The following is a 57,671-nucleotide window of genomic DNA, read 5'->3' as shown; positions in this document are numbered from 1 at the left end:
TCAAGGTCAAAGTATCCAAAGAATCGGCGAAGCTCTCTGTTTTGTCCCTCGTTGATAATGACCTTTAGCTTTGTGTAGCCACCGCTTGAGCCAAAGATTTTGTAGGCTAGAAATGGCTTAAATTCCATTGATTTTATAGTGGTTTTTGCATGTGCGCCTTTGGTAGCGTCCTTGGCGAAAAAGCCATTTGTCATCGCCTCAATTACCTCTTTTGTCACTTCGCCTTTTACTTTTAGATAGTATTCGCGCTCTAAGTCGCTATTCATGAGCGCTGTGGCGATTGCTGGAGCGTCAGTTAGTAAAAGTAGCCCTTCACTTGCATAGTCTAAGCGTCCTACGCTAACAAATTTTGCAAATTTCTTATCTAGCGTATCATAGATCGTCTTTCGTCCGCGGTCATCTTTTTTGCTAACTAGTTCACCCTTTTGTTTATGATAGACGATAACAGTAAATTCCTTTTTTAGCTTTATCAAACGACCATTTATACGTACTTTGTCATCTTCATCCACGCTTGTGGCAAGGTCGCTAACCACTCGTCCTGCTATGCTAACCTTACCAGCTTTTATCAGCTCATCTGCCTCACGGCGTGAGTAGTTTGTGTTATGTGAGATGAATTTATTTAGTCTTGTTTTTTCCATTTTTATAGTCCTAAATTTGCAAGGTCGTGGATGTGTAAAACACCTACAGGTACGCCATCTTCCACAACGGCAAGAAGCTGAATTTTATATTTTTCTATCAAAGCTAACGCATCCACAGCTAACATTCCCTTGTCGTTTATCTCTTTTGGATGCAAGGTTGCAAATTTCATTGCTGGCTCGTCTAGGTCAAAGTCCTCTCGCATAAGTGCACGTCTAAGGTCGCCGTCGCTTAAAATAGCATCTAACACACCATCTTTATCGACGATTAGGACCGTGCCAAGCTTGCCATGTGTCATAGTATCGATCGCTTTTTTTAGGCTCGCATTCCAGCGAACTATCGGTAAATTTTCGCTTATCATCACATCTTTGACCTTTAAAAATAGCCTCTTGCCAAGGCTACCGCCTGGATGAAAATTTGCAAAGTCCTCTTTTTTAAAGCCTCGCTTTTGCATCAAACAAACAGCTAAGGCATCGCCAAGAGCTAACGTTAGTGTAGTTGATGCTGTTGGGGCAGCGTTTAGTGGGCAGGCCTCTTTCTCTACGTCAATGCCAATAAATGCATCGCTAAATTTACCAAGTGAGCTTATTTTGCTCCTTGCCATGGCGACGATCTTTACGCCAAAGCGCTTTACGTGAGGCAAAATTTTTATAAGCTCATCGCTCTCGCCACTAAAGCTAATGGCTAACAAAACATCATCCTTTTCTATCATGCCAAGGTCGCCGTGCATAGCCTCTGTTGGATGCAAGAAAAAGCTTGGCGTGCCAGTACTTGCAAGCGTGGCAGCGATCTTTGCACCCACGTGACCACTCTTGCCTACGCCTGTGACTATTACCTTGCCCTTTGCGTTAAATATCAAATTTACAGCATCTTCTATCTCTAAGTTTTTGGCATGTCTTAAAAGCTCGTTTGCTTCTATCTTTAAAACTTCGGCTGCGATTTGGTTGATTGTTTGCATAAATTTCCCTTACATTAGATAGATAATCGGTACGATAGTTGGGTACTTTTTGACCTTTCTAAAGATATGCTTTCTAATCACTTGACGCACTTGTGACTCGAGCAGTCTGCCATCTTTTAAAAGCTCCTCTTTGACGTTGCTTAAAAACTGCGTCAAAATTTCTTGCATCTCTTTGCTAAACTCCGCATCTTGTTTATTGCCCACAAGGCCGTAGCTAATGACACGAGGCTTGTTTATAAGTTTTGCACCATGACGTGAAATTTGAGCGATTATCATGACGACACCTGCTTCAGCAAGGTTTTGTCTATCGATGACGACATCGTCTGAGATTTGTTTATTTATTTGATTGTCTATGAAGACTTTGCCGGTTTTTACCGTTTTTACACGTTTTAAGTATTTTTGACAGATCTCCATTTGATCGCCATCGCTCATTAGATATATGTTTCTCTCGTCTACGCCGCAGCTTATAGCTGTCTCTTTGTGCTTTGCGATGTGGTTGTATTCGCCATGTACTGGCAAGAAAAATTTTGGTTTTATAAGACGTAGCATCAGCTTTTGCTCTTCTTGTGCCGCGTGACCGCTGACGTGGATCTCGCTAAAGTCTTGATAAGCGACACTTGCGCCTGATTTTATTAGGAAATTTAATACAGTTGAGATACTGCTTTCATTGCCAGGGATCGCCTTTGAGCTGATTATTATCTGATCGGTTGGTTTTATTTTGATGTATTTGTGTTCATCAGTAGCCATGCGGTAAAGCGCGCTCATCGTCTCACCCTGAGAGCCTGTGGTAACGATCAGCACTTCGTTATCTTTAAATTTGCCAACCTCGTTAGCGTCGATAAAAATTTTCTTATCAAGCTTGATATAGCCAAGCTCCATTGCAGTATATAAATTTCTCTCCATTGATCTACCGATGACACAGACTTTGCGGTTGTATTTTAGCCCCCACTCGATCGCTTGATAGACGCGGTGGATGTTGGAGCTAAATGTACTCATTATGACGCGACCTTTGGCTTTTGAGAAAATCGCATCAAAGGTTTTGCCTACGCTGCTTTCGCTTTTAGTAAAGCCCTCTCGATAGCTGTTCGTACTATCGCTCATGAGGCACAGTACGCCGCGCTCGCCGTAGTATGCGAGCCTGCCAAGGTCAGTTGGATAGCCATCTATCGGCGTATGGTCGATCTTAAAGTCACCCGTATGTATGATAGTGCCAGCCTTTGTCGTGATGGCTAGCGCGCTAGCGTCGATGATAGAGTGAGTTATATGTATCCACTCAACCTCAAAGTCGCCTATTAGATATGGCTTTCTTTTTTCGACAGAGCGGAAAAGTGAGCGCTCCTGCTTTAAGCTGTGCTCTTCAAATTTATTATTTATCATACCAAGTGGTAAAGGCGTGGCGTAAATCGGAAATTTAAACTCTTTGTAAAAATATGGTACTGCACCGATGTGATCCTCATGTGCGTGAGTAATGATGACACCTTTTATCTTATCTTTTATCTTGCGTACGTAGTCAAAGTCCGGGATGAGGATATCCACGCCGTGCATACTCTCGCTAGGAAAGCTCATACCGATATCAACGATGATAGCGCTGGTTTCAGTTTCAAAGACGGTCATGTTGCCGCCGATCTCGCCAAGACCGCCAAGTGGAGTTATGCGAATTTTATGTTCGCTTGAGTTTAGATACTTCATCGGCTCCAGACGAAGCTCGTGAACAGCCTTATTTGCCATCATTGCACTTGCGATATCTTGCTGCCACTGCTCATTACCGTTTAGTTTTGCAGGTAAATTTTTCTTTGGCTTTTTAGCTTTTTTAGGCTTTTCTTTTTGTTCTTGCGTTTTGGTTTTTGTTTCTTGTGGTTCTTGTTTTTGCTCTTTTGGCTTATTATTTTCGCCGTTTTTGTTTTGATTTTTATTATTTCTTGGCTTTTTTGGGCGAGAATTTTGGCTCTTTGGCTCGGCGTGCGTTTCAGTTTCAGCCTGCTCTGCTGCAAAGAAGTTATCTATCACGCTTTTACTTGCCAGTGAGGTTTGCTCGGTAGTTTCACCCTCTTGTTTTGGTTTATTTTTTGGTCTAAATCTTCGTCTTTTGTTGTTTTTACTTTGGTTAGTTACAACTTTCTCTTCGTTTTTGTCGTTCATTATCTTCCTTTAATCTTTTAAATACTTTTAGATAAGAATCGACATCTAGCTCGTGTGGACGTAAATTTTGAGCTAAGTCTAGGTCTTCAAAAATTTCTTCTAACGCTTTTTTGTCGAAATTTATGGATAAATTTTTCAAAAGCGTCTTTCTTGGCGAAGCAAACGTAGCTCTTAAAAATACTTTAAAAGCCTCGTATTGTTTCGCATCTTTGAAAAACCCGTCTTTACCAAAAATCTTTTTTGTTTTTTGTAGTTTGATGACTGAAGATGTGACCTTTGGAGGTGGATTAAAAAGCTTTGCATCCACGTCAAACAAGAGCTCACACCTGCCTTGCAGTGATGCGAGGATAGATAAAGCGCTAAATTCTTTATCCTTGCTCTTTGCACTAAATTTAAGAGCAACCTCTTTTTGTATCATCACAATAAGCCCAAGGCATTTTTCGTCATCTATCGCATTTAGTATCATCTTCGTAGCAACGTAATAGGGTAAATTTGCGACCAAAAAGTAGTTTTCGCTACTTAGTCCGCCTTCTTGTTGCCACTGCTCTAATGCATCTTTACAAAAAAGTTTTAATTGTCCATTTTGGATCTCATTTGCAAATTTGGCCTTTAAAATTTGAAACAGCTCACAATCTATCTCAAAACAGGTTGTCTTGTAAATTTGCAAAAGTCTAAATGTCAAATCACCTAAGCCAGGCCCAATCTCAACGACGTTTGCTACGTCATTGGGTATCGCTTGGATGATCTTATCTAGTGTCGCTTTGTCTTGTAAAAAATTCTGTCCAAAGTGCTTTTTTGCCTTTATCATAGCCACGATATTAGCCAAAAATTACTTATACAATGATTACAAGTTTAGTTTAATCATATATAAAATGGATTATAATCACTAAACAATAACGAAATAGGGCATAAATTTGAGCAAAGCAAATACCTTAAAATACTTTTTATTATCACAATATTTAGACCCAAAAACCTTAGATGAGCCGAAAAAGACAAATACCAAATTTAAAAAATCAATAGACCTTGAGATCACAAATTTTGATGAGAAATTTATGCAAATTTTAAGGGCATTTGATAGCTTGCTTTTAAAAAATGGTATAGAAATTTCAATTTATGGCGGCATTTTTGAGACTGACTTGCTTGCCCTTGCGATATCAAAGCTAGCAAAGGTGAAATTTGAAAAAGAGAAAATTTTAGAGGAGCTGCGCTCTGAGCAAACTAGCTTTGATAAGGCATTTTGCTATAAATTTAAGCTTACTGGCGATTTGATATTTTGTAAAGATGATCAAAATTTTGCTTTAAAAGATGTAAATTTAGATGATGATTTAACTCCATTTTTTACACCAAACTCATCTAATGATCTTTTCATCTCAACAGCTCCTTGGGCAATGGCTCGCCTAAATCATCTAAAAGAGATAAGCCAAAGCGACTTTAACAAAGAGTGTGAGCGCATAAAAGATAAGCTCTCTATCTATAAAGAAAAAGTGAGGCTTAGTGAATACGTAAAAGCGGTGCATGAAGAGCTAAAAAACTCTCTTAAAACACCATTTTGTAAGGATATGATCAGGCTTGAGATAAGGATAGTTGATTCAAATTTTAAAGAGAACGACACCCTTTTAAATAGCTTTTTTATAGATGATATAAATTTGCTTATCAAATTTTACGAGTCAGGCAGGACGCACGAGCTAACGGATCAGTTTTTGGACGAGGGCAGTGAGAATAAATTTGAAAGACTTGATGTAAGAGATGAGCAAAATAAAAGGTTTGTTAGAGATTTTTTTAAAGCAGAAGAGTATCCAAGATCGGCTTTTGCTAGCGATTTTGCTTTAAATTTCTCGCAGCAAATGGCACTAAATAACATCATAGAGAAATTTAAAGAGGGTAACGGTGGGATTTATAGCGTAAATGGCGCTCCAGGCACTGGCAAAACTACACTTTTAAAGGACGTGATGGCTGAAGTCGTCACACTTAGAGCGATGAAGCTCGCACAAATGAGTAGACATGATATCTTTGCACCAGTTCGAGATAGTAGCGATAAGGTGCTTTATTTTACTCTAAATAAAGAACTTCAGGGCTACGAGATGATTGTTAGCTCTTGCAATAACGGTGCGGTTGAAATTTTAAGTAAAGAGCTTAGCCAACTAAAAAGCATCGGTAGTTACGCAGGCGAGATTGATTATTTTAAATTTATAGCCACAAGGCTTCTCTCGGCCGATGAAAAGACAAATTTTGGAGAAAAATCTTTTATCTCAAAACCTGCATGGGGACTTTTTTGCATACCTCTTGGCTCAAAGCAAAATAAGTCAAATTTTGTTTTCAACGCGATTAATGGCGTAAAGATCGAAAAAACACATAGTCAGTTTGAAGATATTTCAAAAGAATTTAAAGAATTTATAGAACAAGATGGCTTTTTAATGGGGCTTGGCAAGTATTTGGCTACTAGCGAAGGAGTTGATGATTACGACGAGGCAAAGGAGAAATTTAATCAAGCCCTACATGAAGTAAATCTACTTTTTAGTGAGATCAGGATCAAAGAAGAGGAGCTAAAAAGTATAAATAGTGAGCTTATAAATATCGATAAAAGACTTGATAACTATAATTCAGCAAAGCAAATAGATGAGCTCTTAAGGCCACTAATAGATGAGCTGGATTTGAGCAAAAATGAGCTAGAGCAAAAGGCTACGGAAGCTAACGAGCTAACAAAGCTTATCGGACAAAATGAAATTTTACAAGAGTATCTAAGTGCGCCTATAAAGCCATCATTTTTTATTTTCCAGCAAATTTTAAAGACGCAAGCTTTTGAAAAATATAACAATGAAGCGCAAAAAGTTAGTGAGATAAATCGCCAAATAGCTGAGCAAAATTTGAAAGCAAGCAAGCAAAATAGTGAAAATAAAGAGAAGAATGAAGTAAAATTAAACGAACTAAAAGCTCAAATAACTCAGCTTGAAGAGAAAATTTTAGAACTTAATACCAAGATAGACCATCTAAACAAGCTTAATGATGACTTTATTAGACGTCAAAAATTAATTGGCAGAAGCGAAGAACTTGATAGCTTTTTAAATGGTAGTTTTAATCAGAGTAATGAAGATATGCAAAAGAGTATGCCATTTATGATGGAGCGTGATCTTGATGAGAAACCCCACAAGACGAAGCTTTTTAAGGCAAGAATTAAGCTTTTTAAAGAAGCGCTTAATCTGCATAAAGCCACTATCTTTGCTTGCAAAGAAGCTGTTAGAACAAATTTACGAGCTCTTAGCGTTGTATTTAATGATGAAAAAATGGCTGAGAAAAACGGGCTTGAGGCTAAAGATAGACGTGAAATAATAAAAGGATTATTTTTACTAACGCCAGTTGTTAGTTCTACTTTCGCATCTTTTAATAATACCTTTAAAGAGCTACTAAATGGCGATATAGGTTTGCTTTTAATAGATGAGGCAGGGCAGGCAAATTTAACTAACGCATTAGGTGCACTGCTTCGTTCAAACATGGCTGTTGTAGTTGGTGATCCACTTCAACTTGAACCTGTTGTAACATTGCCACCAGCTTTAAATAATGCTATTTTGCGCTACTGTGATGCAAAGGATGAGTTTAATCTACTAAAATCATCAGTTCAACTTCGAGCCGATAAAGTACAAAATATTGGTACATATATAAAAGGAGAGGGTAAGTCCATTTGGGTTGGTTCGCCACTTATCGTTCATAGAAGGTGCGCCAACCCTATGTTTAAAATTTCAAACGAGACAACATATGATGATATGATGATACTTGGTAGAAGTAGTGAAAGTAAACTTAGTGACCCTAACATCAAAACAGAATGGATTGATGTTAGTAGTGATGAATGGATAGGTAATTATAATAAAGCCGAAGGCATGATCGTTAAAGGGCTTTTAGATGGTAAGCTAGCCAAGCTAAAAGATAGTGTTAAAATAATAACACCTTTTAAAGATGTTTGTAAAAATTTAAAAGGGGCTGGTACCATTCACACCATGCAAGGCAAAGAAGCTGATGTTGTTATCTTTGTTCTTGGCGGTGCTACAAAAGGTGCTAGAGCATGGGCTGCTAGTACGCCAAATTTACTAAATGTAGCACTAACAAGAGCAAAAGAGGTTATTTATATAGTTGGTAACCGAGAAAATTGGTCTAATTTGCCATATTTTGAGGTAGCTGCTAGAAAAATAGATAAAGGACAGATTTGAATCATTTTGCAAAACGCATAATCCCATGCCTTGATGTAAAAGATGGCAGAGTCGTAAAGGGTGTAAATTTCGTAGGACTTGTCGATGCTGGAGATCCTGTCGAAATAGCTAAAAGATACAATGACGAGGGTGCTGATGAGCTTTGCTTTTTAGATATTACAGCCTCTCATCTTGGGCGTGATACGATAGTTGATGTCGTAAAAAAGGTCGCAAGTAAGCTTTTTATCCCACTAACAGTTGGTGGAGGCATACGCACGATCGATGATATCTCTCGCCTTTTAAATGCTGGCTGCGATAAAGTAAGCCTAAATTCATCAGCTATACAAGAGCCAAATTTGATTGATGAGGCAGCTAAGAAATTTGGCTCGCAATGTGTCGTAATTGCGATCGATGCTAAAAAGATCAAGAATGGTTATAGTGTTTTTATAAATGGCGGCAGGATCGATACTAAAAAAGATACATTTGCTTGGGCAAAAGAAGTTGAGTCGCGTGGAGCAGGGGAGATATTGCTAACCTCTATGGACAATGACGGTGTCAAACAAGGTTTTAACCTTGAGCTAACAAAGGTATTTAGCACGCTTTCTATACCAACTATTGCAAGCGGTGGTGCTGGTAAGATGGAACACTTTAAAGAGGCTTTTGAAGCCGGGGCTGATGCGTGTTTAGCTGCTTCGATATTTCACTTTGGCGAAATCGAGATAAAAAAGCTAAAAGAGTATCTCAAGGCAAATGGTATTGAGGTTAGGCTCTGATGTTAGTTATCTCTGCTGGAAAAAATGAAATTTTTGACTTTGCTTTGCCAATGGGTGTGGGGCTAGTTGATATGGCGATAAATTTGACAAAATTTTTGCAGAAAAGATCGTGTATGGGATTGGATGAAAAGAGTATAAATTTAAAAAATATCGATCCGCACTATCTTGCAAAGATCGAGGCTAAATTTGCAAACTCATCAAATCCAGAGCTGCAAAATCTAAGCCAAAATTTGTCAAAAAATCCTGAACGAAATTTATACCAGATGCCAGAAAAGATAGTTTTCGTTGGCTCAGCTGGTCTTTATAAAGATGGTGAAATTTTACAAATTTATGAAAGTTCAGTTGGGGCAAATATTGAAATTTCTAGTATAGAAAATAGATCTTATTCGCCGATTGAGTATGAAATTTCTTCTATAGTTTCACGTGGAACTATCAAAGCAAATTCGTCAAATTTTATAACGACTGATAAAAATTTAGCTCATAAGATGTTTGGAAAGGGCTATTTTTTAGAAAATATGGAGTTTTATTCTGTTCTAAAAGTAGCTCAAATTTTTAAAATTCCAGCTTATGGAATTTTCGTAGCGACAAATTTTTGTGATAAAAATGCACATGCTGATTTTATAAAAAATCACGCAGAGGCCAAGAAAATTCTAACAAAATATATAAAGGAAAATATGTGATAAATTTGCTTGATCTTAGTATTGATGAACTAAAAGAGTTAGTTTCTCCACCATTTAGAGCAACACAAATCTACGAGTGGATATATAAAAAAAATGCAACCGAATTTAGCCAAATGCTAAATTTACCTAAAGATATGCGTCAAGATCTGGCTGAAAAATTTTATATCGATCCTTTAAAATGTGTAAATTTTGAGCAAAGTAGTGATGGTTCGATCAAGTATCTTTTTGAGCTAAAAGATGGGCTAAAGATAGAGAGTGTTTTGCTACCGATGAAAGAGGAGATTAGTGATGAGAATGGAAAGATTAGTCGCCATGCTCGCTATACGGTTTGTGTTAGTTCGCAGGTTGGCTGTAAAATGGGATGCGCTTTTTGTCTAACAGCAAAGGGCGGGCTTGTTAGAAATTTGACTGCTGGCGAGATTGTGGGACAAATTTTATGGATAAAAAGAGAAAATAACATACCATATGAGAGGCGCATAAATGTCGTTTATATGGGCATGGGTGAGCCACTTGATAATCTTACTAATGTTAGTAAAGCGATCAAAATTTTAGCACTTAACGAGGGTCTAGCCATATCGCCACGTCGTCAAACAGTTTCAACTAGTGGCCTTGGTAGCCAGATAAAAAAGCTTGGCGAGATGGATCTTGGTGTGTTATTGGCCATATCGCTTCATGCTGTTACTAATGAACTTAGAAGTCGCCTGATGCCGATAAATAAGGCGTATAATATCGAGGCTGTTATGGATGCTGTTAGGGGATTTCCTATCGATATGCGCAAACGCGTGATGTTTGAATACCTTGTTATCAAGGATTTAAACGATAGCGTGAGTGATGCCAAAAAGTTGGTAAAATTACTTCATGGCATAAAAGCGAAGGTAAATCTTATATATTTTAACCCACATGAGGGCAGTGAATTTGGACGACCTGAGCTTACCAGCATGCTAAAATTTCAAGAATATCTAAGAGATCACGGTATTACTTGCACGATCAGACAGAGTAAAGGGCTTGACATAAGTGCGGCTTGTGGGCAGTTAAAACAACGCAATGAAAATGCAAAATTTAAAGCTATTTCCAGCGATAAAAATTTAAAAATACATTCGCTTGAAGGTAATAGTAAAGCCAGTATGAGTTAAAATGAGTGCACTTGATATAGCCGAAATAGTCTTTGTTGCTGTTGTGGTTTTACTTGGACTAGGGCTTATTTTAAAAGTTTTAAAAGATGAAAAAGATAGGCATAAATTCTAAGCCTTAACATCAAGATAAAGCCTAGCTCTCATAAAGAAATAAAATGGAGTGTTAATTACATAAACTACAAAATTATCATTATGGTATCTAAATGCGATAAACTTTGTCAAAAGCAGGTAAAGGTTTATGAGAAATAGAAATTTATTAAAAAATTTTAGACTAAAGTAAACCTTCTTTTGCAAATCTATAAAACTCGCTTTCAGCGTCAAATTTACTTTTTATGGTGTAAAAAATTTCATCAAATTTAAAAGAAATTTTATCTGAGTGAAGCAAGAGCCTTTTTGCTCCAGTTAAATTTATCCGTTCACGCTCGCTCATCTCTTTGTCTAAAATTTTCTCGATCTGCGGACGAGACAAACCATAAAGTGGTTCGCCAAGGATCTTGTGTTTCACATGAAACAAATGCAACCGAATTTGATGCTGCCTGCCAGTGAGTGGGATAGCACGAACCAAAGTCGTATCGATGTCGTCAAAATATTTGATCGGCAAAATTTTAGTCACCGCACTCTTGCCATTTTCACAAATTTGCATTCGCATTTTCACATCGTCGTAGTTGTTCGCTAGATCCATCTTAGCATCGATAGTAAATTCTCGCTCGATCTTGCCTTGTACCATCGCGACGTAGCTTTTAGAAACCTCTCTATTTTCAAAAATTTTCTTTAGTTTAATCGTAGAATTTCTATCTTTGCCCACGACTATCACGCCGCTCGTCTCAAAATCAAGCCTATGTGCCACGCTCGCATCTCGTCCAAAAAGCGTATAAATTTCATCATTTAGAGAGTACTCACAGTGTCTGCCATTTGGGTGGCTCAGCACGCCACTTGGCTTGTCAAATACCGCAAAGCTCTCATACTCAAAGATTGGTTTTAGTCCCTTTGGCTCCGCCTCATAGTCGATCAAAAAAACATTACCGCACAAAATGGCATTTTTCTCACTCACGACACCACCACATATCAGCCTACCTTTATCTATGAGGCGTTGCGCTTCTCTCATGCTAAAGCCAGTTTTCATTAAAATTTCATACGCTTTTTGTTTGTTTGCAGTGGCAATAAATTTATTTACGTAGGGCAAGGTAATCCTTTTAAAAAAGAGCGAGCCATCTTAAGCACAAATTTATAAGTATATAACCCACATTTCAGCACGGATTTTATATAATCCAAACTTAAATTTTATAAAATTATACGATGTGATTTTTGGCTTTCAAGGCTAAAATTTACTTTTATGATAAAGAAAAACTAATACAAAAAGGTTCAACAATGGTCGAAAGATACTCGCGCAAAGAGATGGCTGATAAGTGGAGTATACAAGCAAAGTATGACGCTTGGCTCAAGGTAGAAAAAGCTGCCGTTAAAGCTTGGAATAAGCTTGGCTTCATAAACGACAGCGACTGCGAGAAAATTTGCAAAAACGCTAAATTTGAAGTGGCTCGTATCGATGAGATAGAAAAGACGACAAAGCACGACGTCATCGCATTTCTAACAAGTGTCAGCGAGAGCCTTGGCGAGGAGAGCAGGTTCGTGCACTACGGCATGACCTCAAGCGACTGCATCGACACAGCTGTCGCCCTTCAGATGAAAGAGAGCCTAGAGCTCATCATCAGCGACGTTGAAGAGTTCATGCAGGCAGTCAAAAATAGAGCAAACGAGCACAAGCACACGCTCATGGTCGGCAGAAGCCATGGCATCCACGGCGAGCCGATAACTTTTGGCCTTGTTCTTGCTATCTGGTACGACGAGATTGCAAGGGCGCTAAAGCTCATCAAAGATGCAAAAGATACGATCAGCTATGGCAAACTCTCAGGCGCTATGGGAAATTTAGCCCACGCTCCGATGGAATTTGAAGAGCTAACATGCGAGGAGCTCGGTCTTAAAGCTGCCCCAGCCTCTAACCAAGTGATCCAGCGCGACCGTTACGCACATGTGGTAAGCGCCATCGCAGTTCTAGCTTCTACTTGTGAGAAGATCGCAGTTGCTATTAGGCACTACCAAAGGACTGAAGTTTACGAGGCAGAGGAGTATTTTAGCCCTGGACAAAAAGGCTCAAGCGCGATGCCACATAAGCGCAACCCAGTCCTTAGCGAAAATATCACCGGCCTTTGCAGGGTGCTACGCTCATACGTCACGCCAGCACTTGAAAATGTCGCTCTTTGGCATGAGCGCGACATCAGCCATAGCTCGGTTGAGAGATTTATCCTGCCAGATATGTTTGTCACGGCTGATTTTATGCTGGTTCGCATCAAAAATTTGATAGCAAATTTAGTCGTATATCCAGAAAACATGATGAAAAATTTAAATTTAACAGGCGGACTAGTCTTCTCGCAACGCGTGCTTTTGCAATTACCTCAGCGTGGAATTTCTAGAGAGGATGCCTACAAGATCGTTCAGCGCAACGCCATGAAGGTCTGGGCAGACTTGCAAGAGGGCAAAAAAGCGATCGATGAGCAAGGTCACAGCCTATTTTTACAAAATTTGCTAAACGATGAAGACCTAACTAAGAGCCTTAGCAAAGATGAGATCAAAGAGTGCTTTGATTACAACTACTACACTAAAAATGTAGATAGAATTTTTGTCAGAGTTTTTGGCAAGTAATTTAAATGCAAGAAGCAAATTTATGCTTCTTGCTTCAAGATGTCGCTTCAAAAATTTTTACAATCATTTTAAAATAAGATCAAATTTTTTAATTTTTTTAAAAATAAAATATTATTTTTTGAATTAAATTCTATATCAAAAATCACTTTTTTAACAAAGAGAGTTTTTATCTCCTTTTGGATAAAATCCCAAATTAAAATTTAACATGGAGAGGTATTTTTGAAAGTTATAAAACGTAATGGCAGAACCGAAGAGCTTGATATAAGTAAGATCAAAAAATACACAAACGAAGCAGTTCTTGGACTGAGCAATGTAAGCCTTAGCGAGCTTGAGGTAGATGCGAAAATCCAGTTTAGGGACATGATCACGACTGAGGAAATTCAGCAGACTCTTATAAAAACAGCAGTTGATAAGATCGACATCGACCGCCCAAACTGGACATTTGTTGCTGCAAGGCTATTTTTATACGACCTTTATCACAAAGTATCTGGCTTTAACGGCTACAATCACCTAAAAGACTACCTAGTAAAAGGTGAAAAAGTAGGTCGCATCATCCCTGGGCTAAAAGAGAAATACGATCTTGAAGATCTAAACACCTATATCAAGCCTGAGCGTGACCTTCAGTTTGCATACCTTGGTATCAAGACGCTTTATGATCGCTATCTTATCAAAGACAAAAATGGTATGCCAATCGAGCTGCCACAGCATATGTTTATGGCGATTGCGATGTTTCTAGCGCAAAACGAGCTAGATAGTCAAGGCTGGGCTAAGAAATTTTACGACCTTATCTCTAAATTTGAAGTGATGCTAGCCACCCCAACGCTCTCAAACGCAAGGACTACACGCCACCAGCTAAGCAGCTGTTATGTAGGCAGTACGCCCGATAATATTGAGGGAATTTTTGATAGTTACAAAGAGATGGCTCTTCTTTCAAAATTTGGTGGCGGCATCGGCTGGGACTGGAGCAAGGTGCGTGCGATGGGCGGTAGCATCGATGGACACAAAAATGCAGCTGGTGGTATCATTCCATTTTTAAAAGTGACAAACGACATCGCAGTAGCGGTCGATCAGCTAGGCACTAGAAAGGGCGCGATTGCCGTTTATATCGAGCCTTGGCATATGGACGTAAGTGATTTTCTCGATCTTCGTAAAAATTCAGGCGAAGAGAGACGCCGTGCACACGAGCTTTTCCCTGCGCTTTGGATAAACGATCTATTTATGAAACGCGTTAAAGAAAATGGCCGCTGGAGCCTCTTTGACCCAGCTCAAGTAAGCGACCTTTGCGACCTTTACGGCGAGGAGTTTGAGAAGAGATACTTAGAGTATGAAAACGACGAAAATATCCAGAAAAACACCATTCTTGCAAAAGAGCTTTGGAAGAAAATTTTAACTAGCTATTTTGAAACGGGCATGCCATTTTTATGCTTTAAAGACAATGCCAACAAAGCAAATCCAAACGACCATGAAGGCATCATTAGAAGCTCAAATTTATGCACCGAAATTTTCCAAAACACAGCGCCAAACTACTATAAGATCAAGATCACTTATGAAGACGGCGGCGAGGAGCTATTTGACGAAGAAGAAGACGTCACCGTAGATAGCGGCATAACTAAAAAGGCCAAAAAGCTTAGCGCGCTTGATAGCCTAAAAGGCAAGCAAATTTTCATCGTAGAAAAAGAGAGCATCGAGGGCAAAACGGCAGTTTGCAACCTTGCAAGTATAAATTTAAGCAAGATAAACAGCAAAGAGGACATCGAGCGTGTCGTGCCGATAGCTATCAGGATGCTTGATAACGTTATAGACCTAAATTTCTACCCGCACAAAAAGGTAAAACACACAAACCTTGCTTCTCGCTCGATCGGCCTTGGCGTCATGGGCGAAGCGCAGATGCTAGCTGAGAAAAACGTAAAATGGGGCAGCTATGAGCATTTGGCGCTCATCGATAGCATAATGGAAAACATAAGCTACAACGCGATCTACGCTAGCTCAAATTTAGCCGTAGAAAAGGGCATCTATCCAAAATTTGAAGGCTCAAAATGGAGCAAAGGCATCATGCCGATAGACACTGCAAACGAGAACGCAAAGGCGCTTTTAAACGATAAAGGCGGGCTATTTGACGAAAATGTCTGCGACTGGGACAAGCTAAGAGAGAAGGTCAAGCGTGACGGCATGAGAAACGGCTACCTAATGGCGATCGCTCCAACTAGCTCGATCTCGATCCTTGTTGGTACTACTCAGACCATCGAGCCAGTCTACAAACGCAAGTGGTTTGAGCACAACCTAAGCGGTATGATCCCAAATGTCGTGCCAAATTTAAGCCCTGAGACGTGGCAGTTTTACACGCCAGCTTACGAGCTTGATCAAAGAATTCTTATAAAAGCAGGCGCGATTCGCCAAAAGTGGATCGACCAAGGTCAAAGTCTAAATATTTTCATGAGCTTAGACAAAGCAAGCGGTGGATATCTAAGTGAAATTTATACGCTTGCATGGGAGCTCGGACTAAAATCAACCTACTATCTACGCTCTGAGTCACCAGACAGCGAAAAGCTAAACGACGTAGCTGACCGCTCAATCGAATGTGAGGGGTGTCAGTAAAGAACTTTTTACAATAAGATGTTTGATTTGTTTTCTTATTTTGGAGTAATAAGGCTATGAAAGTATGGTTGTTGTATTTTATAAAATATGTTTATAGAATTTTAAAAAATAAAGATACTTATTCTATTCTTGGCAATATTGCAACTATTATTGTTGCAATAACCGCCATATACGGATATGTTTATACAATCAAACCAACATTCGAAATTAAAATGCTAGAAAAACAAGTAACTATATTAAATGAAAAAGAACAAAATATTACTGTTGAAAATCAAAAAATTAGCAAAGAATTATTAAAGAAATCAAATGAACTTAATACGACTAATATTAGAATAGCTGAACTTAATAAGAAAGAAAACGATCTTAAAAACACCAATAATGCCTTAATTAAACAAATGGAAGAATATGAAAAAAATATACAAGATTTAAGAAGTAAAGAAGTGGTTTATAAACAAAATTTAATAGACTTAAAAAAATTATATACCAATACAACGATTGAATATATCTCCTATAAAAGCATGTTAACCGATTTATTTGATGATGGAAATGTATCTAATATTTTTAAAATAAAAAATATTAACAATATTGATCAAGATTTAAAAAAATCTCTGATATTGCCTATTGATAGAATAAAACAACAACTTAATAAATTATATGAATATTTAGGCAATGCTAAAAGTAGCTCAGAAAAAGATATTTATGAAGATATAATCAAAAGATATTTATCTAATATGAAAAAATATCAAGAAAACTTGTTTATTCAAGAACCTGATTATAAATTATGGAAAGATAGTTTTTTAAAAGCAGTAGAGACAAAGCAAAAATTTGTAAATATATGTAAAAAAGATTATGAAAAAGAATTTATAGAAATTAACATAAAAAATAGTAATTGGAATGATAATGATTTAAAATATATGCGAGAAAGTGGTGAGATAACAAAAGCAGTAGAAAAACATAGCGATTGTGAAAGGAATATTAACTTTCATATAGAATATTTATTTTTTGAAAAATGGTTAGAAAATCAAAATATTATTTCAGACATAGGGTTTGATATGTTGGATCTTGTATATGGAAAAATAGATATAAAACAGTTAAAATCTCATAAATTATTATCTCCACCAAGTGAAGCAGATATGGAAAAGTATATTCTGAGTATCTATAAAACTAAATAGTTGAATTGCTAATCTAATTAATATAATGAATTTAACAAAAGTAAATTAGTTGCCTCTATTAATTTTGTCTAAATTTAAAAACGTATTAGCTAATGTAAATGTCTCTATCTATAAATTTCTGAGATTATACCCAAATAAGCTTGATTGACCTGCAAAATTCTAAATCTACTATTTTAAAAACTAAAATTAAAATAATTATTTAAGTAAAAATAATCAAATTTTAGTTTAAAATGCTAAAAATACGCAAAAATATACTTAATAAAACTCTCTAAAATTTTATATTTTTTGATAAATATTATTAAACAAAATAAAATAAGTTTTCTATATTTTAAGCTTTTTTGTCCTATACTTTTAAACTCCATATCAAAAAATAATCAGAAAAGAGCAAGTGATGCGTGAAATTTTAAAACGAGATGGCACAAGGCAAGAATTTGTAGCATACAAGATAGTAGATGCTATAAAAAAGGCATTTGCCAGCGAAAATAAAGCTTATGACGAGCAAGTTTTTACAAATGTAGTCCAAGATATCTTTCAAAAATCAAGTGCGATAACAGTCGAAGACATCCAAGATGCGATAGAAAAAGAGCTATTTGACGGCGGACATTTTGAAGTTTTAAAGAGCTTCATGCTCTACCGCCACACGCACAAGCTCCAACGCGAGCAAATTTTAGGGCTAAACGAAGATACGACCTATATAAACTCAACCCAAACGATAAATGAGTATATAAACGGCACCGACTGGAGAATTTCTGCAAATTCAAACACAAGCTACTCAAACGCAGGCCTTATAAACAACACCGCTGGCAAAGTTATCGCAAACTACTGGCTAGACGCTGTTTATAGCAAAGAAGAGGGCCTAGCCCACAGAAACGGAGACTACCACATCCATGACCTTGACTGCCTTACAGGGTACTGCGCTGGCTGGAGTTTGCGAGCCTTGCTAAATGAGGGCTTTAACGGCGTTCGTGGCAGAGTTGAGAGTAAAGCACCAAAGCATTTTAGAGAGGCACTTTATCAAATGGCAAATTTCTTAGGAATTTTGCAAAGCGAGTGGGCTGGCGCTCAGGCGTTTTCTAGCTTTGACACCTACCTTGCGCCTTACGTTTTTAAAGACGATCTAAGTGATGCTGAGATCAAAAAGGCGATCACTAGCTTTATTTTTAACTTAAATGTACCTGCGCGCTGGGGACAAAGCCCATTTACAAACGTAACCATCGACATCACTTGCCCAAGCGACCTAAGAGATCAGATTCCAACGAGTGATGATATACACCTCTTTACGAATGTAAAAGATGAGAAAATTTTGAAAAAAGCAAACGAGCGTGGCAGAAAAAATTTGATCGATATGACCTACAAGGACTTCGAGCCTGAAATGGCACGCATAGATAAGGCATTTTATGAGGTTTTAACAGCTGGCGATAAATGCTCGCAGCCTTTTACATTTCCAATACCAACGGTAAATATCACAGAGGATTTTGACTGGGATAGCGAAGTAGCGGATGTGCTCTTTGAAAATACTGCCAAAATGGGCTCAAGCTACTTTCAAAATTTCATCGGCTCACAATACACTTATGACGAAAATGGTAACAAGATAGAAAACGAAAAAGCCTACAAGCCAGGACATGTCCGCTCTATGTGTTGCCGTTTGCAGCTTGATCTAAGAGAGCTTTTAAAACGAGGTGGTGGTCTTTTTGGTAGTGCTGAGATGACAGGCTCGATCGGCGTTGTCACTATAAATTTAGCTCGCCTAGGATACAACTTCAAAGGTGATAAAGTCGCACTTTATAACAGGCTTAGCTATCTTTTAGAACTTGCTAAATCAACACTTGAAAAGAAGCGTAAATTTATCCAAGAGATGTATGACAGAGGGCTTTATCCTTATACGGCTAGATATCTAAAGCACTTTAATAACCACTTTAGCACGATAGGTATAAATGGCATGAACGAGCTTCTTAGAAATTTCACAAATGACAAGGAGAATATCTCAACAAAATTTGGACGTGATTTTGCTATTGAGATGGTTGAGTTTTTGCGCGATAAGATAAGGACATTTCAAGAAGAAACTGGAAATTTATATAACCTTGAGGCGACTCCAGCTGAGGGCACAACATACCGCTTTGCCAAAGAGGATAAAAAGCGCTATCCAGACATCATCCAAGCAGGTGGCGGGGAGAATATTTACTACACAAACTCAACCCAGCTTCCAGCAAATTTTACAGATGATGCTTACGAGGCACTTGATTTACAAGATGATCTTCAGACTTCATACACTGGTGGTACAGTATTTCACCTTTATATGAAAGAAAGGATCAGCTCACCTAAAGCTTGTAAGGAACTTGTAAAGAGCATAATCTCAAATTATAAGCTTCCATACATCACGATAACACCAGTATTTAGCGTTTGTTCAAAACATGGCTACATTGCTGGAGAGCATGAATTTTGTCCACTTTGTGATGCAGAATTAATAGAGAAAGAGAAAAACAATTCCAAATAAGGAGAGGAAATGACAGAAAAAGAAATTTTAGAAAAAGTGCAAGACAAACGCACAAAATGCGTAGTCTATACTCGTGTTATGGGTTATCATCGCCCAGTTGAGAGCTTTAACCTTGGTAAAAAAGGTGAGCATAAAGAGCGTATTAAATTTGATGAATACGCAAGTTGCTGCAAAAGATAATCACCGCAGCTAATAAAAACATAAAAACTCAAATAAAAAAGGCACAATCTTCTGTGCCTTTTAAATCTCAAAAGGTCCATAAATTTGCATAAAGTCTTTAGTATAACGCCATTTACTACGCTTGATTATCCAGACAAAGTGGCTGCGGTAGTTTGGTTTGCAGGCTGTAATATGAGATGCGTGTATTGCTACAATATAGAAGTTGTAAATTCAAATGGCAATATAGAAATGGATGAGGTTTGTAACTTTTTAGACCGCCGTATAGGTAAGCTAAATGGCATTGTCTTTAGCGGTGGCGAATGCACGGCAAATCCTTTGTTTTTGAAGCTTGCAAGAGAGGTTAAGTCAAGAAATTTTTGCCTAAAGGTCGATACAAATGGCTCTCATATTGAGATTTTAAAAGAGGCGATAGGCGAAGGGCTGATTGACTATATCGCACTTGATTTTAAAGCGCCAAAAGAGAAATTTACGGGCGTAACTGGCTCAAATTTATATGAAAAATTTATTAGCACACTAAAATATCTGCTTGAGATAAATTTTGATTTTGAAGTAAGAACAACCGTGCATGCAGATTTTTTAGATGAAGCAGATATTTCTTTGATGTCTGAAATTCTTTATGACCTTGGATATAGAGGCAATTATTATTTGCAAAAATTCCTTAGCACAGGTGAAAATTTTGGAAATTTAGTTGATGCTAAAAGTAGCTTTGATCCGAAAAAAATTATCTCGAAACTTCCTATCAAACTAAGAAACTTTTAAATTTCTACTCATTATTTTTAACAAAAATTTTTGCTTTGCAAAACTATAATCATTAAAACTAATAAGGAGAAACTATGCAAAATTTTAGCTTTTTAAACCCTACAAAAATAGAATTTGGCAAAGACAAAGAGCAAAATATCGGCAGATATATGAAAGAATTTGGCGTTAAAAAGACGCTTATCATCTATGGCAGCGATAGGATCATAAAAAATGGCCTTTTTGATGTGGCAGCAAAGAGCCTAAGTGCAAATGGCATCGAGTTTTGCAAGATAGGCGGCGTGAAGTCAAACCCAGTGCTAAGCAAGGTAAATGAGGCTATAAATTTAGCTAAAAAGCAAGGTGTCGATAGCGTGCTAGCCATAGGTGGTGGCTCGGTGCTTGACACGGCAAAGGCTGTGGCTACTGGAGTTAAATATAACGGCGATGTTTGGGACTTTTTTACCGGTAAAGATCCAAGTGAAGCACTTATGATATTTGACATCATAACGCTTGCAGCAACTGGCTCAGAGATGAATGGCGGCTCGGTCGTCACAAACGAAGCCACAAAAGAGAAATTTGCCATGCACGGCGCTTGTCTTTACCCAAAAGTATCGGTGGTAAATCCGCTTCTTCAAGCAAGCGTTAGCAAGGAGTACTTGGTCTATTCAGCCTCTGACATCATCGCTCACAGCATCGAGGGCTACTTTACGGCGAGCGTTCAGCCTGAGATCATAAATTTATACATCGAAGCAAACATCAAAACCGTCATGAAAACGACTGAAATTTTACTAAAAGAGCCAGATAATTACGATGCTAGAGGTGAGTTTGCCTGGGCTGCTACGATGGCGCTAAATGGCTTAACTTACGTTGGCACAGCCGGCTACTCATATCCAAATCACATGATCGAGCACGCCATAGGCGCGGTAGTTGATTGTGCGCATGGAGCTGGTCTAAGTGTGGTGATGCCAGCTTGGATGAAGTGGTATAAGAGTAGAAATTTAGAGGCATTTAAGCGTTTTGGCAAGGAAATTTTTGGCGTGAATGACGCAGACGCAGGCATTGAAAAGCTAAAAGAGTGGTTTAGCAAGATCGGCACGCCAACAAGCCTTATTGAAATCGGAGTCGATGATACAAATTTAGATGAGATCATAGCGCTAGTTTATGACTACGCAAAGGGCAGGGGCTTGGAGCAAATTTATACAAAAGAGGCCATAAGTGAAATTTTTGCCTTAGCGAGATAGAATTTATCTAAATTTTACAAAGGAAAGATATGAAAAAGATCGCCCTTATAGCTGGAGCTAGCGGTGCTTTGGGAAGTGAGATTTTAAAAAATTTATGCGAGAGTGAGTACTACAACAAGGTTATCGCCCTTGCTAGGCACGAACTAGAATTTACTCATGAAAAGCTTGAAGTAAAAGTAATAAATTTTGACGAGCTAAAATATGAGGTGCCATTTATCGCTGATGACGTCTTTTGTGCACTTGGCACGACGATGAAAGTGGCAAAGCACAAAGAGCAGTTTTACAAAGTCGATGTGACCTATCCGATAAATTTCGCCAAATTTGGCTTGGAGTGTGGGGCAAAACGCTTTGTTTTACTCTCGGCCGCAGGTGCTAGCAGAAAGTCAGGCTCGTTTTACCTAAAGGCAAAAGGTCAAGCAGAAGCAAAGATAAAAGAGCTTGGATATAGCTCATTTCACATCGTTAGGCTGCCACTTATCGAGGCTGAGAGAAAGGAATTTAGACTTGGCGAGTACCTGGCGATAAAGGCGTTTAAATTTATCCCAAAAGGCTTTTTTGACGAGTATCGTCCGATGAAGGCGGCTGATATCGCTAAAGTGATCGTGCAAGTAGCGCAAGATGACCACAGCGAAGGTGTCAAAATTTATAGTCCTATGGAGTATGCGAAGTGAAAAGATATATCGCCATCACTGGAGCAAGCTCAGGCATAGGAGCGGCCGTGGCAAAGGCATTTGCAAGGCGCGGGGAGAATTTGATCCTTATTGCAAGGCGTGGCGAGCTTTTAGAGGAGCTAAAAAGCGAGATAGCTAAATTTTCGGGTGTTGATGTCGTTATAGAGATTTGTGATCTCTCAAAGCAAGAAAATGCCCTCTTGCTTTGGCAAAATTTAGAAAAATATGAGCTAAAAGCACTTATAAACAACGCCGGTTTTGGCGACTACAACAAGGTCGGCGAGCAAAATTTAGACAAGATCACACAGATGATAAATTTAAACATTATCTCACTTGTCACGCTCTCGACGCTCTTTACAAAAAAGTATAAAGACAAAGATACACAGCTCATCAACATATCCTCGATAGGCGGCTATAAGATCGTGCCAAACGCCGTCACATACTGCGCTAGCAAATTTTTCGTAAGCGCCTTTAGCGAGGGACTTTACCACGAGCTAGCACAGGACAAGCAGGCAAAGATGCAGGCTAAAGTCCTAGCTCCAGCTGCCACAAAGACAGAATTTGGCATGGTAGCAACTAGCAAAGAGAGCTACGACTACGACAAAGCGTTTAAAAAGTATCACACGAGCGAGCAGATGGCGGAGTTTTTGCTTCGCCTTTATGATAGCCATTACTGTGTTGGCTCGGTCGATAGAGATAGCTTTGAGTTTAGCCTAAGCAAGCCAAAATTTGACTACGCGATCAAATACGAGCCAAAAGATAACTAGGCGCTAAAGCCCTGGTAGCCTACGCCAAGGCTAGTAAAGCAAAAAAAGTAGGACAAAATAAAAAGGCAGATCATGAAAGGCGTTAGAGTTGCTATTTTAGGGGTTTGTTTAGTAGGTGCTTGCTTTGGAAATGAGCTTAAATTTGACGAGAGCAAGTTTGAGCTAAAAAGCATGCAAGTTGGCGATAGGATGCTTAAATTTAGAGCTTATGAGGGCATAGTCTATGTGGCAAAGCCAGTTAGCGACTATCAGGTCTTAAATTTTTATGTGCCAGAGGGTAAATTTAGCGACCAAAAAGGGGCTATTTTTATGCCAAACGCTATCGGCGGCTATATGAGCGCAATGCCACCAAAGCCAGAGCTTCAAAACGAAAAGCCAAATGCCACTCTTGAAGCACTTCTTAGAGGTTATGTCGTGGCAAGCGTTGGCGCTAGGGGCAGGACGCTAAAAGATGGCGAGAAATTTATCGGCAAAGCGCCAGCTGCGATAGTCGATCTAAAAGCGGCCGTTAGATATCTTAAATTTAACGACAAATTTATGCCAGGCGACGCAAATAAGATCATCTCAAACGGTACGAGCGCAGGCGGCGCGATGTCGGCACTTCTAGGCACGAGCGCTTGCGCAAAAGAGTATGAGCCATATCTTAAAGAGCTAGGCGCTGCAAAGGCGGACGATCAAATTTATGCCGCTTCAGCTTACTGCCCTGTTACAAATTTGGAGCATGAAGACGAGGCGTATGAGTGGATGTTTAGGGATTTGGATAAATTTGAAAGTATTGATTTTTCAAGCTTTGATGCGAGCACTTTTAACGACAGAAACAAAAAGCAAAAGACTATCAAAGGCGAGCTAAACGCCACGCAAAAAGAGCTCTCGCGCGAGCTAAAGAGTAAATTCCCAGCCTATCTAAACTCGCTAAATTTAAAAGACGCCAAAGGCCACGTGCTAAGCCTTGATGAAAACGGCGAGGGCAGCTTCAAAGAGTATATAAACGCCCTCATCTCAAGGGCATTTACCGCTACAAAAAGCAGCGACAAAAACACGCTCACGCCTAAATTTATCACGCTTGATACTCAGGGCTGCTCGCTTGGATATACATTTAAGCTTGAAGACTTCATCGCCTCGCTAAAGCGTACCAAAGCGGTGGTTGCCTTTGACGGACTTGCGCTAGAAAATCCTGAAAACGACCTCTTTGGAGACAGCAAAACTCCTGCAAAGCACTTTACTAAATTTGCAAAAGAGCGAAGTGGTGGCGAGATGGCGGAGGCTGGCGTCATAAAGATGATGAATGCGATGAACTACACGAAAAACAAAGAGGGGGCGAAATTTTACCGCATAAGGCAGGGCACAAACGACACCGATCTGGCTCTTGCCGTGCCTGCTATGCTCGCACTCTCGCTTAAAAATGCTGGCAAAGAGGTTGATTTCGAAGCGGTCTGGGGAGAAGGACACGGTGGCGACTACGATTTAGACGAGCTTTTTGCTTGGATGAAAAGAGTGGGGCAAAGATAAATTTAAGGAGATTTGATGATAAAAAAGCTATTTTTACTAGCGATTTTGGCGGCTTTTGCCTTTGGGGCGGAGGCGAAAGTGAGTTTATACGAGCTGCTTTCAACGCCAAATAACAAGAGCTTGCTGAGACAGCTTGGTAGGGAAAATGTCCTTAGCTCAAAGAGCGAGCCAGGTACGCAGGCGATCTTTTTTATGAGTGCAAAGAGTAAGCCGGAACTGTTTTATGTGTTTGAGTTTTACGAGGACGAGGCGGCTTATAAAAAGCATATAAGCTCAGCGCATTTTAAGAAATTTGCAAGCGCAAGCGCTGAAATTTTAGCTAGCAAAAAGGCTATCAGCGTGAAAAAGAGGGCTGCTTTTTCTAAAAATTTAACGCCAGAGCGCCTAAAAGATGCCTACTTTCACATCACAAATTTAAGCCTTAAGGCAAAAAGCGATGCGAAATTTGAAAAGATCATCAAAAAATATATGCAAAAAAGCGTAGATGACGCTGCATTTGCGCAGTTTGCCTTTAGTCAAAAAGAGGCACCTAATAAGTGGATCTTGGTTGAAATTTACAAAGACGAAGCTAGCTTTGAGAGCTACCGCCACAGTGAAAACTACAAAGCTTACGCCAAAGAGCGAGCTGGGCTAATAGATGAATTTGACGGCTTTGGTCTCAAAAACGAGACCTCATTTAGTAAGATAAAATTTTAGGAGATGCTATGAAGAAAATTTAACTTTTTTGCGCACTAGCACTCATTAGTAGCACGGCTTTTGCCCTTGATAGGGCTGGATGTGAGAGTTTAAAAGATGTGAAAATTTTAAACAATGAAATCATAGATGTGGGGTCGAATGAAAGGGCGAAGCGCCAAAGAGCATGTTAGCAAAAAGTAGGACCTACGCTGGCAAGGAATTTCTAGTGTGTGCGTATCCAAAGGTGGCTACATACGTGGGTGCAGATACGAGCAAGGCAAGTAGCTTTGTTTGCAAGTAAATTTAAAGAAGTAAATTTAAGGAGAGAAAATGAGTGAAATTTTAGTTGTATCAGGTCACACTGACCTTGAAAATTCATTTGCAAATAAGATCATCTTGGGCGAGCTGAAAAAGCACTTGCCAGAGGCTAAATTTGACATACTAAGTGAGCTTTATAAAAACTACGTGATCGATGTAAAAGCCGAGCAAGAAAAGCTAGTAAAGGCTGACGTGATCGTACTTGTTTATCCATTTTTCTGGTACGGCGTGCCATCACTTTTGCAAAAGTGGTTTGAAGATGTGCTAGTTCATGGCTTCTCTCATGGCAGTAAGGGAGATAAGCTACATGGCAAAAAGCTAGTGCTTTCATTTACCTCTGGTGCGCTTGAGGAGCTTTATAAAAAAGATGCGCTTCAGCGCTACGAGATAGAGGAATTTTTGCCGCCACTTAAGGCACTAGCAAATACTTGTGGCATGGAGTTTGCAGGATATGTTTATAGCGGAGGGCTATCGTATCAGAGTAGGCACGATGAGGCAAAGCTTGCTTTGATGAGGCAAAAGGCGCTCGATCACGCAAAAAGGTTAGGGGGAGCTGATAGGCAAAATTTCATGATACCAGCAAAATTTTATAAATATGTTTTTGCGTTTATAATGTCGGCATTTATGGCGTTTTTTATGTCATTTGTGCTGACGTATCTAAACCTTGGCTTTGTTGATGGCTTTGTGAAAATTTGGCTAATCGTTTATGTAAAAGCCTTTGTAGTGGCATATCCTGTGCTTTTGCTAGTCTCTCCATTTGTAACAAAACTCACACAAATTTTATGTAAAAAATAAAATAATAATATACGTTATCAATAAAAATTATTATTTACTTATTTTAATTATTTGGTTATAATCCACTCAAAATTTATCAAAATAGGAGTCAAAATGAGACAGTACGAAACATACAAATGCGAAAAATGCGGCAACGAGATCGAGGTGCAAAAGGTTGGCGGCGGTACACTAACCTGTTGCGGCGAAGAGATGAAATGCGTCACTGAAAATTTAACAGCGGTAAATTTAATGAAGGCATTTGCTGGCGAGTCACAAGCTAGAAACAAGTACGAGCTTTACGGCGACCTAGCCAAAGAAGCAGGCTATCACGCGATAGCTAGACACTTTTACGAGGCAGCTGAAAATGAAAAATGGCATGCAAGAGCTGAGTTTAAAAAATATCACGAGCTAATGAACGATCCGATCGATAAGATGGATAAAAATTTACTTGATGCGGCAGCTGGCGAAAACTACGAGCATACTACGATGTATCCAGACTTTGCAAAGATCGCAAAAGAAGAAGAACTAAGAGATGTTGAAAGGCTATTTAATGCGATCGGCAAGGTTGAAGTAGAGCATGAAAGAGAGTATTTAGAGCTTAAAAAGATGCTTGATGAAGAGGGCTTTTTTGAGAGCGATGAGGAAGATATTTGGGTTTGTGAGGTATGCGGACACGTTCACAGAGGCAAAAAAGCTCCAGGTGCTTGCCCACTTTGCAAAGCTCCAAAAGAGTATTTTAAACGCGAATTTCTAGGCTAAAAGCCAAAATAGTCAAGGTGTTTGCCTTGACTATTAATTTAAGTTATAAAATATTATAAAAATGATACAATCCTTTCAAATTTTCACAAGGAGAAAGAGATGAAAAAATCACTTTTAGTTTTAGCTACTCTTGGCTTTGCACTAAGCCTAAACGCTGCAGATCTTACAGATACTTGCAAGTCTTACTTCTCAGACATCGACAAAATGGTTGAAGCTTACAAAAAAGCTGGTCAAGAGCAACAAGTAAAAATTTATGAAGATCAAAAGAAACAATCAATGGATCAACTTGCTGCACTTCCAAAAGAGCAACAAGACGCTACTTGCAAACAAGCTAAAGAGATGTTTGCTCAAGTAATGGAACAAATGAAAAAACAAGGTCTTTTAAAATAAATTTTATGGCTAGTTTTTCTAGCCATATCCTAATCCTCTTTTTCTAATTCGTTATTTACGCCGATCTCTTTTACTTCTATATCTTTTTGATCGTCTGGAGACAAGCGTTTAAAATTTTCAAGCCTACTAACAAGACCATCTCTACCACTAAAACTTGATGCAAGGGCGTTAAAATGTTTATTTGCAGTATTTAGTGTATTGCTAAGTCTATTCATGTGCTCGGCCACATTGCGGACTTTATCATAAATTTTAATCGCACTCTTTACGATATTTTTGGCCTCTTCATTGCCACGCTCTATGCGCCATAAATTTGCCACTGTGCGAAGAATAGGCATAAGCGTAGTGTGAGATACTAGTATTACGCGCTTTTGAAATGCGTAGTCAAAAAGGGAACTATCAAATTTCATAGCCTCGATATATGCTGGCTCAATTGGTATAAACATCAATACAAAATCAGGGCTATCAGGTACGATCTCTCCGTAATTTTTACTATTTAAGCTATCTATGTGATTTTTCATAGAAGCAATATGCTCTTTCAATGCTAAATTTAGCTCCTCTTCGTTGCTAGCTGTGATAGCCTTTTCGTAGGCTATAAGTGATACTTTAGAATCAACTATTAGGTGCTTGCCATCTGGTATCTTTACTATAAAATCAGGAATAAGACGTTTGCCTTCTTCGTTTTTAAAATTTTGTTGTGTCAAGTAATGCTCATCTTTTACAAGTCCAGAAGCCTCAAATGTGCGTTCAAGCTGTATTTCACCCCAGTTTCCAAGTGTTTTATTGCTACCTTTTAATGCAGTAGCTAGTGAGTTTGCCTCTTTTGACATTGAGATACCAATCTCACTTATGTGCTTAATCTGCGTTCCTAGTGCGCTCATGCCTTTAACTGACGCGTCATGGACTGCATTTACGCGATCTTGGAAGGTTGAAATTTGCTCCTTTAGTGGCTTTAGTAAAAGATCTAAAGAATTTTGGCTATTTTGTGTGAAATTCGCACTTTTTTCTTCAAATATTTTATTTGCAAGATTAGAAAATTCCAAATTTAACTCATTTTTTACTTTTAACAAATTTGCCTCTTGCTCTTTTAGGCTATTTTCTTTTGCTTCTATTTCATTTCTAAGCACAGCCATATCACGTTTTAATCTATTTTCTCTCTCGCTTGCTTCAACTAAAGCATTTTTATTTTGATTTAGCTCGGCTAGAGTTGCAGTAAAATTTGTCTCGTTATTCTTGGCCCTTTCATTTGCTGTACCGATACTCTCTTTAAGCTCATTTATTACGCGCTCCATCACGTCTTCAGCTTCGTCTTTTTGGGCTATTTTGGTTTTTAGCGCATCGATCTCACTGATAAGCTCGTCTATTCGCTCGTGATTTGACATAAGTCTTGCTTTTTGCTCGCTGATAAGCTGTAAATTTTCACTATTTTGAGATGATAAATTTGCTAAATTTGATGAAATTTCAAAATTTTCTTGCTCTTTTTGCGCCAAATTTCGCTTTAGTTCGAGTTTATCCCTATTAAATGAATAGATGACAAATATCGCAATCAAAAATAGTACTCCTAAAAATATGGCAGCATAAAAATAAAAATCTTGTTGCATTTGGTATCCTTAAAAAGTGAAGAAATTTTTATATGTTTATAAAAGCAAAGAGATTACTCCTTGCTTTTATAATAAATTTTTATGCTTCTAGCACTGCTCCGTTGCTTGCGTTTGTGACTAGTTTGCGGTATTGCCTTAGCCAGCGAGAGGTTAGCACTTTATCAACCGGTTTAAATTCTGCTCTTCTCTTTGCTATCTCAGCTTCGCTTAGGCGAACATTGATCTCGTATTTATCGACGTCTATATCGATGATGTCGCCATCTTGTAGCAAGCCTATCATGCCGCCTTCAGCTGCTTCTGGGCTTACGTGGCCGATGCTTAGACCCCTTGTCGCCCCGCTAAAGCGACCATCTGTGATGAGCGCCACGTCTGCGCCAAGGCCTCGTCCCATGATGAGTGAGGTAGGGCTTAGCATCTCTTGCATGCCAGGGCCTCCGCGTGGGCCTTCGTAGCGGATGACGACGACATCGCCTTTATCTACTTTGCCACTTGAAATTCCAGCGATGGCTTCATCTTGTGAGTTAAAGCAGACCGCTTTGCCGCTAAATTTACGCTCACCAACGATGCCAGCTGTCTTGATTACACAGCCTTGCTCGGCTAAATTTCCAAACAAAATGGCAAGTCCGCCAACTTGTGAATAGGCGTTTTCTACTTTGTGAATGATACTCTCATCTTTGATGTCACTTATCTTTACACGCTCTCCCAAAGTTTCGCCACTAACTGTGAGATTGTCTAAATTTAGCATGCCATTATCTCTGCGTGAAATTTCTTTTATCACCGCATTCATACCACCAGCTCTACCGATGTCCTCCATATGCACATTTGGTAAGCTTGGGCTGATCTTAGCGATGTGAGCGATATTTTGGCTGATCTTATTTAGCTCTTTGATATCTAAATTTACGCCAGCCTCTCTTGAGATAGCTAGCATGTGAAGAACGGTGTTGCTGCTGCCGCCCATCGCCATATCAACGACAAGCGCGTTGCGGATCGCTTTTTCATTTAGTATGTTTCTGATTTTAAATTTCTCATCAAGGGCGATCTGGCAAATTCTACGAGCCGCCTGCCTGATGAGCTCTTCACGCTCTGGGGTTAGCGCTAGGATAGTGCCGTTGCCAGGGAGTGCTATGCCCATCGCTTCACAAAGTGTGTTCATAGAATTTGCCGTAAACATACCGCTACAGCTGCCACCACTTGGACATGCGTTGCACTCGATATCTTTTAGCTCGGCCTCGTCTATCTCTTTGGTCTCAAATTTACCAACTGCCTCAAACGCAGTCGCAAGATCAATTGGCTTGCCATCTTTTGTGTAACCCTTTTTCATTGGGCCACCACTTACAAATACGGTTGGGACATTTACTCTTAAAGCGCCCATAACCATGCCAGGGACTATCTTGTCGCAGTTTGGCATACAAACAAGTGCGTCAAGTGCGTGAGCGTTCATCACGGTCTCTATCGAGTTTGCGATGATCTCGCGGCTAGGCAAGCTATATAGCATGCCTCCATGCCCCATCGCGATGCCATCATCCACGCCGATACAGTTAAACTCAAATGGAATACAGCCATTTTTGCGAATTTCATCTTTTAAAATTTGTGCATATTTGTTTAAAAAAAAGTGACCTGGAATGATCTCTATAAAGCTGTTTGCAACGCCGATAAAGGGTTTAGCAAAGTCATCGTCTTTTAGCCCAGTCGCACGTAAAAGTGAGCGGTGTGGGGCTCTTGTGTAGCCTTTTTTGATTATGTCGCTTCTCAAATTTGATCCTTTTTTAAAATTTGAGAGGATTTTATCACATATAAAGTATCAAAGATTTTAAAAAAATTTTTACAAATTTAAAAATTTTTTTATTACATAAATAACACATTAAATTTTTAAAATTTATCCAAAAAGGATGAGCTAAATAGCTACGAAATTTCGGTAATTTTAATCAAAGCAGTATGCAAAATAATAACGTAAAAATATTATCAATGTGTTATAAATATTGATTTATAGGGCTTTATTGTACCTTGGTACAATTTACAAGACTTATGAAAATTTATACAATGCGATAAAATTTTTTAACAAGGATGAGAAAATGATCGCAAAAACAGAGGGCATAAAAGTGATGCCAATGCAAACTAAAATTTTAAATTCTGGCACAAACTTTTATGAAAATAACTTCACAAATACAACTTTAATTTTTCCTTTTTACGCGAAGAAGTAAAACAACTTCTAATCTCCAAAACAAGAGCGATTTAGCTTTTATTTTAAATTTAATTTATAGTTAAGAGAGTTTTATATGCAAAGTGAAAAAATAGAAATTTTACTTGATGAAGTGAATGAAACAATAGATTCGATATTTAGAACCTGTAATAAAAATGGCGGAACAAAGAAAGCTTTGGAAAATAGAAAGCTAAATAAAGAAATTTTAAAAGATAAATTTGCATCGATCTTTTTAAAATTTGACCAGATAGACGATGATAATTTTAAAAGCATAGTTCTTGCAAGTGATGAGACAAAAGAGCTAAGCGATATGGTAAAAGCATTCGAAGCGGATAAAGATATAGACTTGCCAGAGCTAGAGCGAGCAATAAATTTTAACCTTACTAGAATCAAAGAAGCAATCTATAAATTTCAAAACAACAACTAAAAGCTGGTGCGAGAAAAATCTCACACCAGATACTGCTAATAACTAAATACCTCCGGATCAATAACCATCGCCCTATAAGCGACATCATCTCTTGAAGCAGAGTCCACGTCCATCTCAAATTTGATCTCATTTGTCTTTGGATCGATCTCAACTAAGACCATTTTGATAGTCTTGTCAGGACGGAGCAAATTTACATTTGAGCTTGAGATGAAGTAGGTATTTTTATCTTTTTGCCACTCGACGTTGCTAGTAACTGCGCTATAAAAGTCAAAGCCACGCTCTTTGCCAAACTGCCAAGTTTGTTCAACCGTGCCCTTTTTCTCATCTATCTTATACTCGACCGCACGAGAGTATTTATCCTCTTTAAAGGCTGGCTGCTCCATGCCTCTTGCATCGCCATTGTCAAATACGCTTAGGTGTTTTATGCTGCCTTTGTTGTCGTATCTTGGCGTTAGCCATGCAGTGTGCTGAGTCCATGACCAGTCAAATTCGCCCTCGCATTTTGAGTTTTCGCATTTTATCTTATTGCCTTTACTATCGACTGGAGTTAGCACTTTGGCTTTAAATTCTTCACTCCAGCCCTCAGGCGAAGCTAATATCCATTTTACTTTTTTATCGCGTCCGATTTTAACGATACCTTGGTGGCGAAGTGAGAGGATGATGCTATCGTCGCTCTCATCGTATGAGATAGAGTTTACGTGAGCCCAGTTTCTACCTGTGCCAGTAGAGGTGATGTCGCCAAATGGTAGATCATTACTTATCTTTATCTCCTTTGCGTCCATGTCGATGTTTAGGCAAACAGCTCTTGCGTCAAGCGCTTTTATGAGGTTGCTGCGGTAGACGTTGTTGCCAAAAATTTCATTTAGATCCCACTCTTCGACCACTTTACCGGTGCTATCGACCTCGATGATGTGATCTCTTATGGTGTGAGAAATTTTGCCATCTTTGTGGTGGTAGTTGTATTTGCCAACTCTAAGAAGTGCGTGATCGTCCTTTAATGGCATAACTTCATGGCTTAGATCGATGTAGCCTCTTGGAAGTGGGCGGTTATAAATTTCTTTTCCCATAAGGTCATATCTTAGATATCTTTGAGCCATGCCAAAGCTGATATCGCCATTTTTTAGCTGATGAAAGCCCATCATCATGCCTCCATCCATCACTCTTCTCTCGCTGCGGTCGTAAAATTTCTGATAGTCAAGGTACCATCTAACCTCACCTTTGGTATCTACTATGTAGTTTTCAGTAAAATCATTCCAGCTAGCCGCACCGCCGTTTTTCCAGTCAAGCGGTTTATAGACGCTTGTGATCGTGTTATTTATGAGATAGAGCCTGTTTTTAAAGGCAGGATCGACCTTTTTGACGCGAGTCTTTTGCATGTGAGAAAATCTAAAATCACGGCTATATGTGACGATAGGCTGGGCGTAAATTTTATATGTTTCTACCTTTTTAGCTCCGTTAAACGTGTAGCTAAGCACGACCTCGTTTAGATAGTCAGGGTAAAGGCCCCAAATAGGCACACCATCATGCGTTAGCAGGGCATGCTCTGAGACGTTGTAGTCGATATCAATACCACCATCTGGCTTGCCTTTTACTTTGACGTGGATATTTTTAATGTCTTTGCCAGCTCTATCGATGATAGCAGTTAGAGGCGATACGTCGTAGGGGTTTATAAAGACTGATCCAAGCTCGCCTTGAACCTTTACGTGATGAGCGAGGACTCCAGCCTCTAGTGGCGTGATGCCTATACTAAGACCACTAACCAAAACAGCCGCAAGGGCAACAGAACTTAAGAAATTCTTGCTCATTTTCGCTCCTTTAATAAAATTTAATGATATCTTACTACCCAAATTTCACACAAAACTAACGCTTATATGAAAAGTGGCTTAAATAAATTTATAAAAGAGTTGTTTTAAAGGGTAAAAATAAAAAGAAGAATTTAGGAGCAAATGCCCCTAAATTTTAGTTATTTGCTTCAAATTTCTTTAAAGCAAATAGTACAAATTTGTAGCTAGCAAACAATGTTACTGGCCAAAGTATCAAAAAAATTCCTGCTTCTAACATCTTTTATCCTTAGTATGCGTGATGATCGTTTTTGATCTCATCTTGCGTGATCTTCTTGCTATCTATCGCTCGCCAAACAACGATGATATAAGCAAGCACTACTGGCACTAGCAAGCTAACATATGCCATAACGCCAAGTGTGTAGTGGCTTGAGCTTGCATTTTTGATAGTTAGCGAGCTAGAAAGGTCGCTAAATGACGGATAAAATGCAGTGCCATTTAGTCCTGTTATTAAAAATAGCGCAGTCACAGCTAGCGTAACGCCAACGCCGTAAGCAAAAATTCCACGTATGCTTTTTGTAAATGCCCCTTGGAAAATTCCAACAAGTACCAAAACAACGCCAACAAGAAGCAATATACCAACGATAGGCATCTCGATCAAATTTATAGCATATTTGTAAGGCATAAGGCTAACTACGCCATTTGCGTCGTATGCAAAGCCATCTTTTGTAAGTATCCAAGCAAGAAATCCTAAGAAAAATGGCAAGAATAGCACGGTGTTGATAAGTAGCTGTTTTCTGGCGTTTTGTATAAATTCGCCATCAGCGATGTTATTTATAAGATATAAGCAGCCGCCTATGCGAGATAGGAAAAACATCGCTATGCCAAGCAAGTATAAGTAAGGATTTGCCAATGCTTCAAGACCACGAAATGGAGTCTTCCACTCGACAAAGTTGTGTTCATTTAGTACAAAGTCACTGCCACTAAAAAAGGTACTAACCGCCATGCCAATAAGGATAACACCAAGTGAGCCATTTATAAAAAGGAAAATTTCATAAGTTCTAGCGCCTAAGAAGTTATCAGGCTTTTTGCGGTACTCGTAGCTTACAGCTTGGACGATAAAGCAAAATAAAATAGCCAGCCAAACCCAGTAAGCGCCGCCAAAACTAGTAGCGTAAAATAGCGGGAACGCCGCAAAGCACGCGCCACCAAACATAACAAGCGTTGTAAATGTAAGCTCCCATTTTCTACCGATAGAATTTATGAGCATATCTTTTTTAAGCTCGTCCTTGCCAAGGCTAAAGATGAGTGTTTGACCGCCTTGAACAAACATCATAAATACCAAAAGTCCGCCAAGAAGGCTAACTATAAACCACCAATAAATTTGTAAATTTTCTAAGCTTAAACTATGCATGGTTGTTAAATCCTATCTTTATTTGCTTAAGCATGATTTTGATCTCAGCAATTAGCAAGACCGTAAATAAAACAGCAAATAATATAAATGAAATTTTGACATTTGAGTCAGATAAATTTGTAGCTCCTACGCCAACGGTCATAAGATCTTGTATCACCCAAGGCTGACGACCGACCTCTGCTACTATCCAGCCAGCTTCAGCTGCTATATAGCCAAGTGGTATGGTAAAGAGACAGATCCATAAAAATGCTCTTATGTTTTCAAATTTATATTTTCTTGAAAGATTTAGATATAGCGTAATAGCAAAAAGAGCTATGAAATATGTACCAAGAGCGACCATGATGTGGAAGCTATAAAATGTAAGTGCAACTGGTGGCACAGCATCTTTTGCGTCCTTAAGATAGCCATATCCTAAGAAATTTAGGTTGCTCTCTAAATTTGAAAGCGAGCTTTTCATCAAGCTCTCGTCATTTGCTTTTTTAGCCTCTTTGTAGTTTTTAAGAGCTTCGATAGCTACTTTGCCCTTTGCCATCTTCTCTTCAACGCTTATTAGATTGTGCTCGCTATTGCCATAAAGTAGGTCATTTATACCTGGTGTAAATGAGTCAAGCTCTCTGTTTGCCATGATGCCAAGTGCGTAAGGCACCTTTATCTCAAATAAAAATGGCTCGCTCTCATCGCCAAGCTTTTTAGCTGGGTTTAAAATGCCAGCTGCAACTAGACCAGCGTTTTTCTCGCCCTTGTAAAGTCCCTCCATCGCAGCAAGCTTCATAGGTTGCTTTTGAGCTGCAAGATATGCGCTCTCATCGCCGCTAAGTAGCAAAAATGCCGAAGTGATAAGACCAAATGCACTAGCAACGACGATACTTTTTTTAGCTAGCAAGATGTGGCGTTTTTGGATCAAAAACCAGGCAGAAATTCCTATCACAAAAAGAGCCGAGATAGTGTAGCCGCTAGTTACTGTGTGTAAAAATTTGCTAATTCCAAGAGGATTTAGCGCGACTTCGAAGAAATTTTCCATCTCCATTCTTGCAGTATCTGGGTTAAATTTCATGCCTATTGGGTACTGCATCCAGCCATTTGCGATTAAGATCCAAAGTGCGCTTAAATTTGAACCAATCGCGACAAGCCAAGTTGAAAGCAGGTGAAATTTCTTGCTGACTTTATCCCAGCCAAAAAACATAATGGCAAAAAATGTACTCTCCATAAAAAATGCGAGCAAGCCCTCAATCGCAAGTGGAGCGCCAAATATATCGCCTACAAACCAGCTGTAATTCGCCCAGTTTGTACCAAACTCAAACTCCATAATGATGCCAGTAGCCACACCGATAGCGAAATTTATACCAAAGAGCTTTAGCCAAAATTTCGTTATCTCAAGCCAGGCTTTATCGCCGGTTTTAACATATATCGTCTCCATAATGGCGATGATAAAACTTAGCCCCAAAGTAAGCGGGACAAACAAAAAGTGGTAAATGGCAGTCAGCGCAAACTGAGCCCTAGACCAATCAACAAAATCCATCTCAGACATTTTATTCCTTTATTAAATTACGAATTACAAATTCGCTTTTTTCTTCGTCGGTTTGAAATTTGGTATTTAGAGTCTCGTTAAAGATGAAGGCTTTTAAAATTCCAAACATGATGATAAGCTTTATTATTATGAGAAGCCATAATTTTTTGCCTATTTTCATATTTTTAAAGCCCTCTATATATAAAGAGGCAATGATGTTTAAGTAGTTTTTTATCATAGTTTTTGAAGTCTATAACAAAAAGACTTAAAGAATAATTTTTAAAATTTATACGATTAATGCCTTACTAAATATTTAAGGGGTATAATCCGCAATTAAAAAATAAATAAATTTAAGGAAATTTAATGGCAAAAGAGACGAAGTACATTTTTATCACAGGTGGTGTTTTAAGCTCACTTGGAAAAGGCATCGCAGCTGCGTCTATAGCGACTCTTTTAAAAAATTCCGGACTAAAAGTAAGTGTTTTAAAAGCTGATCCATATATCAACGTAGATCCTGGTACGATGAGCCCGCTTGAGCACGGAGAAGTCTTTGTCACAGACGATGGTGCAGAGACTGATCTAGACCTTGGCCACTACGAGAGATTTTTAGATGAGAGCCTAAGTCAAGATAATAACTTCACTACTGGCAGAGTTTATAGCTCAGTGATCGAAAAAGAGCGCCGTGGTGACTACCTTGGAAAGACTATACAAGTGATCCCTCACATCGTTGGCGAGATCGTTGATCGCATCAAAAAAGCAGGTGAGGGCAAAGATGTGCTCATTGTTGAGATCGGTGGAACCGTTGGCGATATCGAGGGACTACCATTTTTAGAGGCGATAAGAGCGCTAAGGGTGGAAGTTGGTAAAAAAAGAGCGCTAAATATCCACCTAACGCTTGTGCCATTTATAAAAGTGGCTGGCGAGCTAAAAACAAAACCAACCCAGCATAGTGTAGGTGAGCTAAGACGTATAGGCATAACACCAGATATCATCATCTGCAGATCTGAAATGCCACTAAACCGCGAGCTAAAAGATAAGATCGCAGCAAGCTGCGGTGTTGAGAAAAACTGCGTTATAGAGAGCTTAGACAGCGCAAGTATCTATCAAATCCCACTTTCATTTTTAAAGCAAGACATACTAACTCCAATCGCTGAAAATTTAGGCTTTAATGAGCTAAAACCAGACATGGCAAAGTGGGATAGTCTAGTAAAAAGGATAATCGCTCCAACAAATGAAACTACAATAGCATTTGTGGGTAAATATATCGACCTAAAAGAGAGCTACAAGAGCCTAACTGAGGGCATCATTCACGCTGGAGCAAATTTAGACGCTAGGGTAAATTTACGCTGGATAGATAGCGAAAAGATAGAAGAGAACAATGTAAATGAGCTTTTAAAAGACGTTGATGGTATCTTAGTCGCTGGTGGCTTTGGTGAAAGGGGCGTTTTAGGCAAGATGCAAGCTATAAAATTTGCTCGTGAAAATAAGATCCCTTATCTTGGAATTTGCCTTGGTATGCAGCTAGCACTCATTGAGTTTGCAAGGGATGTTTTAGGCTTAGAAGATGCAAATTCTATGGAATTTGACAAAGAGTGTAAAAACCCTATCATCTATCTAATCGATAGCTTTATCGACGCTCATGGCAAAAAACAGATAAGAACGCACACAAGCCCACTTGGCGGCACGATGAGGCTTGGAGCATATAACTGTGAGATAAAACCAAAGACACTTCTAGCTGAAATTTATGGCAATGCAAAGAGTGTAAAAGAGCGTCACCGCCACCGCTACGAGGCAAATCCAAAATATAAAGAAATTTTTGAGAAAAATGGTCTTTTGGTAAGCGGTGAGAGCGATGGACTTATAGAGGCTATCGAGCTAAAAGGCCATCCGTGGTTTGTGGGCGTGCAGTGTCATCCTGAATTTACTAGCCGTCTAACTAAGCCAAATCCTGTGATATTAGGCTTTATAAAGGCAAGTTTAGAAAACGTTAAATCTTAAATTTAGAGCCATCTGGCTCTAAAAATTCTTTTAAAATTTTGCTGTTTTTATTAAATTATTTATCAAATAAATCCCACTACTTGCCATAAATTTTTAAGGACAAAAATGAAAACTCTAATCATCTTAGCACACCCTGATATCCAAAACTCGGTCATAAACAAACGCCTGCTACAAGAGGCTCTCAAAGAGCCGCAGCGCTTTAGCGTTCATGATTTGACGCAGGTTTACGCGGACGGCAACATAGACACCGCGCGTGAGCAAGAGCTCATCAGAGCCCACGACGCCCTCGTTTTGCAATTTCCGCTTCACAACTTCTCCTGCCCTCCGATTTTAAAATCATGGATCGACGCGGTGATGACGCATGGTTTTGCCTACGGACGCGGCTCGGATGGTATAGCAGGGCGCAAGGTGGCGCTAGCCGTGACCGCAGGCATCAAAAAGAGCGACTACTGCCCGCAAGGACGCTATCATTTTAGCTTGCGCGAGGTTCTTACGCCGTTTGAGCTTGCGTTTAAATACTATTTTCACGCCGATTACCGCGACTTTTTTGCATTTTACGGCGCCGAGGAGACTCCGGGCGTGGACTACGTATCAAGCCAGGACGATTTGGAGCGCGACGCTAGAGAATACGCGGAGTTCTTGAGAAATTTGGAGTAAATTTTTACAAAAATGGTTTAAACTTTATGGTATAAACTATTTAAAAATTTATAAATTTAATTGTATAAATTTTTGCTAATGCTTACTATTTTTGGCGCGTTAAATTTGTAAAGACTATCAATTTAACAAAGCTTTTAAGCTTGCTATGAGCCCTAAAATCTTACTTTCATTTAAAATTATAAGAAATTAAATTTCAAAAAGATATAATCCAAGCATTCAAAATAAAGACGAAAGATTGCGATGAAAAAGAAGTATTTTTATAGCCAAATTTTTGGCAATATGGGTGTAAATTTAAGTGAACAAGTGGCATTAAATAAAGTTGGTAAGTTCTTTAAAAATTCTTGCCAAAACCATGCTAAATAAAGAGGATATAAGGAATTTACTAGCGCATAGATTTTGTAACGACATACATAAAAAAATTAGTGAAATTCCGACACCAAGTGCCTTAAAAGATATCTATAAAGGCGCTAATCGCATAAAAGAAGCGATCGAGAAAAACGAGCGCATAGCCATTGTGGGCGATTATGATGTTGATGGTGTTGTTTCGAGCGTAATTTTGGCTGAGTTTTTTGATGATCTTGGCGTGAAAGACTACCTAGTAAAAATTCCAAATAGATTTAAAGATGGATATGGGCTAAATCCTGAGATAATAGACGAACTCTCAGCCGATGTAAGCCTGATTATCACCGTTGATAACGGCATCTCTGCAAACGATGCGGCCATTATCTGTAAAGAAAAAGGCATCGATCTTATCATTACTGATCATCACATGCCTCCAGCTGTTCTCCCAGAAGCTTATGCGATCATTAACCCAAAACAAGAAGACTGCAACTTCCCAAATATCGAAATTTGTGGCGCTGAGGTCGCTTGGTATTTGGTTGGAGCGTTAAAGGATGTTTTTGGACTAAATTACGATATGAGCAAATTTCTAGAGCTTTTAGCTATCGCGATAATCGCTGACATGATGGAGCTAAGAGATATGAATAGAATGCTTGTTCGCCTTGGCATTTGTAAGCTAAATGCGTCTAAGCGTTCCGCATTTCACGCTATAAAAGAGTTTTATGGTAAGGAAAAATTTGAGTGCGATGATATTAGCTTTCTTATAGCTCCACTTATAAACTCAGCCGGACGCATGGACGATGCGATGAATTCATTTAACTTTTTACGCGCAAAGAGCATCGAAGAGGCTTACAACTACCTTGATACGATCATTGAATTTAACAACTCCAGAAAAGAGGAGGAGCGCCAACTCTTTGAGTGCTCGCTAAAGGACGTAAAAGAAGACGATGAAGTCATCATCACTTGGGGTGAGCAGTGGCACGAGGGCGTGATAGGTATCGTAGCTAGCCGCCTAGCAAAGCACTTTGCAAAGCCAGCTATCGTCTTTAGTATCGATAAAGGCCGTGCAAAAGGTAGTGCTAGAAGCATTGGTAAGCTTGATATCTTATCTCTTATAGCAAGCCACGAAGATCTGCTAACAAGCTACGGCGGTCACAAAGGAGCGGCTGGACTTACGCTTGTGCCTGAAAATTTGGTGAAATTTAAAGAAGCGATAAATAAAAGCTGCTCATGCCTAAATATGCAAGATTGCAAAAGCTCGGACGAGCTACTTGGTGACATAATACCAAGCGAGATAGACTTTGAACTGCTTGAAATTTTAGAATTTTATGAGCCATACGGACAGAAAAATCCACGCCCAGTCTTTAAGATAAAAAATGCTCTTGTTAAAAATGAAAGACTTATAGGCAGGGATCAAAACCACCTAAAGCTCATCTTGCAAAAGGATAATAAAACACTTGAGGCTCTATTTTTTAACTTTACAAAACACGCTAGAGTTGGCGAGATGATAGATATTATCTTTTGTATATCAAAAAATTCATTCCGCGGACTTGTTACCCCGCAGCTACTCATAAAAGAGATTTTATAAATTTTATCTCGGTTTTATAATGCTAAAATTTTAATGAAACCGAGATCGCTTCGGTTTTAATTTACCAAAATCGTTTCTTTATATATTTAATGCAGTCCAACTAAAATAATACTATTTGACTCAAATTTCTGTATTGTAAAATTAATGTTATATAAATATTTTGTTTAAGTTCATTTTTGCTTTAATTTTAATTTTAAATATTAATTTCATAGGACTAAACATGAAAATTTCTTACGTTTTAGCATTTGCTTTAGTGTCAAATTTAATGCTTGGTGCTGAGGAAACGATAGACTTGGCTCCGGTTACCGTTTCCGCAAAGATACAAAAGTCCGTTCTTGACGAACCGACAAAGGCTCAAATAGTGGGCAAAGGCGCGATACTAGAAAACGGCGACATCGCTAAATCGCTTTTAAATTTGAGCGGCTTTACGATGGAGCGCAAGGGCGGAGGCGGCAGCGAGGTTTATTACCGCTCACAGACGGCGGCTAGGCTGCCGGTGCTAATCGACGGTAGCACGCTAAACGGTGGTTGCGGTATGCGAATGGATACGCCCATCACTTACATCTCGGCGCAAAATTATAGTTCGGTTCGCATCGTAAAAGGCCCGCAAGATGTCAGATACGGCGCGCTCATTAGCGGCGGTATATTTTTCGATAGAGAGATAGCAAGGCTATCAAAACCGAGCTTCGGAGGAAACGTAAGCGTGCTTGGCGGTAGTTTTAGAAGATTTGAAACTGCCGCGGACGTAGCGGCGGGCAACGAGTTGGGAAGCTTAGAAATTTCCGGCGGGCACTACCAGAGCGGCGATTATAAAAGCGGCGACGGACAGAAAATGCATACGCACTATAAACGCAACAGCGTCTCGCTCGTAGGTACGCTAACGCCCACGGATACTACCGCCTTGCAGCTAAGCGCGGATCTGGGTAATGGAGAAGCGGCTTATGCCGATAGGATGAGGGACGGCGTGCAGTTTGACCGTAAATCTTTTGGACTAAAATTCGAACAAGACGTCGGCGAGCACAAGATCAGGCTAAGCTCGTACTATCATCAAATCGATCACATAATGGACAACTTCACCATGCGTCCGGTGGTGCCGGGCACGGGGCGCGGCAAGGGATATAGCATCAGTCACCCGATACGCGATATGTACGGCTTTAAGCTAGAAGGCGAGTTAAATTTCGATAATCTAACCAGCTTCATTGGCGCCGGTTATTCGCAAGACTCCTTTAAATGGCGAGGCGCCGGAACGGGCGGAGCCGGCGTATCTAAAGCCGACATGGACGCCGCCCTATCAAAGCCGCACGTAAAAGAGCGCAAGGTAACGTATAAAACGATATATACTCAAAACGAATACGTCCTTGAAAACGACTACGGGCTTTTTGGCGGACTTAGGCTAGACGTCGGCGAGAGAAAGCAATTACTAACGCATAAAAGTAGGAGCGAAAATTTATTCTCAGGCTTTTTTAGATACGAAAAATATCTGCAAAATTTAACGCTCTACGCAGGACTAGGTCACGCGCAAAGGTTACCGGATCACTGGGAAACGAATAAAGACGATAATCTCAAGCTAAATAAAGAAAGAAACACTCAGCTTGACTTTGGCACCGTGCTAAAAGATAAAAATTACGAGCTAAACGCGAATTTCTTTGTCTCGAAGATGGATGATTACATAATGATAAAATATAGTCCTATGGGCATGTCATCAAACGTATTTAATACCGATGCCTTACTATACGGCGGCGGTATCGCAGGCTACGAGACTATCCCAAACGGCACGAGGCTTTATGAGCCGGGCAGAAGCTTTTGAGCGAAATTTAAGGTGTATTTTTAGGGCTTAACTTAATAAATTTGGCATGGCTGTGGGCTTAGGATTTGCCCTAGAGCTGTGCCAAATTTAAGTATTTCTGCTCTTATCTTCTTAATAATACTCACACTTACTACATTTACTATTAGTAATAAATTGGCACTTGGTATAAAATTTCTTATTAAATTTAAATTTTATATAGATTAAAAGCTTAGATGTAAAATCTCAGAAATTTTTTAAAGGAGAGGTATGAAAAATTTACTTGTAAAATCAAGCTTGATTTTAGCTTTGGTAAGCTCAGCTGCACTAGCTCAAGGTGCATTTGTTGGTGGTGAAGGTGATTATTCGTTTAACTCAAAAATCAAAACAAAAAACATAGCAAGTAGTGAGAAAAATAACTTCAAAAAAGGTCACTACGGCCTTGGCTTTTATGGCGGTTATGACTTTGACAGCTATAGAGCTTATGGTGGTTATTATTATGACTTTAAAGCTAGGAAAAATGCTGGTGAATCAGATGCAAAATGGAGTAAGCATAAATTTTTAGGTGGTGTTGATTATACGCCAAGCATCACTGAAAATTTTAAAGCCGTTCTTGGCGGATACACAGGTCTTGGCTACTTAAGCGTTAGAGAGAGATTTAATAACGAAACAAGTAAGAAAAATTTCAAAGGCTTGCTAGTTGGCGCAAAAGCGGGCGGAATCTATTCATTTGATGAGCAAAACGCGATCGAATTTGGCTTAAAAGCTGATAAGACTTTTTATAAGAAAAATAGCGGAGCTCAGCTAAGAGATACAACTATAGGAATTTATACAGGCTATACTTATAAATTCTAACCTTTAGGCAAGGCTTAGGCTTTGCCTTATTTTGGGCTACTCTCTACCTTCAAGAAGTGGCACAAAAAGGCACTCATCTAAGTACTCTTTTTCTAAATTTTCATCTTTATCTTTTTTAAATTTAGCGATAAATTGCTTGCCATCTTTTTTCATTGGAGCTACTAAAATTCCACCATTTTTAAGCTGCTTAAATAAATTTGGCGAGATCTCATCAGCAGCTGCCGAGAGCAAGATACGATCAAATGGTGCGTAGCTTCGCCAGCCGTTGTTGCCATCGTCATACCTTACATGTACGTTTTTTATTTTTAGTGCCTCGAAGCGTTTTTTCGCCTCCATGGCTAGCTTTTCTATACGCTCGACACTAAAAATTCTATGTGCAAGTTTGCTTAAAATAGCTGCTTGATAGCCACTTCCACAGCCTATCTCTAGGATATTGTCCATATTTTCGCACTCTAGTGCCATTGTCATCTTTGCCACAGTTAGCGGTGAGCTGATCCATTGATTGCCCAGTATGGGCTGCGCGTCAAGTTTATAAGCATGTGCAGTAATTGGTACAAAAATTTCACGCTCAGTGGTAGCTATCGCATCGAACAAAAGTGGGCTTAGCGTGATCTCATCGGCTATATCGCTAGCTAAATTTTGGCATTTTATCGCTTCTAGTTGAGTCAAAATTTATATCCTAAATAAAAATTAAATCGTTATTATACGATTTAAAACTTATCTTAAAATTTATAAAATTCCTAAATTCGTCTTGATCTCTTTTATTAAATTTGCATCAAATATCGTCTCTTTAACAAGCGTGCCATTTGGTAAAAATACTCCAGCAACTTCTAATGCAAGAGAGCTTGAGATCATGACGTAGCAGTTGTTTGCGATAGCTAGAGCCTTGCAAAGACTAAGATAAGCATCCTCTCTTGCCTTACCCCACATGGCTGGTACCATGATGATGTCACATCCTTTTAGCTTTGCCCAAAGTGTGCTATCACGTAGTTCAAAGCATATTAGTACGCCAAGTTTTAGCCCTCTAAAATCAAAGGCATTTATCTCGCTCACATCGCCGGCAGCAAAAATTTCGTGCTCTAAATTTGGCCGAAAAAGTTCGGCTTTAAATTGTGAATGAAAGACATTATTTGAGTTAAGAAGCAAAAATTCGTTATAAATTTTTGGTTGGTGTGGATTTAGATTTGAAATTTGAGCGAGCCCTGCGCTTTTGTTTAGGCTAGTAAGGTGCGTAAAACCAAGAAATTTATCTGGGCTAAGCGCCTCTTGTAAGCGTTCAAGTAACATCGCATCAAAGCTACCTATCATGCCACCAAGCATCGCTTTGTCCGCCCCAGCAAAAAAGCCGTCAAAGTCATATCCACTGATGCAAAGCTCGCTTGCAAGAATGAGTGAGTTTTCAGGTACAGCCTCAACTAAATTTGCAAGCTCCTCTAGGCGATCTGTTGCATTTTTTGCCTTTAAAGTTAGGCTTATTAGGTTTAAATTTTCGCTCATTTATTTTCCAAATACAAATGTCATAGGTTTTTCGTCGTGGCAGTCTTTTGGAATTTTGCAGTTTATATCCGTGCCACCGATGTTTGGTGTGGCTTTTAAAATAACGCTTATAGCTGTGATTTTATCATCGCGCTGGGAGAGCGGATCATTAAAAACCCAGACCTCAAAGCCAAGACCCCTAGCCTCATCATGTGAGACCACTCTTACTTCTTTTAGGTCTTTTGCCTCAAAACCGCACTGTTTGTTTATGCCAAGCATCACGTCATTTCCTAGCACAGATCCTAGCGGTGCAAAACTTGGTGCAAGTTCGCCATTTGGCATCTCTTGATAGATTTCCGCTTGGCTTGTCTCTTTTATCTTGACAAGCTTGTAGGCGTAGAAATTTTCGAGATTATTTTTATTTGCTTGATCAATTATTCTTTGATTGCTACTCGCACACCCCACAAAAAGTACGCAGACAAGGGCTAAAATTCCATTTTTAAAAGTCATCAAAGCTGATGCTTCCCTTGCTGTAGTTTGTCACCTTTGCTTCAAAGAAATTTGACTTTTGGTCGTTAAATTTCGCAAAGTCATCGACCCATTTGATTGGGTGAGCGACATTGTATTTGCGTTTTAGACCGATTGCAACTAGACGTTGGTCGATGAGATAGTGGATGTATTGCTCAATGATATCATCAGTAAAGCCCATTATTTGGTTTTGGGTGATGTATTTGCCCCATTTGATCTCTAAATTTCCAGCTTTTTCAAACATATCATAAATTTTTGTCTCAGTCTCAGGCGTGAAAAGATCAGGTCTTTCTTTGCGAACTGAATTTATCATATTTTGAAACAGAAGCAAGTGCGTGATCTCGTCGCGTTGTATGAAGCGGATCATTTGAGCTGAGCCTAGCATCTTGCCAGCGCGAGCTAGAGCGTAGATCGCTGTAAAGCCGCTGTAAAAATAGATGCCCTCTAAAATTTGGTTGGCAACCATCGCAAGAAGCAGCTTCTCGTCAGTCACTTCGCCTGCAAGCTCCTCATAAACACTTGAGATGTAGTCATTTTTCTCGCGTAAGACGTCGTCGTGCTTCTCCATCTCATAGATGAGGTCGGTGTTGTCGCAGATCGCCTCGACCATAACGGCGTAAGACTTGCTGTGGTTTGCCTCTTCGTAGGCTTGGCGGCTTAGCACGGCGTTGATCTCTGGTGCGGTGATGTAGGGGTTGATGTTGTCAGCTAGGTTGTTTGTCTGAAAGCTATCCATCGAGATGAGCTGGCTCCAAACTAGGTCATACATGCGTTTTTCGGCCTCTGTGAGGTTGTAGGCGTAGTCGCGCACATCATCGGTAGTATCGACCTCTTTTGGAAACCAGGTGTTTGCCTCCATGAGGTCCCAGAGCTTTAACGCCCACTCGTATTTTGCCTTAGTGAAATTTAAAATGCCGTGTGGGTTGCCGTTAAAGACTCTTCTGTCGGTCAAATTTTCATTTGAACTTGGGTTGTAGATGCGTTTTCTATTCATAAATTTCTCTCTTGTTTGTGGTAAAAATTTCTTAAAATCTTACCCAAAGCAAGGTAAAAATTTACTTTTATTTATATGGCTTTGCTCCTTTTTATGGTCATCAAAAAGCCAGTTATGATAAGCAAAACGGCGATCACGCAAGAGATGGCAAAGACTATCTGACCGATCTCGCCAAACATCTCTCCAGTATGCAGGCTAAGCACTTTGCGACCTGCTTTTTTTGCCTCTGGGATGCTATCACTCTTGCTAACAAGTTTGTTTTCTTTGATCTTGCCAGCGCTCGCGTCAAGCTTTAGTTTGCCCACTTGGCTCTCGCTAGTTTCGTAGTTTATGGTGTAGGTGCTTTGGTTGTTTTCAGGCACATTTATCGTGAGTGATTTTAGCTCTAGCGTGACATTGTCTTTAAAAATTTGCTCCGCAGTCTCGATCTCTTTAAATTTCTCATCGCTTATTGGGATTAAATTTCTTTGAGGCATTGCCCTTTGCGCTTGGCTTGGTTTTAGCTCGAAAAATACGCTATTTACGCTGTTTCTGACCCAGCCATAAGACCAGTAAAGACCAGTTAGCGACATCACGACAAGTAGGATCGCCACGTAGGTGCCAAGGCTCGTGTGGAGGTTGTAAAAGCAGGCGTAGCCCTTTGCGTTTGGCTTGATTTTTAGCGAATTTAAGAAATTTCGTTTGATCGCTGGTGCGTAGAGGATGAGTCCACTGATAGCAAGCAGAGCCATGATGATGGAGCTAACCGCGACTATTTGCTTGCCGATGTTAGCCGGGACTTTGCTATCAAGCAAGGCAAGTCCTAAATTTCTATGAAGACTTAAGATAATGATACGAAATTTCTCACCCCAATCCTCGCTAATAACTTCGCCACTTCTTGGATCTATGAAGAAATTTAATTGCTTTTTATCCTTTGTAATGCTTATACGATAAGCTTCATTTGCTCCACCTATTTGTAAGCTTTCAAGCGTATCAAATTGAATCTCACTTTTTGCTTTAGCTAGGAGTTCATTTAAACTTAAATTTACTTTTTCGCTAGGAACTAAGTTTATAAAATTTTTATTTATCGCACTTTTGATCTCTTCTCTATAAGACGCAAATGGTGCTGAAAGAGTCATGAATATTAGTGGAATAGCCGCAATTAGCCCAATTATTAGGTGGATGTTGAAAATGATTTTTCCTCGTTTTAAAAACATTTTTTTCCTTTAAATTTTAATAGCGAATATTATTTTATTTTTTGTTAAGAGGAGATAAAATTTGGTGAGAAAATTTGCTATTTATTTTGAGCGATCGGTAAGAGATACTCAAAGGTTCTGATGGCTGCGTTTAGATCCTTTTTATTTAGAGATTTAAATGGTTTTAGCAAGTAATAAAGTGGTTTAAATTTTATAATTAGCTGCAGTGAACGCGAGTAAATTTGAGCCCCACCAGCTACCAAATATTCACTAATGACTTCACTTGCAAACTCGTCTGAAATTTTAAAACGAAATAACTCATCTATAAAAACAAGCAGATCGCGACACTGTTGAAGCTCTAGGTCATGGCTAAAAAATTTTGACTCAAAGTCTAAAAATTTTATCTCATCATTTTTTATGGCAATGTCCCTAAGAGCCGGGCGTCCGTGCGCAAAATTTAATGCGTGAAGTCCAGCTAGCGCGTGGGCCGCTTTTAGTAGAATTTCATGTTTAAATTTTTCATCGTTGCTATACTTAAAAAGCCGAGAAATCGGTTCACCGACATCTTCTATCACGAAAAACTCAGTACTTTTTAGAATGAGTTTTGGGGCAGGAGCTTTGGCTTCGTTTAAAATTTCAAGTTTTTTTATCTCGTTGGCAAATGATTTATAAGGATTTGGCTTGAAAATTTTAGTTAAAAAGCCACCTTCAATGTTTTTTTCAATACGTTTTAACCAAAATTTTTGTTCATCAAATTCAAAGCTAAAGACGCGATCGTTGCCGTCACTATGACTTTTTAAAATTTCATCAACATATTGTTTTAAATTTTCCATAATTTGTAATTTAGCGAAAGAAATCTGAATTTTTACATATATGTGGCATAAATTTTAGTAAAAAGTAGTGAAAATATATTAAACAAAAGAGGCAGTAAATCACTGGTGGAGTTAAGCGGGATCGAACCGCCGACCTCTTGAATGCCATTCAAGCGCTCTCCCAGCTGAGCTATAACCCCAAAAAAGATTTGGTATTTTATCTTTTTATGCCTTACAATATTTTGAAATTTACATTTTGCAAAATAAATTTTTAAGCAATTTTTGGATAACATTGCAACTTTTAACGCGGGAATAGCTCAGGGGTAGAGCACAACCTTGCCAAGGTTGGGGTCGCGAGTTCGAATCTCGTTTCCCGCTCCATTAACTTAGCCCGAGTGGCGGAATGGTAGACGCAAGGGACTTAAAATCCCTCGGTAGTTTTTACCGTACCGGTTCAAGTCCGGTCTCGGGCACCACGATATGGCGACATGGCCAAGTGGTAAGGCATGAGCCTGCAAAGCTTTGATCCCCGGTTCGAATCCGGGTGTCGCCTCCAAACTTCAAAAATAACTACTCGAAGGAATAACAGTGAGAAATTTACTTTTAGCAGTGTTTATAGCATTTTTTATGGCTGGTTGTTCAAATACTTGGCATGGTGTAAAAGAAGATACCCATAATGCTAAAGAATGGACCAAAGAAAAGATAAATGATGGAGCTACATATATTAAAGAAAAAACAGAGTAAATTTTAGAGATTATAGTAAATTTTAAGCAAAGTTGGTTATAATCACAAATCTTAATTCGGGAGATGGCTGAGCGGTCGAAAGCGGCGGTCTTGAAAACCGTTGAGGTGTGAAAGCCTCCTGGGGTTCGAATCCCTATCTCCCGGCCATCCATCTAATTCCTTGTATATTTTATAAAGCATTACCTAGATTTATTATTCATAATGGCTATAAGAAAATTTTTATAAAAATTTAGTCTAAAATTTACTAAAACTAAAAATAGTATAAAATTACTTATTCAAAGTAAGATACTGTAAGATAATGGAAAGTTTAAGAGTTTTTATATTTTATTTTTAGCTATCTCAAATTCTCAAAATAATATTTGTAAAATTAATAATATTGAATAAAGAATTTAAGACGAATCCAAAATAAAAATTTAAATTAAAGCAATCCATGAAAATAGTTTAAAGACAAAGTGATGGCTATATTTTATGTAGTTAGGTTTTTTATATTTAATAGGTAAAAACACAACAGACAAAAAATTAAATTACTTGCTGATAAATATTTTTTTGAAATATTATTTTGAGAGAATATCTAGCCACATAAGAGTAGCTAGATAAGGAAAATTTCTAAAAATTTTAGATTTTTAAAAGCTCAGCCTCTTTCTCTTTTACAAGAGTATCGATTTTTGCAGTGTAGGTATCAGTTATCTTTTGAACCTCATCCTGCCCCTTTTTGCTCTCGTCCTCAGTTATGGCTTTGTCTTTTTCAAGCTTTTTAACTTCATCATTTGCATCTTTTCTTACGTTTCTTATACTAACTTTGGCTTTTTCTCCCATTGATTTTGCATGTTTTGCATTTTCTTGGCGTTGCTCGACGGTCATAGGTGGAAAAAATAGCTTGACACTCTCACCATCACTATTTGGATTGACGCCGATATTTGCTGCCTGGATAGCTGAAGAGATCGCTTTTATCATGCTCTTTTCCCAAGGTGTGATGGCGATAGTTGAAGCGTCGCTTGTAAGCACAGTAGCTACTTGGTTGAGCGGAGTTGGCGAGCCGTAATAATCAACCATTACATGATCTACGATATTAATGTTTACCTTGCCCGTTCTAAGCGTTGTAAAGTCGCGTTTTAATGAAGCTATTGCCTTCTCGCAACCCTCTTTTTGTGTTTCGTAAATTTTATTTAGCATTGATGTCCTTTATTAGAAGTTTTGTACTTCGTTGATGATCTACTTTTAGTGATATTAAAACTTTGCGTTTATCAAGCGGTGGGTTAAATTTACACTCAAAAACCCCATTTGTCATGGGTACCTTTTTAAAGCCATTAAAGCCAGTCATAAAAAAACTACCTTCACTGGCGTTTGTATCAGTTTTTATAATGAGTTTATCTATTGCATTATTTTGTGGATAGCTATCCGGAAATATCCACTGGGCATTTAGAAATTTACTATTAAAAGTTAGTGCTATTTTTGTACCGTTCATTACTGGTGTTCTGTAAAGATCGTAAACGTCGCTTTTGTCTGAAACTGCGCCTGAGTTTTGATTTAAAAGCGCTAAAAAGCCAAATTCTTTTGCCAAAGAGACAACTCTGTTATCGATCTCACCGTACGGCACTGCGAAATATTTTGGCTTATAGCCCATATGTTTTTCAAAGGTCTCTACACCCTTTTGAAAATCCTCTCTTAATGCCTCATTGCTAAGCTTCGTCATCCTTGGGTGCGCGTATGAGTGGTACCCAATCTCGCCATAAGCCTCAAGTTCTTTAATCTGATCAAAATCCAAATAATCGCCATATTTATTTGCACTGGCTTCCACATAAAGCATTAGTGCAAATGGATAGTTATACTCTTTAAATACACTAAGGGCCTTGTCATAGAAACTTTTATAACCATCATCTACAGTGATGACGATCCAGTTATCAGGTATTTTTTCGCCAGCATTTACAGCATCGACTAGCTTTGAGAGTTTAACGACTTCATAACCATTATTTTTGAAATATTCAAACTGCTCTCTTAAATTTTTAATAGAAATATCAGTGCTTGTATGTCTTGGATCGTCAAAGCGATGATAGACTAAAATATGAGCGTCTGCTAAAGCAAATGTTAGCGTCAAGAATGACGCTAAAAGTGTTTTTATCATTGTTATTTTGCTGGAGTCTGTGGTGCACTAGGAGCTGATGGTACGTCGTTTGACTTTGGTATGACTAGAGATTTACTATCGACGCTATCAACGATAGAGCGTTTTAGATCTTTATTGTAGAAGTATCCAAGTGCAAGTGTATTTAAGATAAATAAAATACCTACGATAAAAGTAAATTTAGCTAAAAATCCAGCTGGTCCTTTTGCTCCAAAAAGACTCTCGTTACTTCCGCTATATGCCCCAAGTCCGATAGATGAGCTTTTTTGAAGTAAAACAGCGATAGTTATGATGACAGCTAGAGCAAACTGTAAGATCAAAAATATTAAACTCACGAAATTTCCTTTAAATTTTTAAAAATAATTGTTTGAGATTATACAAGAAAAGATTTAAATTTTTAGTTAAAGTTCTTTTTCAAGCTCATAAAGCTCATATCTTATGCCTTTAAAAAGCTCGGCTTGTTCTAAATTTATGAGCTTAAAGCACTCTTCAAGCACGCGAGCACTTTCCTGAGCCCGCTTGAAATTTGCAGTTATTATCTCGTCTAAATTTGATCTTTCTTGCTCGCTTTTTATGCTAGTTTTTAAAACGTCGTTTTGAGAATTTCTAAATTTTAAAAATTCTTTTTGCGGGATCTTTGCCTTGTGGCGGAGGGATTTTATTTTGTAGGCGAGCTTAGCGTCATCAAAGACATATCTTTTTATATCTTCAATGACGCGAAGCCCCTCTTTTAGCCTATTTAGATTCGCATCTATTACTCGGTAGATGCGCTCATCTTCAGTCATTTCTATTAAAAATTCCTAAAATTTGTAGTAATGATGTAAATAGATTTACAAAATCAAGATACAAAGCAACTGCTCCTTCAACTGGTGTTTCATAGTTTCCACGGATAATATTTTGCGTATCAAAAAGTATATATGCGCTAAATAAGATCGATGAAATACTTGCGATTACAAGTTGAAACATTGTACTTTTAACGAAAATATTGATAATAGCTGCTGCAACGATAACAATTAAGGTTATGAACAACATTTTACCCATTGTTGTAAAGTCACGTTTTGTATTCATTGCAAAGACGCTTAACGCACCAAAAGCAACTGTTGTTAGTCCAAATGCTTGAGCTACGATACCAGCTCCGCTTGGCATAGCCAAGATCGCTGAAAGTAGCGGAGTTAGCGTAAGACCACTTATAAAAGTAAACGCAAATAGAAGTATTAAATTTAATCCCTCTTTGCGTTTAGCTGCCATTAAGCCAAAAAGTAGTGCAAACTCGACTATAACAAGTCCCCAAAACAAAAATCTATTTGCCGCAAAAACACCAGCGATGCTAATGCCTACATAGGCGCCAGCTGTTGCTGAAAGTAGTGATGCTGCAAAAAGTTGATAAGTTTGTTTTATAAAAGTGCTTAGTGAGCTTTGAGAGTACGCAAGTTCTTCTTGATTTTGTTTTGCGTAGTTCCTATCATACAGACTCATTTTATCTCCTTATGAATTTTTGAATGAGTTTAGCCTAAAATAATTAAACAATGAATAAAAAGAATTTTAACAAATTATATTAGTTAAAAATTTATATATTAAAGTATTTTTTAGATTAAATAAAAGTTGCTATAATCGCGTAAAAATATAAAAAACGGAGATAAATTTTTATGGATGACTCGCTACTTGAAGGTGCGGTAAAATTTATGGAAGATGGCTTTTTAGAGCATGAAGAGCTCTTTAAAAGTCTACAAAATAGACAAGACCCACATACCCTTTTTATATCCTGTGTTGATTCAAGAGTAGTACCGAATTTGATAACAAACTGCCTTCCAGGTGAGCTTTTTATGGTACGAAATATCGCGAACATCGTGCCACCTTATAGAGTGAGCGAGGAATTTTTGGCAACGACTTCTGCTATCGAATATGCATTAGAGCTTTTAAATATCAAAAATATCATTATTTGCGGACACTCTGATTGTGGTGGATGTGCAGCGCTTTATATGGATGAAAAAAAGCTCAAAACTACGCCAAATGTTAGAAATTGGATAAAGCTAATAGAGCCAATTAAGAGAGAAGTGCTTAAATTTACAAGCGACGATCCAGCAAAGATGGCGTGGCTAACTGAGAGATTAAATGTGATAAATTCGATCGAAAATATAATGACTTATCCAAATGTAAAAGAGGAGTATGAAAGAGGAAATCTTCAAATTTATGGCTGGCACTACATTATAGAAACCGGCGAAATTTTCAGCTACGATTTAAAAGAGGGCACGTTTAAACTTTTAGCAGATAAAAGGGGTGAAAATGCGTAAAATTTTAACCATCGTCTTGCTCTCATTTTTAACTCTTTTTGGTGCCGAAGATAATAAAACGCAAGAAGAAAGCATCATAAGCCTAACAAATCAGATCTTAACTTTAAACAATCAAATCCAGATTATAAAAGCACAGCAAAAAGATACAAACTCAACAAAAGCTGATAACTCAAATTTAGCTGGACTTCAAAAGAAAAAAAATGACCTTTTGGAAAAGATTCCACTATATGTTATGCAGATTGAGGTAACTCAAAACGATATTGATAAATTTATTTTGCAAAAAAATAATTTAGAAAAAAAAGTAGCTAGATTAGAGAAGCAATTAAATAAAGATGCTTATGTTCAAAGTGCTATTGAGCTTGAGAAAATGAAGATAGATTATGCTTATTTCTCAGCTTTAATTAATCTTGAAGAGATATTTAAAAAGGGTGCTAAAGCAAACTCTATAAAAGATGTGATAGATAACGGACTTTTAAATTTACAAACAAATTCTTACGTCAGTATAAAAGAGCTAAAAGATTCGCTAAATGAGACTTCAAGCTCTTACGATAACGCATTTGCTGAGCTTGATTTAAAAAAAGAGACTGATGAGGAAATTTTAATCTATCTTAAAAATAATGCCGATCTTCTAAGTTCAAGCATGATCTTATCAGGGCTAAATTTAGTCGATACGGTCGAATATATAAATAAGCTAACTTCTATAAATTCGGCAAAATTTAACGTTGGTAAGATCGTAGTTATAATCGTAGTATTTTTATTTTTTGTCTCACTTACAAGAATTCTTGCCAAACTCACATACTGGCTTATGTCACTCATTGCATCGGGCGAAGGCGTAAAGGAGGCAAAGGATCAGATAGTAGATATCATTAAAAAGCCTATATCTGCACTTCTTATCATTTATGCACTAAATATTTGTATCGGTGTTGGCTTTTATCCAGTGCCAGTACCATTAACTCTAGCAAATATCTTCTCGATCGTATATATAGTCGCGTTTTCATGGCTTGTTTTAACCATCCTAAATGGTTATGGCATAGTAATAATCGATAAAATTGCTCAAAAAAGCAGACGAAAAGAGGTCGTAAATTTAGTTTTAAAAGTAGTCTATGTAATTGTATTAATAATCGCACTTTTACTAATTCTTCAAAAGCTTGGCTTTGATATATCAGCGCTCATAGCTTCACTTGGTATCGGTGGTCTTGCTGTTGCATTTGCCGCAAAAGATATCATCGCAAACTTCTTTGCTTCTGTCATGATGCTCTTTGATAACTCATTTTCGCAAGGAGACTGGATAGTTTGTGGTGATATAGAGGGCACTGTTGTTGAGGTTGGCTTTAGAAAGACGACTATTAGAAGTTTTGATAATGCTTTAATCTTTGTGCCAAACTCAAAACTAGCAAGTGATCCTGTTAGAAACTGGAGTAGAAGAAAAGTCGGTAGACGTATCAGAATGCTAATTGGCATTGAGTATGGAGCAACAACTGATGAGATTAAAAAATGTGTAGATGATATAAAAACTATGTTGATAAATCATCCAGATATTGCCAAAAGTGAGGATATAACAGCAAAGAAAAAAGGGCTAAAATATAGACAAAGTATAGTTTCAGTTGATGATTATGCTGGATATAAATCAAATTTATTTGTCGTAGTTGATGACTTTGCAGATAGCTCAATAAATATCTTAGTTTATTGTTTTGCAAAGACTATCGTTTGGGGAGAATTTTTAGATGTCAAACAAGATGTAATGCTAAAGATTATGGATATTTTAAAGCAAAATGGTCTAAATTTCGCATTCCCAAGCCAAAGCTTGTATATTGAAAGCGTCAAAGATAAAATTTAAGGAGAAAACAATGAGTGATGATTTTGACTATGAAGAAGTAGAAGAAGACTACTCTGAATTTAATGACGATGAGGACGATAGTAGCGATAGTTATGACTATAATTACGATGAAAATGACTACAACTACGAAGATAGTGACGAGGACGAAGATAGTTACGACTCTTATTAGAATGACTTAATGAAATTTAATGGAATAAATTTACAGGGAGTTTTGTTTGACACACGATTTTGTAGATCAAAGTAGTTATAAAGCGATCGATGATATCTATAAAACGATATTAGACGTTATGATAGCTACGAATGCACTATCTTTGTTGCTTTTTATGATCATAGCTACACCGCTACTTTTTATATGCTTATTATTTATAGCAGCTGGGATATTGCTTAGAATAAAATTTGACATAAAATATAGAGTATTAATATCTCTTGCATTTCACCTAAATATCATATTACTTGTTACTATTATTGTTACTACTATGGGTTGGAATACTGGAATTTGGATAATACTTGTTGGTGTAATTTTTATAAACTACTTCCTAGCGTTTGATTCAAAGAGCCTTACTTATATAATGGCATTTTTAGAATTAATCTTGCTTATACTTCTTTATTTTATTCATAAAGATGAGGCGCCGCTGATCCCATCAGCTATACGAGGGGCGATAGTTATATGCAGTATTGTTTTTGCTTTTTTTATTGTTTTAAGACTTTCAATGTTTGCAGATATTATCACTTCTAGTGGATATCAGCAAATAAGAAAAGAGACGGAAGAGCTTGAAAAGGACTCAAAGCATGATTTTTTAACGCAGCTTTTAAATAGAAGAACAATAGAAAAAACTTTAAGATTTGAACTAATTGCCAACAAGGAAAGAAGTGGTAATACAAATTTAGTCATAATGCTAGGCGATATTGATAATTTTAAAAAAATAAACGATACATATGGGCATGACTGTGGCGATGAGGTCTTAAAAGATGTAGCCAGTGCTTTAAAGAAATCATTTAGAGGCAAAGACTATGTTTGCCGCTGGGGTGGAGAAGAATTTTTGATAATCTTGCCTGATACAAAGATAGAATTTATCCACGAAGTGAGTAAAAGGCTTAAAAAACAGATAAATAACGCAAAACTTCCAGATAAAACTCCAGTTACTATGACCTTTGGCATGCTAATATGTGCAAATGGTGTTGAGGTGGATTTTGAGCAAGCCATAACTTTAGTAGATAAGCTACTTTACGAAGGCAAGCAAAATGGCAAAGACCGTATCGAATTAGAAATTTTAAAAAAGAGCTCGGATGCGTAGAATTTCACTCTATACGACCCAAAAACTTATCATATTTTCAATATTATTAACTCACGTCTGTTATTTTTTTATTTTTTTATTTATGAAAGAAGAAATTCTAGCAGTTATGAATGTATTTTCAGTAGCAACCTATCTTTTTCTTTTAAGGCTTATCTACGATAGCCCTGAAAATAATAAGATAACAATGGTAATAGTCCAGCTTGAAATTTTATTTCATGCATTAGTTTGTATGCTAATACTTGGATGGGGATACGGTTTTGGATTATTGTTTTTAGCGTCGTCACTAATACTATTTTTTACGTCATTTACCTATAAATTTTTTAACTACATAATAGTTGCGGTGCAAATAATTTTATCTATAGCCTGCTATATATATTTAGATGGCCAGCCTATAAAAGATTTTGACAGCTTTAAAGATCTACTTTTTGTTTTTAACTTAAGTATGGTTTGTATATTTTCGGTTGTTGTTTCGTATCTTTTGGAGAGCTCAAATTTATTTATATTTTTAAGTATCTTAGAGGAAAAAGAGATGGCTGAAAATATATTAAATCACGATCCATTAACAGGGCTTTTAAATCGTACTTCGATGCAGAAAATTTTAAGTCAAAACGATCTTTATAAAAATAGGGACTTTGCTATCGTTATGTGTGATATTGATAACTTTAAAAAGATAAACGATACCTATGGACACGGTGCAGGAGATGCTGTTTTAAGAAGCTTATCAGGCATATTTAAAAACACATTTAGAGATAAAGATAGGGTAGCTAGATTTG

52 protein-coding genes, 5 tRNA genes and 1 pseudogene (2 of these 58 only partly in view) are annotated in these 57,671 nt (G+C 38.2%); 35 read left to right on the top strand and 23 right to left on the bottom strand.

Annotated elements, in window-relative coordinates:
* The 4 genes in view from A3223_RS08570 to rsmA are tightly spaced (at most 9 nt apart) and all read right to left on the bottom strand, a layout consistent with a single transcriptional unit that may run on beyond the window.
* Positions 1-638: the 5' portion of a pseudouridine synthase gene (locus A3223_RS08570; protein WP_084109944.1), read on the bottom strand. 136 nt of this gene lie to the left of the window's left edge; 638 of the gene's 774 nt are visible here — the first part of the coding sequence; the start codon lies at positions 636-638; the stop codon falls past the left edge of the window.
* A 2-nt stretch (positions 639-640) separates the two neighbouring features.
* On the bottom strand, positions 641-1,594 hold the full coding sequence (locus A3223_RS08565) for a KpsF/GutQ family sugar-phosphate isomerase (protein WP_084109943.1): 954 nt from the start codon (positions 1,592-1,594) through the stop codon (positions 641-643).
* Between the two features lie 9 nt (positions 1,595-1,603).
* On the bottom strand, positions 1,604-3,733 hold the full coding sequence (locus tag A3223_RS08560) for a ribonuclease J (protein ID WP_180378723.1): 2,130 nt from the start codon (positions 3,731-3,733) through the stop codon (positions 1,604-1,606).
* Positions 3,699-4,541, bottom strand: coding sequence for a 16S rRNA (adenine(1518)-N(6)/adenine(1519)-N(6))-dimethyltransferase RsmA (gene rsmA, locus A3223_RS08555; protein ID WP_084110026.1), 843 nt, complete (start codon positions 4,539-4,541; stop codon positions 3,699-3,701). The genes A3223_RS08560 and rsmA overlap by 35 nt, the downstream gene beginning before the upstream one ends.
* A 106-nt stretch (positions 4,542-4,647) precedes the next feature.
* On the opposite strand from rsmA, the gene A3223_RS08550 reads away from it, so the two are divergent.
* Genes A3223_RS08550 through rlmN form a run of 4 tightly spaced genes read left to right on the top strand, consistent with a single transcriptional unit; the run spans position 4,648 to position 10,497 of the window.
* A complete protein-coding gene (locus A3223_RS08550) occupies positions 4,648-7,932 on the top strand; it encodes a DEAD/DEAH box helicase (RefSeq protein WP_084109942.1) in 3,285 nt (1,094 codons plus the stop codon).
* A complete protein-coding gene (gene hisF, locus A3223_RS08545) occupies positions 7,929-8,684 on the top strand; it encodes an imidazole glycerol phosphate synthase subunit HisF (protein WP_084109941.1) in 756 nt (251 codons plus the stop codon). Before A3223_RS08550 ends, hisF begins: the two co-directional genes overlap by 4 nt.
* Positions 8,684-9,364 (top strand): purine-nucleoside phosphorylase, encoded by a 681-nt coding sequence (locus A3223_RS08540; protein WP_084109940.1) that lies wholly within the window; start codon positions 8,684-8,686, stop codon positions 9,362-9,364. Before hisF ends, A3223_RS08540 begins: the two co-directional genes overlap by 1 nt.
* On the top strand, positions 9,361-10,497 hold the full coding sequence (gene rlmN / locus A3223_RS08535) for a 23S rRNA (adenine(2503)-C(2))-methyltransferase RlmN (protein WP_084109939.1): 1,137 nt from the start codon (positions 9,361-9,363) through the stop codon (positions 10,495-10,497). The genes A3223_RS08540 and rlmN overlap by 4 nt, the downstream gene beginning before the upstream one ends.
* A gap of 271 nt (positions 10,498-10,768) precedes the next feature.
* Here the strand turns inward: rlmN and A3223_RS08525 are convergent, their stop codons facing one another.
* Positions 10,769-11,680 carry a pseudouridine synthase family protein gene (locus A3223_RS08525; RefSeq protein WP_084109937.1) on the bottom strand — a complete coding sequence of 304 codons (912 nt, stop codon included), beginning with the start codon at positions 11,678-11,680 and terminating at the stop codon, positions 10,769-10,771.
* 185 nt (positions 11,681-11,865) lie between these two features.
* On the opposite strand from A3223_RS08525, the gene purB reads away from it, so the two are divergent.
* From purB to A3223_RS08455, 13 genes and pseudogenes are all read left to right on the top strand, one after another.
* Complete coding sequence (gene purB, locus A3223_RS08520; protein ID WP_084109936.1) at positions 11,866-13,197, top strand: adenylosuccinate lyase; 1,332 nt, start codon at positions 11,866-11,868, stop codon at positions 13,195-13,197.
* Positions 13,198-13,416: 219 nt separating this feature from the next.
* Positions 13,417-15,792 (top strand): ribonucleoside-diphosphate reductase subunit alpha, encoded by a 2,376-nt coding sequence (locus A3223_RS08515; RefSeq protein WP_084109935.1) that lies wholly within the window; start codon positions 13,417-13,419, stop codon positions 15,790-15,792.
* A 56-nt stretch (positions 15,793-15,848) separates the two neighbouring features.
* Positions 15,849-16,964: a hypothetical protein gene (locus tag A3223_RS08510; RefSeq protein ID WP_084109934.1), complete on the top strand. Its 1,116-nt coding sequence runs from the start codon at positions 15,849-15,851 to the stop codon at positions 16,962-16,964.
* Between the two features lie 391 nt (positions 16,965-17,355).
* Positions 17,356-19,638 (top strand): annotated as a pseudogene (locus A3223_RS08505) (ribonucleoside triphosphate reductase).
* Between the two features lie 84 nt (positions 19,639-19,722).
* Positions 19,723-20,397 (top strand): anaerobic ribonucleoside-triphosphate reductase activating protein, encoded by a 675-nt coding sequence (locus A3223_RS08500; protein WP_084109932.1) that lies wholly within the window; start codon positions 19,723-19,725, stop codon positions 20,395-20,397.
* A gap of 74 nt (positions 20,398-20,471) precedes the next feature.
* Positions 20,472-21,617, top strand: a complete 1,146-nt coding sequence (locus A3223_RS08495; RefSeq protein WP_084109931.1) for an iron-containing alcohol dehydrogenase — start codon at positions 20,472-20,474, stop codon at positions 21,615-21,617.
* Positions 21,618-21,646: 29 nt separating this feature from the next.
* Positions 21,647-22,288: an NAD(P)H-binding protein gene (locus tag A3223_RS08490; protein ID WP_084109930.1), complete on the top strand. Its 642-nt coding sequence runs from the start codon at positions 21,647-21,649 to the stop codon at positions 22,286-22,288.
* Positions 22,285-23,055 carry an SDR family NAD(P)-dependent oxidoreductase gene (locus tag A3223_RS08485; protein WP_084109929.1) on the top strand — a complete coding sequence of 257 codons (771 nt, stop codon included), beginning with the start codon at positions 22,285-22,287 and terminating at the stop codon, positions 23,053-23,055. Before A3223_RS08490 ends, A3223_RS08485 begins: the two co-directional genes overlap by 4 nt.
* Before the next feature lie 72 nt (positions 23,056-23,127).
* Positions 23,128-24,564, top strand: coding sequence for a subtype B tannase (locus tag A3223_RS08480; protein WP_084109928.1), 1,437 nt, complete (start codon positions 23,128-23,130; stop codon positions 24,562-24,564).
* A 15-nt stretch (positions 24,565-24,579) separates the two neighbouring features.
* On the top strand, positions 24,580-25,260 hold the full coding sequence (locus tag A3223_RS08475) for a putative quinol monooxygenase (protein WP_084109927.1): 681 nt from the start codon (positions 24,580-24,582) through the stop codon (positions 25,258-25,260).
* 309 nt (positions 25,261-25,569) lie between these two features.
* Positions 25,570-26,352, top strand: coding sequence for an NAD(P)H-dependent oxidoreductase (locus A3223_RS08470; protein ID WP_141081808.1), 783 nt, complete (start codon positions 25,570-25,572; stop codon positions 26,350-26,352).
* A 93-nt stretch (positions 26,353-26,445) separates the two neighbouring features.
* Positions 26,446-27,090, top strand: coding sequence for a ferritin family protein (locus A3223_RS08460; protein ID WP_021091887.1), 645 nt, complete (start codon positions 26,446-26,448; stop codon positions 27,088-27,090).
* 99 nt (positions 27,091-27,189) lie between these two features.
* Positions 27,190-27,480 carry a DUF5339 domain-containing protein gene (locus A3223_RS08455; protein ID WP_084109925.1) on the top strand — a complete coding sequence of 97 codons (291 nt, stop codon included), beginning with the start codon at positions 27,190-27,192 and terminating at the stop codon, positions 27,478-27,480.
* A 29-nt stretch (positions 27,481-27,509) separates the two neighbouring features.
* Here A3223_RS08455 and rmuC read toward each other — a convergent pair whose 3' ends face one another.
* Complete coding sequence (gene rmuC / locus A3223_RS08450) at positions 27,510-29,078, bottom strand: DNA recombination protein RmuC (RefSeq protein WP_084109924.1); 1,569 nt, start codon at positions 29,076-29,078, stop codon at positions 27,510-27,512.
* A 79-nt stretch (positions 29,079-29,157) separates the two neighbouring features.
* A complete protein-coding gene (gene ilvD, locus A3223_RS08445) occupies positions 29,158-30,831 on the bottom strand; it encodes a dihydroxy-acid dehydratase (protein ID WP_084109923.1) in 1,674 nt (557 codons plus the stop codon).
* A 319-nt stretch (positions 30,832-31,150) separates the two neighbouring features.
* Here ilvD and A3223_RS09880 point away from each other — a divergent pair, with 319 nt between their 5' ends.
* Positions 31,151-31,279: a hypothetical protein gene (locus A3223_RS09880; RefSeq protein ID WP_257638070.1), complete on the top strand. Its 129-nt coding sequence runs from the start codon at positions 31,151-31,153 to the stop codon at positions 31,277-31,279.
* 75 nt (positions 31,280-31,354) lie between these two features.
* Positions 31,355-31,705, top strand: coding sequence for a hypothetical protein (locus A3223_RS08440; protein WP_084109922.1), 351 nt, complete (start codon positions 31,355-31,357; stop codon positions 31,703-31,705).
* A gap of 35 nt (positions 31,706-31,740) precedes the next feature.
* Here the strand turns inward: A3223_RS08440 and A3223_RS08435 are convergent, their stop codons facing one another.
* The 4 genes from A3223_RS08435 to A3223_RS08420 all read right to left on the bottom strand — a co-directional run bounded on the left by A3223_RS08435 (position 31,741) and on the right by A3223_RS08420 (position 36,645).
* Positions 31,741-33,510 (bottom strand): aryl-sulfate sulfotransferase, encoded by a 1,770-nt coding sequence (locus tag A3223_RS08435; protein ID WP_084109921.1) that lies wholly within the window; start codon positions 33,508-33,510, stop codon positions 31,741-31,743.
* A 265-nt stretch (positions 33,511-33,775) separates the two neighbouring features.
* Positions 33,776-34,900, bottom strand: coding sequence for a cytochrome d ubiquinol oxidase subunit II (locus A3223_RS08430; protein ID WP_084109920.1), 1,125 nt, complete (start codon positions 34,898-34,900; stop codon positions 33,776-33,778).
* On the bottom strand, positions 34,893-36,428 hold the full coding sequence (locus A3223_RS08425) for a cytochrome ubiquinol oxidase subunit I (protein ID WP_084109919.1): 1,536 nt from the start codon (positions 36,426-36,428) through the stop codon (positions 34,893-34,895). The genes A3223_RS08430 and A3223_RS08425 overlap by 8 nt, the downstream gene beginning before the upstream one ends.
* A 1-nt stretch (position 36,429) precedes the next feature.
* Entirely contained in the window at positions 36,430-36,645 is a 216-nt protein-coding gene (locus tag A3223_RS08420) for a DUF4492 domain-containing protein (RefSeq protein ID WP_021091886.1), read from the bottom strand.
* A gap of 125 nt (positions 36,646-36,770) precedes the next feature.
* On the opposite strand from A3223_RS08420, the gene A3223_RS08415 reads away from it, so the two are divergent.
* From A3223_RS08415 to A3223_RS08395, 6 genes are all read left to right on the top strand, one after another.
* Positions 36,771-38,405 carry a CTP synthase gene (locus A3223_RS08415; protein ID WP_084109918.1) on the top strand — a complete coding sequence of 545 codons (1,635 nt, stop codon included), beginning with the start codon at positions 36,771-36,773 and terminating at the stop codon, positions 38,403-38,405.
* A gap of 105 nt (positions 38,406-38,510) precedes the next feature.
* Positions 38,511-39,062 (top strand): NAD(P)H-dependent oxidoreductase, encoded by a 552-nt coding sequence (locus tag A3223_RS08410; protein ID WP_084109917.1) that lies wholly within the window; start codon positions 38,511-38,513, stop codon positions 39,060-39,062.
* 240 nt (positions 39,063-39,302) lie between these two features.
* Positions 39,303-39,425 carry a hypothetical protein gene (locus tag A3223_RS09875; protein ID WP_257638069.1) on the top strand — a complete coding sequence of 41 codons (123 nt, stop codon included), beginning with the start codon at positions 39,303-39,305 and terminating at the stop codon, positions 39,423-39,425.
* Complete coding sequence (gene recJ / locus A3223_RS08405; protein ID WP_084109916.1) at positions 39,415-40,989, top strand: single-stranded-DNA-specific exonuclease RecJ; 1,575 nt, start codon at positions 39,415-39,417, stop codon at positions 40,987-40,989. Before A3223_RS09875 ends, recJ begins: the two co-directional genes overlap by 11 nt.
* Positions 40,990-41,209: 220 nt before the next feature.
* On the top strand, positions 41,210-42,796 hold the full coding sequence (locus A3223_RS08400; protein WP_084109915.1) for a TonB-dependent receptor domain-containing protein: 1,587 nt from the start codon (positions 41,210-41,212) through the stop codon (positions 42,794-42,796).
* 246 nt (positions 42,797-43,042) lie between these two features.
* Positions 43,043-43,627, top strand: coding sequence for a hypothetical protein (locus tag A3223_RS08395; protein WP_084109914.1), 585 nt, complete (start codon positions 43,043-43,045; stop codon positions 43,625-43,627).
* A gap of 36 nt (positions 43,628-43,663) precedes the next feature.
* Here A3223_RS08395 and A3223_RS08390 read toward each other — a convergent pair whose 3' ends face one another.
* From A3223_RS08390 to A3223_RS08360, 7 genes are all read right to left on the bottom strand, one after another.
* Positions 43,664-44,296 (bottom strand): protein-L-isoaspartate(D-aspartate) O-methyltransferase, encoded by a 633-nt coding sequence (locus tag A3223_RS08390; protein WP_084109913.1) that lies wholly within the window; start codon positions 44,294-44,296, stop codon positions 43,664-43,666.
* A gap of 60 nt (positions 44,297-44,356) precedes the next feature.
* Positions 44,357-45,124 (bottom strand): carbon-nitrogen hydrolase family protein, encoded by a 768-nt coding sequence (locus A3223_RS08385; protein ID WP_084109912.1) that lies wholly within the window; start codon positions 45,122-45,124, stop codon positions 44,357-44,359.
* Positions 45,125-45,613, bottom strand: coding sequence for a hypothetical protein (locus tag A3223_RS08380; protein ID WP_084109911.1), 489 nt, complete (start codon positions 45,611-45,613; stop codon positions 45,125-45,127).
* On the bottom strand, positions 45,603-46,625 hold the full coding sequence (locus A3223_RS08375) for a ribonucleotide-diphosphate reductase subunit beta (protein ID WP_084109910.1): 1,023 nt from the start codon (positions 46,623-46,625) through the stop codon (positions 45,603-45,605). Before A3223_RS08375 ends, A3223_RS08380 begins: the two co-directional genes overlap by 11 nt.
* Before the next feature lie 71 nt (positions 46,626-46,696).
* Positions 46,697-47,821, bottom strand: coding sequence for a PepSY-associated TM helix domain-containing protein (locus tag A3223_RS08370; protein WP_084109909.1), 1,125 nt, complete (start codon positions 47,819-47,821; stop codon positions 46,697-46,699).
* A gap of 77 nt (positions 47,822-47,898) precedes the next feature.
* Positions 47,899-48,633: a spore coat protein gene (locus A3223_RS08365; RefSeq protein WP_084109908.1), complete on the bottom strand. Its 735-nt coding sequence runs from the start codon at positions 48,631-48,633 to the stop codon at positions 47,899-47,901.
* A gap of 103 nt (positions 48,634-48,736) precedes the next feature.
* Positions 48,737-48,812, bottom strand: a tRNA-Ala gene (locus A3223_RS08360).
* Positions 48,813-48,918: 106 nt separating this feature from the next.
* Between A3223_RS08360 and A3223_RS08355 the strand changes: the two genes are divergently transcribed.
* From A3223_RS08355 to A3223_RS08340, 5 genes are all read left to right on the top strand, one after another.
* Positions 48,919-48,993, top strand: a tRNA-Gly gene (locus A3223_RS08355).
* 8 nt (positions 48,994-49,001) lie between these two features.
* Positions 49,002-49,088 (top strand) — tRNA-Leu (locus A3223_RS08350).
* Between the two features lie 6 nt (positions 49,089-49,094).
* A tRNA-Cys gene (locus A3223_RS08345) sits at positions 49,095-49,168 on the top strand.
* Between the two features lie 32 nt (positions 49,169-49,200).
* Positions 49,201-49,356, top strand: a complete 156-nt coding sequence (locus tag A3223_RS09670; protein ID WP_180378722.1) for a hypothetical protein — start codon at positions 49,201-49,203, stop codon at positions 49,354-49,356.
* A gap of 57 nt (positions 49,357-49,413) precedes the next feature.
* A tRNA-Ser gene (locus A3223_RS08340) sits at positions 49,414-49,503 on the top strand.
* Positions 49,504-49,971: 468 nt separating this feature from the next.
* On the opposite strand, the gene frr is transcribed toward A3223_RS08340, so the two are convergent.
* From frr to A3223_RS08315, 5 genes are all read right to left on the bottom strand, one after another.
* Complete coding sequence (gene frr, locus A3223_RS08335) at positions 49,972-50,529, bottom strand: ribosome recycling factor (RefSeq protein ID WP_072595202.1); 558 nt, start codon at positions 50,527-50,529, stop codon at positions 49,972-49,974.
* The gene (locus tag A3223_RS08330; RefSeq protein WP_084109907.1) at positions 50,519-51,478 is read right to left on the bottom strand and encodes a polysaccharide deacetylase family protein; all 960 of its coding nucleotides are present in this window, start codon (positions 51,476-51,478) and stop codon (positions 50,519-50,521) included. Before A3223_RS08330 ends, frr begins: the two co-directional genes overlap by 11 nt.
* Positions 51,479-51,480: 2 nt before the next feature.
* Positions 51,481-51,810, bottom strand: coding sequence for a preprotein translocase subunit SecG (gene secG / locus A3223_RS08325; RefSeq protein ID WP_021091090.1), 330 nt, complete (start codon positions 51,808-51,810; stop codon positions 51,481-51,483).
* A gap of 66 nt (positions 51,811-51,876) precedes the next feature.
* Positions 51,877-52,260, bottom strand: coding sequence for a thiamine-phosphate pyrophosphorylase (locus tag A3223_RS08320; protein ID WP_084109906.1), 384 nt, complete (start codon positions 52,258-52,260; stop codon positions 51,877-51,879).
* A complete protein-coding gene (locus tag A3223_RS08315) occupies positions 52,253-52,951 on the bottom strand; it encodes a Bax inhibitor-1/YccA family protein (protein WP_084109905.1) in 699 nt (232 codons plus the stop codon). The genes A3223_RS08320 and A3223_RS08315 overlap by 8 nt, the downstream gene beginning before the upstream one ends.
* A 170-nt stretch (positions 52,952-53,121) precedes the next feature.
* On the opposite strand from A3223_RS08315, the gene A3223_RS08310 reads away from it, so the two are divergent.
* The 5 genes in view from A3223_RS08310 to A3223_RS08295 are tightly spaced (at most 46 nt apart) and all read left to right on the top strand, a layout consistent with a single transcriptional unit that may run on beyond the window.
* Positions 53,122-53,766, top strand: a complete 645-nt coding sequence (locus A3223_RS08310) for a carbonic anhydrase (protein ID WP_072595207.1) — start codon at positions 53,122-53,124, stop codon at positions 53,764-53,766.
* Positions 53,759-55,603: a mechanosensitive ion channel domain-containing protein gene (locus A3223_RS08305; RefSeq protein ID WP_084109904.1), complete on the top strand. Its 1,845-nt coding sequence runs from the start codon at positions 53,759-53,761 to the stop codon at positions 55,601-55,603. The genes A3223_RS08310 and A3223_RS08305 overlap by 8 nt, the downstream gene beginning before the upstream one ends.
* A gap of 10 nt (positions 55,604-55,613) precedes the next feature.
* Positions 55,614-55,772 (top strand): hypothetical protein, encoded by a 159-nt coding sequence (locus A3223_RS09665; RefSeq protein ID WP_021091126.1) that lies wholly within the window; start codon positions 55,614-55,616, stop codon positions 55,770-55,772.
* 46 nt (positions 55,773-55,818) lie between these two features.
* Complete coding sequence (locus A3223_RS08300; protein ID WP_257639279.1) at positions 55,819-56,898, top strand: GGDEF domain-containing protein; 1,080 nt, start codon at positions 55,819-55,821, stop codon at positions 56,896-56,898.
* Positions 56,891-57,671, top strand: partial view of a GGDEF domain-containing protein gene (locus A3223_RS08295; protein ID WP_084109903.1) — the 5' portion only. The gene runs 272 nt beyond the window's last position; 781 of the gene's 1,053 nt are visible here — the first part of the coding sequence; it begins with the start codon at positions 56,891-56,893; its stop codon lies off the right edge, out of view. Before A3223_RS08300 ends, A3223_RS08295 begins: the two co-directional genes overlap by 8 nt.

This window comes from Campylobacter concisus, assembly GCF_002092855.1.
GTDB classification, from domain to species: Bacteria; Campylobacterota; Campylobacteria; order Campylobacterales; family Campylobacteraceae; genus Campylobacter_A; species Campylobacter_A concisus_AI.
Note: the sequence above shows the minus strand (reverse complement) of the source record. Positions and strands in the feature narration are given on the sequence as shown.

Excerpts from the sequence above, each read along its gene's own strand:
- A3223_RS08565 (WP_084109943.1), bottom strand. The coding sequence starts at position 1,594 with ATGCAAACAATCAACCAAATCGCAGCCGAAGTTTTAAAGATAGAAGCA.
- A3223_RS08560 (WP_180378723.1), bottom strand. The coding sequence starts at position 3,733 with ATGAACGACAAAAACGAAGAGAAAGTTGTAACTAACCAAAGTAAAAAC.
- rsmA (WP_084110026.1), bottom strand. The coding sequence starts at position 4,541 with ATGATAAAGGCAAAAAAGCACTTTGGACAGAATTTTTTACAAGACAAA.
- A3223_RS08540 (WP_084109940.1), top strand. The coding sequence starts at position 8,684 with ATGTTAGTTATCTCTGCTGGAAAAAATGAAATTTTTGACTTTGCTTTG.
- purB (WP_084109936.1), top strand. The coding sequence starts at position 11,866 with ATGGTCGAAAGATACTCGCGCAAAGAGATGGCTGATAAGTGGAGTATA.
- A3223_RS08510 (WP_084109934.1), top strand. The coding sequence starts at position 15,849 with ATGAAAGTATGGTTGTTGTATTTTATAAAATATGTTTATAGAATTTTA.
- A3223_RS08495 (WP_084109931.1), top strand. The coding sequence starts at position 20,472 with ATGCAAAATTTTAGCTTTTTAAACCCTACAAAAATAGAATTTGGCAAA.
- A3223_RS08490 (WP_084109930.1), top strand. The coding sequence starts at position 21,647 with ATGAAAAAGATCGCCCTTATAGCTGGAGCTAGCGGTGCTTTGGGAAGT.
- A3223_RS08480 (WP_084109928.1), top strand. The coding sequence starts at position 23,128 with ATGAAAGGCGTTAGAGTTGCTATTTTAGGGGTTTGTTTAGTAGGTGCT.
- A3223_RS08475 (WP_084109927.1), top strand. The coding sequence starts at position 24,580 with ATGATAAAAAAGCTATTTTTACTAGCGATTTTGGCGGCTTTTGCCTTT.
- A3223_RS08470 (WP_141081808.1), top strand. The coding sequence starts at position 25,570 with ATGAGTGAAATTTTAGTTGTATCAGGTCACACTGACCTTGAAAATTCA.
- A3223_RS08460 (WP_021091887.1), top strand. The coding sequence starts at position 26,446 with ATGAGACAGTACGAAACATACAAATGCGAAAAATGCGGCAACGAGATC.
- A3223_RS08455 (WP_084109925.1), top strand. The coding sequence starts at position 27,190 with ATGAAAAAATCACTTTTAGTTTTAGCTACTCTTGGCTTTGCACTAAGC.
- rmuC (WP_084109924.1), bottom strand. The coding sequence starts at position 29,078 with ATGCAACAAGATTTTTATTTTTATGCTGCCATATTTTTAGGAGTACTA.
- A3223_RS09880 (WP_257638070.1), top strand. The coding sequence starts at position 31,151 with ATGATCGCAAAAACAGAGGGCATAAAAGTGATGCCAATGCAAACTAAA.
- A3223_RS08440 (WP_084109922.1), top strand. The coding sequence starts at position 31,355 with ATGCAAAGTGAAAAAATAGAAATTTTACTTGATGAAGTGAATGAAACA.
- A3223_RS08435 (WP_084109921.1), bottom strand. The coding sequence starts at position 33,510 with ATGAGCAAGAATTTCTTAAGTTCTGTTGCCCTTGCGGCTGTTTTGGTT.
- A3223_RS08430 (WP_084109920.1), bottom strand. The coding sequence starts at position 34,900 with ATGCATAGTTTAAGCTTAGAAAATTTACAAATTTATTGGTGGTTTATA.
- A3223_RS08425 (WP_084109919.1), bottom strand. The coding sequence starts at position 36,428 with ATGTCTGAGATGGATTTTGTTGATTGGTCTAGGGCTCAGTTTGCGCTG.
- A3223_RS08420 (WP_021091886.1), bottom strand. The coding sequence starts at position 36,645 with ATGATAAAAAACTACTTAAACATCATTGCCTCTTTATATATAGAGGGC.
- A3223_RS08415 (WP_084109918.1), top strand. The coding sequence starts at position 36,771 with ATGGCAAAAGAGACGAAGTACATTTTTATCACAGGTGGTGTTTTAAGC.
- A3223_RS08410 (WP_084109917.1), top strand. The coding sequence starts at position 38,511 with ATGAAAACTCTAATCATCTTAGCACACCCTGATATCCAAAACTCGGTC.
- A3223_RS09875 (WP_257638069.1), top strand. The coding sequence starts at position 39,303 with ATGAAAAAGAAGTATTTTTATAGCCAAATTTTTGGCAATATGGGTGTA.
- recJ (WP_084109916.1), top strand. The coding sequence starts at position 39,415 with ATGCTAAATAAAGAGGATATAAGGAATTTACTAGCGCATAGATTTTGT.
- A3223_RS08400 (WP_084109915.1), top strand. The coding sequence starts at position 41,210 with ATGAAAATTTCTTACGTTTTAGCATTTGCTTTAGTGTCAAATTTAATG.
- A3223_RS08395 (WP_084109914.1), top strand. The coding sequence starts at position 43,043 with ATGAAAAATTTACTTGTAAAATCAAGCTTGATTTTAGCTTTGGTAAGC.
- A3223_RS08385 (WP_084109912.1), bottom strand. The coding sequence starts at position 45,124 with ATGAGCGAAAATTTAAACCTAATAAGCCTAACTTTAAAGGCAAAAAAT.
- A3223_RS08380 (WP_084109911.1), bottom strand. The coding sequence starts at position 45,613 with ATGACTTTTAAAAATGGAATTTTAGCCCTTGTCTGCGTACTTTTTGTG.
- A3223_RS08375 (WP_084109910.1), bottom strand. The coding sequence starts at position 46,625 with ATGAATAGAAAACGCATCTACAACCCAAGTTCAAATGAAAATTTGACC.
- A3223_RS08370 (WP_084109909.1), bottom strand. The coding sequence starts at position 47,821 with ATGTTTTTAAAACGAGGAAAAATCATTTTCAACATCCACCTAATAATT.
- A3223_RS08365 (WP_084109908.1), bottom strand. The coding sequence starts at position 48,633 with ATGGAAAATTTAAAACAATATGTTGATGAAATTTTAAAAAGTCATAGT.
- frr (WP_072595202.1), bottom strand. The coding sequence starts at position 50,529 with ATGCTAAATAAAATTTACGAAACACAAAAAGAGGGTTGCGAGAAGGCA.
- A3223_RS08330 (WP_084109907.1), bottom strand. The coding sequence starts at position 51,478 with ATGATAAAAACACTTTTAGCGTCATTCTTGACGCTAACATTTGCTTTA.
- A3223_RS08320 (WP_084109906.1), bottom strand. The coding sequence starts at position 52,260 with ATGACTGAAGATGAGCGCATCTACCGAGTAATAGATGCGAATCTAAAT.
- A3223_RS08315 (WP_084109905.1), bottom strand. The coding sequence starts at position 52,951 with ATGAGTCTGTATGATAGGAACTACGCAAAACAAAATCAAGAAGAACTT.
- A3223_RS08310 (WP_072595207.1), top strand. The coding sequence starts at position 53,122 with ATGGATGACTCGCTACTTGAAGGTGCGGTAAAATTTATGGAAGATGGC.
- A3223_RS08305 (WP_084109904.1), top strand. The coding sequence starts at position 53,759 with ATGCGTAAAATTTTAACCATCGTCTTGCTCTCATTTTTAACTCTTTTT.
- A3223_RS09665 (WP_021091126.1), top strand. The coding sequence starts at position 55,614 with ATGAGTGATGATTTTGACTATGAAGAAGTAGAAGAAGACTACTCTGAA.